Raw genomic sequence first — 55,210 nt, forward strand, 5'->3', positions numbered from 1 at the left:
CCGAAACTTGAGCTATCAGCAAAGACCGGGATTCAAGCAACCATTTCCGTTATGCTTTCGCATCACCTGCATCAGCGAACAGCGCGGCAATGGTTTCCGATGCGATCAACGCGTTGGCTTCGAGGGGCTTACCGACGACGTGCTCATCAACAAGCGCGAAAGCTTCATCTTCGGCCATCCCGCCACCAATCAGCCCGAGGGTGATGACGTTCTCCACATCGGTCGCCGAATAGATCTTTTCAAGAAAGCGTCTGTGGCAAGCCGCCGGTGTGTCGCCGTATTGCCCCGCCAGTGGTGCCCTGCCTATGCCGAGACGGGCAATCGTGATCATCCTCGAGACCTGTTTCAATTTCGCTCCACCTGCGATCATGGCGAGGACCTTGGGGTCGTTCAAATTGAAGGTACGAACCTTGCCGGCAAAACTGATCTGGCGAGCGCAACGATTGGTGTTGTTTTTGGTCATCTCAAACCTCCTCGATTACTTTGGCAATTCGGCCTGCGATTCCAGCAACCCAGGCGGCGTTATACGAAAGCAGACCACACCGTCTGTGCGATATGTAGGTGAGGCGGCTCTTTATTCTATTGTGATGCTCTCCCGCCGAGCATCTCGCATCGGCTAACCACATGCCGTGTTCCGGGAGGATCAGGCGATAAGGCTGCTCCGGCTCACGGTTCGCCATATGTGGTCATGGGAGCAATTCGGCGATCACCTTCATTTTATCACGAGCGTCACCCACGCGCCGGAAGGGCTAACTCGTTTTCCTGCATTGAAATCCTTCTGGAGCGGGTGAAGGGAATCGAACCCTCGTATTCAGCTTGGAAGGCTGCTGCTCTACCATTGAGCTACACCCGCGCCCGCCGATCACCTATCACGTCGCGCCGGGACCCTCAACCATCCTGCAGCGCAATGAATATCCCGGAACGGACGAGCAAGGGTCTTAACATGCCGCGCGTTCGTGCCTATGATCTAGTTTCCAACAACAAACGAAAGGAGGTGATCCAGTGTCTTGTTCAGAGCGCTGTCACCTCGCTGGGATCGCCCGCTAGGCTTTTCGCCTCGTGGAGGGCGACTCAGCGCCCGGGCCAGCGAGAATAAACATCGGGGCGCGGCGGGACAGCTCGCCGCGCCTTTTCGCTACAACAGGTGGATGCGGTCGGGCACCTCGCCATATCAGCGCAGCTGGCCCTCTCAGCATTAATGTTCACGCTGACCGATCCGCGCCGCCAGCGTGGCCGTACGCCACGAGCGTCAATCGTTGAACCGACATCACCATCGCGCGTTGGCATAGTGCGTACGGCGTCGATGTTGACGGCGTGCCTCATGCCGTCCTCCGCTCCAGCCGCCAAGTTGGAAATGGCCACTGTCGGCATGTGCCCATTGCGCCCCCGCAACTAGCCCGCAGGAGTTCGCCAGCGCGATTTCGTTGTGGGGCATGCGTGGCCGCGTGACGTTGCGTCCGTACTGGTTGATATCGAGCGCCAATCCCGCCGGATGCAGAGAGCCATGCACACTTCCGTGCGCTCGCCAGCCTCCCATAAAACGGATCGGATAACCCTGCCGGTCGAGAGCCGACACCAGACATTGAAAAGCACCAGTGGCGCGGTTGGCAACATGCGCCTTGGCACCCGAGGCCGAACGGATCAAACCGACCGCTCTCCCCGCGCCCTCGGCCATGACCCGCGCAAGCCCGACGGGAATTCGTCTGTGCCCCTTGTGACGGACCCAGTGCCGGACAGCAACATGATGGGAATGCCAGCTGGCGTGCTCCGCCGAGTCATACTGCGGGTTCCAGTTGCCATAGCAGGGGCGCATCGCGTCGCATCCCGTGGTGGCAACCTGCCATTTCTTAGAAGAAGGTCTGGCCGATGAGGGTGTGGCAACAATGCAAATCATCGCCGATGCAATAAGCAGTCGGATCATCGTATCTCCCGGCATGCTGGAGTGAGGGGAACGCGGGAACTAAGCCCCTGCTCTGAAATGTCCGGCACGGAACCGCTGGTCATGGTGGCAGGTACCTAGGACGGGCAGCCATGCCCTGTCCAGCTAGACGCGAACAGGCGAATGAATTAAGATTGACGGTCGAGGTTAAATTGCTTGAATGAGCAGCACGACGACGTCGATTCTGCGGCAAAAAGTCGAGCCGAATCAATTAGAAGAGACTACTGGCGGGAAACACGCCTAATCTCGGCTCGTGCGAGCCAAGAAGATAACTCTGGCTCATGAAGTCTAGGCTCCGCCAGCCGCAGACGTCCCATCCAATCCAGTTTAAAACATGAACGGTCAACCGGCCAATCGAGCCGGCGCCAAAACTGGCGTCCAAGACTTGGAATGCCGCCACGGTCCCTCTCAAAAACTCGTAGACACGGCGCACTCGCCGACCAGGCGCGCCCGCCTTGCACCAACTCGCTAGCGGTTTTTCTCCTTCGCGCATAAGTAGGGTCAACAACACCGCACTGGCTTCAGGAAGGAGCATGCTTGAAACGGGCGATCGAGACGACGGAGGCGAACGATGAATGATTTTTGGGAATGGCGCAGTTCTTCGCGAGAATTCGATGGCAAACCTGACGATATCGGTGGAGGTCACGGGAGTGACCGCACCAGAAGGGGTAAACTCGGTCTGATTATCGGCGTGGTCATGTTCGTTGTTTTGGCCGTGATATTCGTAATTTTCGAATATGCGCAGTGAACCCGCGTCATGAGTCTTAAGCAACGGCCGGCCATTTCCACCATTGGATGCGTGGAAGTGCATCTTCTTGGCCAGCGCTCGGTTGACTTTGCCGGGGCGCTTCGCTCATAAACGCGCGCAACCGCGCGCTCGTCATCCGGGCAGGTGCCTTTAATGTCATCCATGGTCGGTCGGGCCACTTCAGCAGGTGACATCCGATGGCGTTGCGGGGGAGTGTCCCGAGTGGCAAAGGGAGCTGACTGTAAATCAGCCGCCTTATGGCTTCGTAGGTTCGAGTCCTACCTCCCCCACCATTCCCAAGTTCACCATTCTCAAATCTCCGATTGCTACGATTTTCTCGATAGATCCCACCCCCCCGAGACAAACACGCATGAGCGATCGTGATCGAGAACCGCGATTCCGGAGGGGTTCACGGCCGGGGAGTGGCCACGTCAAGGATTCCCACCGGAAGGGCCCACCAAGGCATGGTTCGGTGCGGAGAGCTCGCGAGACCGGCCCCGATGGCCCAGCGGTGCTTTACGGCTGGCATACGGTGACAGCCGCGCTGGCGAATCCCCGCCGCCGTATCCGAAAATTGCTGCTTACAGAAAACGCCGCGCTGCGGCTCACGCATGAAAACATCAATACCCGGATCACGCCTGAAATCGTGCGTCCGAGTGCCATCGATCAGCGCCTCGGCCCCGACGCGGTGCATCAGGGATTGCTCGCCGAAGCCGATCCCCTACCCTCGCCTGACATCGAGACGCTGACGCAGGAAGGCATCGTGCTGGTGCTTGACCAGATCACAGACCCGCACAATGTCGGCGCGATCATGCGATCGGCCGCGGCTTTTGCGGTGAAAGCGATCGTCACCACGGCGCGCCACAGTCCCGAGGCCACCGGCGTGCTGGCAAAGTCCGCCTCTGGCGCGCTGGAGGTTGTGCCGCTGGTGCTGGTGCAGAATCTGGCGCGGGCGCTGACCCGACTGAACGACCGCGGCTTCATGACCGTCGGCCTCGACAGCGACGGTGGCGAGAATCTCGCCGCCATCCAGTTGCGGCAACCATTGGCTCTGGTACTCGGCGCCGAAGGCAAAGGTCTGCGGCAGCTCACGCGGGATACATGCAGCGCGGTCGCGCGCCTCGACATGCCTGGTCACATCAAGAGCCTTAACGTCTCGAATGCCGCGGTGCTGGCGCTTTATATCGGCGCCAGCCATCTCGGCCTCATGCACTGACGGCACGAAGACGCCGGGCATTGCGGGAACGCGTTTGTTTTTCAGGCGCGCCGATCAGTTCTCATGATACCGCGCTGAATGACGGTAGTCATGATGTTGTCCCGATCCATAAATCACGCGCGGAAGAGCGGCGCGATCGCCATGGCGCGAAACATGGCCGTGATGCCGGGTACGATTCCAGCGATAGCTGTACACGACCGGGCCGGTCGCGGGCGCGCCATCATAGTAGTGATGCATGGCGTGGGCATAACGACCGCCGTCGTAAGGATAGAAGTAAGGACGACTGTAGGCATTCCATCCGGCAACGGCACTTTCCTGATAGGTCGGCACTGGTGCGAAATTGCCGGGACCGCTGAACACTGGCCCTTGATTGACATAATAGTACTGTGTCGGAGACGGCAGGCTCTCGTAGCCAGCGAAGCCGTAACCACCGTAATAGCCTGGATAATAACCCGATACGCAGGGGCTGTACGACAGGCATGGAGAGCATCCACTCGTGAACAACCCTCCACATGCCATTGCGGGCGCAACACTTGCGGCCACGATGGCCGCAGCCGCGACCATCCCGGAAATCATTTGACGCATCTACTTTCTCCCGCTGTTTTCTTTGTTCGATTTGGGTCGTGTTGATCTCAACGAAAGTTTGGAGGCAAACCCGAGGGTCCGATCTTGGGCGCGAGGATCACCGGAGGCGGCATCTGCGGGATGTCGGATTGCGCGGGCGTCGGGTTTGAACGAGCCGACCACGACTGATGAAAGCTTTCGGCTCGCCGCAGTGGCTTGCGATTGGATGGCGGCTCGATTTCGAGGCGGCCGTAACCGGGCGCGCGGCCAAGACTCGGATAATAATGACCGACATGCGGTTCATAGACGTAGCGTCCGCCGTACACCGTGGGCTGCGGTTGTATCCTCCGAGAAAGTCCCCAATCGCCCTCGACGACGGCATAGGACGCATCGACACCATTGATGATGATGGGAACGCCGGGACGTCCGGGAATCACAAACACCGGACCGCTGTCGGCCAGAGCCGTCAATGAGGTCCCGATCAAAATGGCCAGCACAAGTCCGATACGCATCACTGGACTCCGGGTTATGGCAAACCCTAATCGAACCAACGCCGGCAAGGGTTAAGGCTGTCACCGAAACTTCCGGTAAGCCTAACGTCTCGGGATGCGCCGAGGTTCAAATGCGAACAATCCCGCCATCGAATTGTTAACGCAGGTCGCGCCTGCTCCCATCGTACGAGTTAGTCGCTCACGCTAAATATCTCTTCGATGGTCAGGTTGAATAGGCGGGCGATTTTGAATGCCAGCGGCAGGCTTGGATCATATCGTCCACGTTCGAGTGCATTGATCGTCTGACGCGAAACGTCCAGTCGAGCAGCCAAATCAGCCTGTGACCAATTGCGTTGCGTACGAAGCTCCTGAATGCAGTTGTTCATCTGTAGCTCAGGTGGCCCAGAAGAACGCCCACAGGCCGCACAGCACCAGCCAAACAGTGAGGGCCGACAACCGTGGGAAGCCGGCATTTTCCAGAAAGCCGTAGCTGAACGTGGCGAGGGTCGTACCTGCAAAACCAAAAGCAAAAGCTTCCAGTTGCAGCCTGCGTTGCATCTCATCCGATCTGCGTGTGATTCCGACGATGGGCATGCATAGCAGAAGCGCCGGAATCATCGAGCCGAGGCTGATTGCGATACTCGCCGCTCTATCATCGGTGCCCCGCGCAAGCAGACGCAGCGAAATAATCAGGGTGATTGCGTAGGTCGCCATGCTCAACGCGGCGGGAATCATGTTCCGCGCTAGCTTGGTGTATGTGTTCTGGTCCATTGTCCGCATGTAAAGCTAGCTTTACACTCACGCAAGTCACTCAACATGTCAAGTACGCTTTACATACCGACGAAGGCAGTCGATTTCCCTAGGCTGATTGTTCATCCCGATAGCCGTAGGACACACGAATCCCCCGTCACGAACAGCGATGAGCGTATTTACCCGACAGGGTAGAAGATCACTTGGCGCACAGGGCCAGAAACCCGCTGCCACGCCCGCCACAGCAGACCTCGCAACAGCTATGTTCCAACTACCATCGGATAAGAACCCATAGCCGTCAGCGGAAGACTGCGTTAAATAGCGCCTCTTCGCCCGCTTAGCTCAGTTGGTAGAGCAGTGGTTTTGTAAACCTCAGGTCGCTGGTTCGAGTCCGGCAGCGGGCACCATCTCAGAGATGCCAGAGCACTAGATCGTCGCGCGTGCGGAACCTGCTGGTCGATAAAGCATGGGCCGGGTGTGCGGACGCGTGCCCCTGCAAGGAGCCGCATCCGCCATGCTGAGTGTTTTGCGTACTATAGACACATCGGCGGAATGTCGTCGGTGGGGTGATGGATGCAGCGCCTCCCGGTAGGACAACAATGATCCGTAGGGACGACAATGATGCATCTTGCGTTAGGATCGAAACATCCTGCCAGTCCGCAGCTAGGGCAGCCTAGCCGCGTCCTGTCCTTTTATCACCTGCGCGGACATGCCGTCCCTGTCACCGGAGGCTGCTCACGTCAGCGCCTCCTCCTCTTCCTCTTCCGCCGCCGCGTCGCGCCGCGCTACCCCGCTCTGCGCGAGCTTGCTATGCGTGCCCCTGCTATGCGCGACCCTGCTATGCGCGGCCTTGACGCCCTCAGCCAGATCGCTGCGAAATCGCACGTAAGGCGGCTTCACGCCATGGATCAGAAGCGTGCGCCGGATCGCGGGAGACGCTCCGGTAATATAGACGGGCGCTCGCCGGCGATGCGTTTTGTGCACAAAGCCCTCAATCGCTGCAGCTCCGGAGGAATCGATCACCGGCACGTCCGAGAAATCGATGACGTAGGCTTTCGGATGGTCGCCAATACTGTCGAGCGCCGCGCCGACATTCGCCGCCGCCCCGAAAAAGAACGCCCCGGAAATCCGGTGAACGGCCACATCGGGATCAGTGGCGAGGGCGACATCATACGCTTTCCGGCCATTGCCATTGACCCTGACCGACTCGTCCCCGTCGGTCAGCGAACGCGCGTTCTCGACTTCCACCATCTTCGCCATGCGATGCAGGAATAGGAGCGCCGCGATACCGAAGCCGACAAGAATGCCTTCGATGAGGCCACTGAAGATCACCAGCAAGAACGTAACCACTAATACCACCGCGTCGCTGCGCGAGGCACGCAGAAGCATTGCGAATGCGTGCCTTTCGGCCATGTTCCACGCGACCACGGCCAGCACGGCGCCGAGCGCGGCCAGCGGGATGTACGAAGCGAGTGGTGCGGCGACGAGCATGAACAGCAACAAAAACACCGCATGCAGCATGCCCGCGACCGGGCCGTGCGCACCGGAGCGCACATTCGTTGCTGTGCGGGCGATCGTGCCGGTTACACAGAAGCCGCCAAAAAACGGGGAAACGATGTTGGCTATACCTTGCGCCACAAGCTCGCAGTTGGAACGGTGTCGCTCTCCGCTCATGGAGTCGGCCACCACCGCCGATAACAGGCTCTCGATAGACCCCAGCAGCGCGAATGACAGGGCAGCGGGCAGCACCTCAGTGATCTTCTCCAGCGAGATCACAGGGAGCATGGGTGCTGGCAGCGTTTGGGGAATGCCACCGAAACGGGTGCCGATGGTCTCTACCGGCAGGCCGAGCAACCAAACCGCAACCGAGGCAACACCGACCGACATCAGCATCGCAGGCCAGTAGGGACGGAAGTAACGTATCGCGACGATCAACGCGATCGTCGGTACGGAGACGGCCACCGCCGCCGCGTTTATGGTCGGCAATGCCGCGCTAATGGCTGCCAGCTTGTGAATCAGCTCCCCAGGCTCTTTGCCCGCAAGAGTGAGACCGAGTAATTCGGTGAGTTGGCTGGCGAAGATGATCACGGAGATACCCGCCGTGAACCCAATCGTCACCGGAAACGGAATATATTTGATGAAGGTCCCGAGCCTCAGCAGTCCCACCACAAGCTGGACGACGCCCGCAATCACGGTGGCAAGGAGCAGTCCTTCCACGCCGTGAAGCGCGACGGTCGTGGCGACAAGGACGATGAACGCGCCCGCAGGGCCGCCGATCTGAAATCGGCTGCCGCCAAGAAACGAGACGATGAATCCGCCGATGATCGCAGTGTACAAGCCACGGTCCGGAGTCACGCCGGAGGCGATGGCGATCGCCATGGAAAGCGGCACCGCCACGATGGCGACGGTCAGCCCGGCGAGAACGTCTGCGCGGAAATCCCTAAAGTGGTAGCCTTCCCGGAGGACCGTGACGAGCTTGGGTGTAAATGCTTCAACAAAGGTCGGTTCAACCGATCGCGCAGTCATAGCCATCCCTTATTTTATGCCGCTTGATGAATGGAGGGATCATCCGGGGGCAGGCAGCTGCCGTCCGGTAATTTTTGCTTTTGGTTAGAATGTGTTATCGCCTGGTGGGGAGTCTGGGTGCGTGAAGCGGGCTCTGCATCCGTCCCCTCGCTTCTCGCGTTCTCGACGATTTTGGTGAGCGTGTGGACGACCCAATGCACGATCCCCTCGCTGGCCTCCATCCGCTCGATCATCGGCTGCGACACCGTGGACATCTCGACCAGTTGCTTCTGGTCGGTGCCGAGTAAGGCGCGGGCAGCACGCATTTGCGTGGAGGTGATCAGGCTCGCTCTCCCGGCTCAATGTACCCTATTTTACATTCGTAATGTATCTTACTTTACATTTGAAATATCAAGTACGACAAATAACCGCACCTTGTAGCAGATACCTTCGTCGCCCGGCTATTACTGCCCGCGCCGCCTCAATATCAGGCTGCGATTTTTCCACGACAGGTCAGCCTTCCTGACCGAGCCGGCGATGGACAATCAGCGCCCCGGCAGGAAAACCGGAGCAGACGCAACAACAGGGGGCGAGGCACCCCGCCACATGCCGCGGATCGACCGAGGTCGGGGGAAGACTTTACCGTGGACATTCTATCGTCCAGCAACCACCTCGGAAGCTGCCATTCTATTGGAGCGGATGAACCAGGCGGCCAGCCGCACCGTTGGAGGTTGCATGGCGAACACTTTCCCACATGGCACTGTCCACGAAGCACGTGACGACCTTCAAGCAGCGTTGCGATCGGATCCAAAAGTCTTTGTGTTATGGGAAAGCCTGACGCCGCTCGGTCGGAATGAGTTCATCTGCTGGGTGGATGATGCAAAACAACCAAAGACGCGCCAGCGTCGCATCGAACGGGCCTGTGACGAACTGTTGGAGGGCAACAAACGCCCTTGCTGCTGGACAGGCTGCATTCACCGTACCGACAAAGCGCCAAGCCCATGGCAACAGGCAGTCTTGATTGATCGGTAGGGAAGAAAGGGCCGTAAACCGGCTTGAGCGCGGTCGCCAGCGCTCCACGATCCTTCACCTTGAAGCAGCGGGATCACGAGGTCTGACAATCCTTGCCAGACGTGAATCACTCCCACTCGATTGTGCCGGGCGGCTTTGACGTCACGTCATACACCACGCGATTCACGCCCTTGACCTCATTGATGATCCTTGTCGCGGTCGCACCGAGGAATTGCATGTCGAACGGATAGAAGTCCGCGGTCATACCGTCGGTCGACGTCACGGCGCGCAGGCCAACGACATAGTCATAGGTCCGGCCGTCGCCCATCACTCCGACCGTCTTCACCGGCAGCAACACGGCGAACGCCTGCCAAATCTTGTCATAAAGCCCGGCCTTGCGGATCTGGTCGATATAGACGGCGTCGGCCTCGCGCAGGATATCGAGCTTTTCGCGGGTGATCTCACCGGGGCAACGGATCGCGAGACCCGGCCCCGGGAACGGATGACGGCCGACGAAAATCTCCGGTAACCCCAGTTCGCGCCCCAGTACGCGCACTTCATCCTTGAACAGCTCGCGCAGCGGCTCGACCAGTTTCATGTTCATGCGGGCCGGCAGGCCGCCGACATTGTGGTGCGACTTGATCGTTACCGAAGGGCCGCCGGTGAACGACACGCTCTCGATCACATCGGGATAAAGTGTGCCCTGGGCCAGGAAGTCAGCCGATCCTTTTCCCAAGGCTGCGATCTTTTTTGCTTCCGCCTCGAACACGTCGATGAAGAGACGGCCGATGGTTTTACGCTTCGCTTCCGGATCGGTAACGCCAGCAAGCTCACCCAAGAATTTCTTCGACGCATCAACATGGACCAGCGGAATGTTGTAGTGATGGCGGAACAGATCCACCACCGTCTTGCCCTCGTCCTTGCGTAGCATGCCGTGGTCGACGAACACGCAAGTGAGCTGATCGCCGATCGCCTCATGGATCAGGATCGCCGCTACCGAGGAGTCGACACCGCCGGACAGGCCGCAGATCACCCGCCCCTTGCCGACCTGCGCCCTGATCTTTTCGATCGCCTCCTCGCGGAACGCGCGCATGGTCCAGTCGCCTTTCAACCCGGCGACCTTGCGGACGAAATTGCGGATCAGTTTTGCCCCGTCGGGGGTATGCACCACCTCGGGATGGAACTGCATCGCGTAGAACTTGCGCGCGTCGTCGGCGATCACCGCGATCGGCGAGCCCGGCGCTTTCGCCACGGCCCGGAAGCCCTCGGGCAGCTTTGTTACCCGGTCGCCATGGCTCATCCAGACATCGTGTGTGCCGCCCTTCTCCCAGACGCCGTCGAACAGCACGCAGGCATCGGTGACCTCGATGACAGCGCGGCCGAATTCGCGATGATGGCCGGCCTCGACCGTGCCGCCGAGCTGTCGGGCCATTGTCTGCTCGCCATAACAGATGCCGAGTACGGGCACACCGGCCTTGAAAATCGCCATCGGTGCCGCGGGCGCCTCCTTGTCGAGCACTGAGGCCGGCCCACCGGACAGGATCACCGCCTTCGGCTTCATCTCAAGAAAGGCTGCTTCTGCCTTCTGGAAGGGTACGATTTCAGAATAGACGCCCTCCTCCCGCACACGCCGCGCGATCAGCTGCGTGACCTGAGAACCGAAATCGATGATGAGAATCTTGTCGTGCGCGGAGATCGCGTGAGGGGAATGCTCGGCGGACGGAAGCGCGGATGAACTGCCTATCATGGCAAGCAAATACGCGAGCGGCTGCGGGGTCGCAACGGGGAAAGGAAGAGAACACACACGCTTCCGCCTCTCCCCATGCGACCAGGGGGGTGGCGCGCTCCCTATCCCTGTCGCCGCATCACCGAAACGAAAAACCCGTCCGTTCCCGTCCGCCGCGGTGTCATCAGAAGCCCCTCGTCCGACAAATAAACCGCTGCGAGAAAATCGTCTGTCTTGTCCCACAACACGGACGCGGTCTGCGACGGCGGTATCACCCTAAAATCTGAATGCCGGTCGATAAACTTAAGGATTTGCTCGCCATTTTCCTGCGGCAATACCGAACAAGTGACGTAAGCGATACGTCCGCCCGGTTTGACAAAAGCGACTGCCCGATCAAGTGCTTCGGCCTGATCCTTCAAACGTATGTCGAGCGCACCGGGCCGCATCCGCCATTTCGCGTCGGGATTGCGCCGCCAGGTGCCAGTCCCAGTGCAGGGCGCATCGATCAGCACCAGATCGGCCGACTCCCTGATATCGGACAACGGTTCGGCTTCCCATTTCGGGGTCCGGACCTCTGCGTTATGCACCCCAGCGCGGGACAGCCGCTCATGGATCGGCGCAAGCTGCCGCTTGTCGCGATCGGTCGCGATAAGACGGCCCCTGCCCTGCATCATGGCGGCCAGCGTCAGCGTCTTGCCACCAGCGCCGGCGCAGAGATCAATCACCTGCTCGCCCGGCTTGGCTCCGGACAGCAGCGCCGCGATTTGTGAACCCTCGTCCTGCACCTCGACGGCACCCTTGACGAATTCTTCCTCGGCCTGAATGCCGGGATTGCGCGCATCTGCGCCCAGCATGATTCTCAAGCCGAACGGCGACCACGGCGTCGCCGTCACGCCGAGATGTCGCAGCGATCCCAAAACCTTCTCGCGTTTTGCTTTCAGCGTGTTGACCCGCAAATCCAGCGGCGCGCGGCGCGCCATCGCGGCCGTCTCCGCCGCGCGATCGTCGCCGAACGCCTCGATTAAGTAAGGGTCGAGCCATTCCGGATAGTCGCCAGCGACATGGGCGGGCGCGTCCAGCAGCGAGCGCGAGGTCAACGCCTGCCGCTCCCCATCGGTCAGCGGTCCGGGCGCAAAACGGCTGCCGTCGCATAGCGACGCGATAGCGTCGGTATCCATGCCGCGCTCCAGCCTCAACATTCCGAACAGACGGCCGCGTGGGGTGTCGTCATCCATGATCCAGGCGCTGGAAGCCTGACGACGCAACATGTCGTAGACCAGTCCGGAGACTGCGGCACGATCACCGGAGCCCGCGAAGCGGTGTGCGGTGCCCCACTCCTTGAGCGCCTTCGCGGCCGGTACCCGCTGGTTGTCGATAGCTTCAATCACTTCGATTGCTGCGGAGAGCCGCGCGGCGGGTGTCATGGTCGACTTCCGATCTTGGCGGCGACGCCTACACGAGCATCATGCGGAGCGCGAAATAAATCCACATGACCAGCAGCACCACCACGCCCACGAACCACGCCAATCCCCGCTGTGGCACATTGTTCGAGGTCACGAAGATGCCGGCATGCACGAACCGGGTGATGACGAATACCCACGACAACACCACGATGACAAGATCGGCGTGACGAAGCGGTAGCGCCAACGCGATCAGGATGTAAAACAGTACTGGTATTTCGAACTGGTTGCTGAAGCAGTTTGCAATCTGCGTGGGGCGTGCGGACCAGTTCGGCTCGCGCAGCGCGATATCTTCGAACCGGGTCTCCCCCAACCTCAAAGACCTCGTCCGTGCAACGGCCATTCCCATCAGCAAGGCGAACGCCAGCCCGACCAACACGAAAACGGGCAAAAGCACCGCTTGAACAGACATCTCGTTGCCTCTGGATTGCGCCGCGACTTGGCAAGGACGGGATAAACTCAGGCCGCAATCGTGGCCAGAACCTTGTCGAAAGCAGCAGCGGCGGCTTCCAGATCATCGAACATGAGCGCGCCGTCGGCGGACTGCTTCTGGCCGTGGTTGTCGCGGATGGCATCAACCGGCGCGCCACCGTCGAGCATCGCCTGCGGCGCGATCACGAAGAACTTGTGTTCCGACATGTCCTGATTCTTGGGCAGGAACACACCGAGGGAGACGATATCGTTGCCGCGCCGATAGGAGATGTAGCGATCGACCGCGACGAATCCCGCGCGCTGCAATCCACCGAGCTTGGCCAAGCCATCGCCACCAACCAGCTTGTGCGCCCGGAAGCCCTTGACGCCGGCTGACTTCGCCTTCGCGGTTTCTTCCGACAGATCGTATTTCTCCGCCATTCGCCGGCCGATGGCAGCAAGCTGCGACGACATCTCGTGCTCAAAATCCTTCAGACCGGTGCGCGCTTTTGCAGCCTTCCGCGGCTTCAGGGCATTTCGTTTTTCGAGCTCCGCCTGGCATCGCGCGACAAGATCATCGACCGATTTCCGCTCTGCATTCGCCAGCAGGTTTTTGAGACCGGAATCTGAGAGCTCCCCAATTCTGTCGTCTGTCCAATCGACCATGTTCTTAGATTCTCTTGTGATGGTCCGTTAATGTCATTTCCGGAAAACGGCGCAACGAAAGCGCTATCCCCGGGCAGGAAATCTCGGCAGTACACAGTAACCCGTTTTCGCGCCGCTGTGCGGCTCAATTTGGGCGATTTACCCTCACCAAGGCGCGAGTTCGTTTCATTTTGCGAGTGCTGCGCGTAAACTTTCGATTGAGGATGCTAGCTGCCGCCTGGATAGTTCGGGCTTTCGCGCGTGATCGTGACATCGTGGACGTGGCTTTCGCGCAAGCCCGCGCCGGTGATGCGGACGAAACGCGCCTTGCCATGAAATTCGGCGATGTTGCGCGCGCCGACATACCCCATAGCCGCGCGCAGGCCGCCAGCAAGCTGGTGCATGACGTTGCCGACGGGTCCCTTATAAGGCACCTGTCCCTCAATGCCTTCCGGAACGAGCTTCAGCGTATCCTTGATGTCCTGCTGGAAATAGCGGTCCGCTGATCCCCGCGACATCGCTCCCACCGAACCCATGCCGCGATAGGCCTTATAGGAGCGACCCTGCCACAGGTACACCTCGCCGGGCGTTTCGTCGGTGCCCGCCAGCAGGGAGCCGACCATGACGATGTCCGCACCGGCGGCGAGCGCCTTGGCGAGATCGCCGGAATACTTGACGCCCCCGTCGGCGATCACCGGCACGTCGGCCTTACTCGCCGCCTCGACCGCATCCATGATGGCGCTGAGTTGCGGCACGCCGACGCCGGCAACGATACGGGTGGTACAAATCGAGCCCGGACCGATGCCGACCTTGATGGCGTCGGCACCGGAATCGATCAGCGCCTGCGCGCCTTCCGTCGTGGCGATGTTGCCCGCGATGACCTGTACAGCGTTCGACAGCCGCTTGATGCGGTTGACCGCTTCCAGCACGCGGCTGGAGTGACCATGCGCGGTGTCCACGACGATCAGATCAACGCCGGCATCGATCAGTCGCTCGGTGCGTTCGAAACCGCCTTCGCCGACCGTGGTTGCCGCAGCGACCCGCAGCCGGCCTTGCGCGTCCTTGCTAGCCAGCGGATGCGCCACCGCTTTTTCCATGTCCTTGACGGTGATGAGACCGACGCAGCGGTACTGCTCGTCGACGACCAGTAGTTTCTCGATGCGATGCTGGTGCAACATCCGCTTGGCTTCTTCCTCGCTGACGCCCTCACGCACCGTCACGAGGTTTTCGTGCGTCATCAGTTCGGAAACTTTCTGCCGCGGGTCAGTCGCGAAGCGGACGTCACGGTTGGTGAGAATGCCGACAAGCTTGCCCGGAGAGGCCCCGCTGCCGCCGGTCGTCACCGGAATGCCTGAAAAGCCGTGATCGCTCATCAGGGCCAGCGCGTCGGACAGCATCGCGTCCGGACCGATCGTCAGTGGATTGACCACCATGCCGGACTCGAATTTCTTCACCTGCCGCACTTGCGCGGCCTGGCCTTCCGCATCGAAATTGCGATGGATGACACCCAGGCCTCCGGCCTGCGCCATCGCGATCGCCATGCGCGCCTCCGTAACGGTATCCATGGCGGAGGCCATGATCGGGATGTTGAGCGGAATGGCGCGGGTAACGCGGGAGCTGATATCGGCTTCGGAGGGCAGGATGTCGGACGCACCGGGTTTGAGCAGGACGTCGTCGAACGTGTAGGCTTCTTTGATATCCCGAAATCCGTTTCCAAGCGCCATCGCCAACTCCATTGGGCGGCGCGGTCGCCGCGAAACCCATCAGGATGGAATGGCCGGTCGGCGACGCCCTAGCGTCGCCGACGAATTAAGTTCCATCGAATGGATTGGCGGTGGTCGATAGCACGGCAATCCCGGGAATCAAAGCGTCTGGCTGCCATGCAGGGGCTTTTCCCGTCCGTTCAACGCGGATAGTTCGGAGGCGGCCCATGCTCCCGGATCGCGTCGACCACCTCACGGTGCCGGCGATCCTCCCGCTTCATGTAGACAGCAATCACGGCGTGCGCTGACGGCACCAGGAAAAGGACGGGGAAAATCCACCCGAAAATGACGCAAAACACGATCACGACCACGTTCAGGATTGCCGAGAATGGCTGACCGTTGAACAGCAGTCCGAGCGGCGGCAGCAAGGCAGCGAGCACATAGATCATCGTTGGCCCTCCCAAACACACCAAGGATTTAGGAACGCTTGGCCGCTCCGCAATAGCGCGCCGGCCCAAATCGGTGCTACAGCCCGCCTCCCATCCGCTTGCCCTCAGCACTTGCATGAACAAAGAACGCCTGATCCCGCTGATCGTCGCCGCCGCCCTGTTCATGGAAAACATGGACTCGACGGTGATCGCGACATCGCTGCCGGCGGTCGCCGCCGACATCGGCACCAGCCCGCTGACCCTGAAGCTCGCGATCACGTCCTACCTTCTGTCGCTGGCAGTATTTATTCCGGCAAGCGGCTGGACCGCGGACCGGTTCGGTGCGCGCTCCGTCTTCAGCGCGGCCATCGTGGTGTTCATGATCGGCTCAATCGGCTGCGCGCTATCCTCATCGGTGACGGATTTTGTGATCGCCCGGACCCTGCAAGGGCTGGGCGGTGCAATGATGACGCCGGTCGGCCGGCTGGTGCTGCTGCGTTCGATCGACAAGAGCGCGCTCGTCAACGCGATGGCATGGGTGACGGTGCCCGCCCTGATCGGGCCGGTGATCGGTCCGCCGCTGGGCGGCTTCATCACCACCTATTTCTCATGGCATTGGATTTTTCTGATCAACATTCCGGTCGGCCTGGTCGGTATCTTCATGGCGCAGCGCTACATCGACCCGATCCGCAGCGACAATCCCGAACGCTTCGACCTTTACGGAATGGTGCTGGCGGGCGTGGGGGTCGGCGGCATCGCCTTCGGGCTTTCAGTCGCCGGTCTCAACCTCCTGCCATGGACGGTTGTAGCTGCGTTGATCGGGGTCGGGTCGGTCTCGATGGCGGCCTATATGATGCACGCAAGACGCACCGACTCCCCGGTGCTGGATCTCACTCTGCTGCGCCTGCCGACGTTCCGGGCCAGCATGTATGGCGGGTTCCTGTTTCGCGTCGGCGTCGGCGCGCTACCGTTCCTGCTGCCGCTTCTGATGCAGGTTGGCTTCGGCCTGTCGCCGTTCGGCTCTGGGCTCGTGACATTTTCATCGGCGGTCGGCGCCATGGGCATGAAGACACTCGCCGCCCGCATCATCCGCGCCTTCGGCTTCCGCAACATCATGACTGTCAACGCGGTCGTCAGTTCCGTCTTCCTCGCCGCCTGCGCGCTGTTCACTATCACGACGCCGCTGCTGCTGATCATGATCATTCTGGTCGTCGGCGGTTTCTTCCGCTCGTTGCAATTTACCGCGATCAACGCCCTCGCCTATGCGGACGTCGAGCCGGAACGAATGAGCCGCGCGACCACGCTCGCCAGCGTCAGTCAGCAACTGGCGATTTCGACGGGCGTCGCCATCGGCGCGTTCTCGGTTGAAGCCACGATGCTGTACCATCACAGCACGGAATTGACAGCAGCCGATTTCGGCTCTGGATTTCTCGTCGTCTCCGTGCTTTCAGCGATGTCCACTTTTTATTTCGTGCGGATGCCCGCCGATTCCGGCCATCAGGTTTCCGGTCGGCGCATGGTGGTCATTTCCGATCCTACCCGGGAATCCGAGGCTGAGGAGGAAACCTCTCGCGAAACAGTTACCGCCCGCGATCAGAAGCTGAGCTGAAGCACAACAGGTTTGCGGTTCTGACCCGCTTTAAGCTCGATTAGCGGCCGTCATAGGCGGCCGCCCGCGAAAGCCTGTCGCCACGACATAGCGTTCCGATGAATCCTGCCGGCTCGCAGCGGGCTTCACATGCCGGACCGTATGAAAGTCGCGTTTGAGCTGCGAAAGCAGACCGGCGTCCGCCCCGCTCTGGAAGACTTTTGCAATAAACGTCCCGCCGGGCCGCAGCACGTCGACCGCAAATGCCGCCGCGCTCTCGACGAGACCTACGATCCGGAGCTGGTCCGTCTTGCGATGGCCGGTAGTGTTGGCGGCCATATCGGAAAGCACAATATCCGCGCCCCCGTCCATCATCGCGAGCAGCTTGTCGGGGGCACTGTTGTCAAGGAAATCGAGCCGGGCAAACGTCACGCCGACGATCTCCGGCATCTCCAAAAGATCGATGGCAATCACTTTACCTTTGCCTTCGGCGACACCGACACGCTTTGCAGCCACCTGGCTCCAGCCGCCGGGCGCCGCGCCGAGATCGACCACCGCCAGCCCGGGTTTCAGGAAATGATACTTGTCGTCCATTTCGATCAGCTTGAAGGCCGCGCGGGAACGCCAGCCTTCACGCTTCGCCTGCGCCACATAGGGATCGTTGAGCTGCCGCTCCAGCCAGAGCTTGGACGACAGCTTTCGTTTACCGCCGGTCTTGACGGTCACGTGCAGCCGGCCGGTGGTATCTTTCGCCATGTCTAACCATCCTGCCCGGACTTGCACAACCTCCCGCGCGCCGACAGGCTGGAAGACGTTAAGCGGAAATCTTGCGACATTCCTCGGCGCAGGTCTTGCAAGAGTCGCCGCACGCCTTGCATTCTGCCACATCCGGAAATTTCTCGCATTCCTTCTGACAGTCCACGCACACCTGCGCAATGACCTTGGCAAGAGCGGGAACGTAGGACGAGTTGACGGCTGCCAGCGTCCGCAATGCGCCGCATGCGGCCATCATCTGATAGGTCGCGTTCGTACAACCGGCCATGCTCGTGTCCTTCATGCTCAACATGCCGAGGCAATGCCGCATGCACGCCTCTCCCTTGGAGACGCAATGATTGGTCGCCTCCTCGAGAGCTTTGTATTTCGTGGGATGCATCGATTCGGCTGGCGCCGCACTTGCGGGGACGGCGAAGGCCTGCGCCGCCGATAAAACTGCTGCCGCAGTCCCCATGGTAGCCACGAATTCACGACGGTGCATGATTATCTCCTCGCTGATTGAATCGATACCATCTTGGAACCTTACGACAGTATAATCCCGACCGCCTCACATCAAGCGGACGCGATAGGGTGCGAGACGACCGGCGGACCCGCCACTTTCCCAAACCGGCGTTTCTCATGTAAGTCTCTGTGGCCCGCGAACGCGCGTGCGCGGACGCCCATGCCTGAGAACGGAATATGTCGTGAGAAAACTTATCTTCAGGTGCGCAGTCGTAGCCGCGACCACGGTGATGACCCTCCATCTCGAGAGGGTTGAAGCTTTCTTTCCTGGAGACCATCCGGTCGCCGGGGTTCCGCACACACAGCTCTTGCTGGTTCAGGCTCAAGAACCGTCGAATGGCTTTTATCGAGGGGTTGGAGTTGTGACGGCGATCAATCCGGCGACCGGCTCGCTGACGATCAACCACCAAAAAATCGAGGGCTTAATGCCAGCGATGGAAATGCTGTTCCAGGTCGATCCGCGCACATTGAGCGATCACGTGAAGCCGGGCGACAAGGTCGAATTCCAACTCGAAGGTAAGACCTATACAATTCGAGATATCAAAGTTATCGAGCCTGCCAAATGAGTTTCCTCAATCGCCGCCGCCCGGCGGCCGCGCTCCCATCCCGATTACCTTGAATTCTACCTCGATTCTACCAGCGTGCTCGAACTGCAAGGCACCTCGAACCTTCTCTTCCGCAGCCAGCGGATGCAAGAGGCCCACGAACATGATGTGAAGTCCGCCCGGCTTTGCCTCAATGGAACTTCCTGGTGGCAGATCGATGCCCGTCAGCTGACGCATTTTCATGATGCCGCCCTCGAGCACGATATCGTGAAGCTCGAAACCCGTTGCAGCCTCCACCGAGCCACCGAGAAAGCGGTCAGGCAAGCTCCCACGGTTTTCAACGACGAGATAGCCAGCGCCGACTTGCGCTCCCGCCGGCGTCGCTCGCGACCACGGGCGCGAAATCACAATATCACCTGCTTTGAAATCCTCCGCCGAGGCGGCTCTCGCGGTTGCCAGCAAAGCACAGGCGACCGCAACGCAGAAGAGTTTCGATGTCATTGACCCTGTTTCACTCATGATGAACTGCCAATGAAAAAGATCGAGCATTGCCTGATCTCCGTCAAGCCGCCGTCCATATCAGAGCCGCGATTCCGAATAGCCAGATTCCGATCTGGTTCAGCAACAATCGATAATGCAGGGCATAGACGAACTCCATGATCGCCTCGGCTGTCGGCGGCCAGGAATTTCCCCGCATGCGGCGCGCCAGCTCCCGCCCTGAATACGGGGTCCAGAATGATAACACTGAACGGCGTGTCATCCGGCTCTCGCTCGGCACGGTGGCGCACCCAAGCCACATAGCTATGCTCGGGCGTTCGTGTCAGATCGACACTGTCGATAAAGACGCCCGGCGCGTGCAGGAGCGCGCGCTCCCGCAACTCGAACGGATCGATCATGTCGCGCCCATCGGCTTCGGCATGCATCAAATCGAGCTGAAGCCAGCCGTTCAACTCGTTAAAAAAGCCAGAAGACTTCCGGTCGTACCGGCGATAACGAGAAAGAACGCAAGATAGAGGCCGACGTATCGATGGACCAACACCCAGAAGCGTCTGCGCATCGCGAACCCATTCATGGCAATCTGTGAGCGGCGAACGCGCACGCTGGTCCGGCGCGCGCTCCGGTCGCAGAGTCCTCGTTCAGTGCTCGAACCTCAACCGGGCGATGAAGGTGCGCCCCGGCGCAGGCAGTACTCCCGGCGTATACGTGGCGCTTGCGTAGTACCTTTCATCGAACAGGTTGGTGACGTTGAACTGCGCCGTCGCCTTTCCGAAGCCGGTATCCCAGCTATAGGATACGTTGGTGTCGACACGAATGTAGTCGCCGATCTTGAACGTGTTCTCGTTGTTGCCCCATCGGTTGTTTGCCGCGAAAGCGCCCGCGCCAAATCGCCACCCCGACGGCAGACTGTACTGAAGCCAGATGCCGCCCTGGTGAAGGGGGATGTTGTACAGTCTATGCCCGACGTTGCCCGGATCGCCGGTGGGCGTCGTGTCCTTGGTGATGCGCGCATCGGTGTAGGCATAGTTGGCCATCACCTGAAGGCGTTCCGTCAGATGTCCGGCGACGTCCACCTCGACGCCACGTGAGCGTGCCTCGCCAATCTGATTAACAAAAGTCGGGTTCCCCGGTATGGGCGTTACGATGTTGGTTCTGGTCAGATCGTATGTGGCCACCGTAGCGTTGAGGCGGCCATCAGACGTTTGAAACTTCGCGCCAGCCTCGTATTGCCTGGCTTCAGTCGGATCGGGCAAGGAGCCATCCAAAAGCCTCCCAAATCCGACAATGGGACCGAACGATTCCGAATAGCTGGTGAACAGGGCGACCTCCGGCGTGACCCGGAAGTTAATGCCGGCGCGGGGCTTGAAGACGTCGAACGCCTTGGCGTCCATCGGCGTGGACGGCGGACAGCCCGTCGCGCCGCCGCTCAATGCACATGATCCGCTACCGGCATTGCTCCAGTCCCAGCGGCCGCCGGCAATCAGATCCAGCCTGTCGAACAAGGTCACCTGGTCCTGGAAGCTGACAGCGCGCCACTCCGTAAAGGATGGCGCTCCGATCGTCAGCGGAAGGTCAGCGACTTCCCGCCAGCTCTGGTAGACCGGGTTCTGAATATTGAGCGGGCGAACGATCGCTGGATCGGTTGTGCCGTTGCGGCCCGAGTTTTGTTCGCTGTGGTAGGACTCGGCGCTTGCGAACAGGCGGTTGCGGATGTCTTGCGTGATCTGGGTGTCGCCCGTGATCGACGCCTCGACGAAATGGCTGTCGGAAACACCGACGAACTTGGAATAATAAATGTCGGTGAAACCGGGAGCCACGAGCGATCCACCCGGCTCGGAATCGTAAGACAGCGTCACGTCATGGTTGAAGGTCCCGCGTACTTTCGCAGTCCAGCCTTCGGCGAGCTTCTGTGTCAAGATCGCATCGACCAGATGAGTTTCGATTACGCTAGGGGGCTGATCTTTCAGTCCATAAAAGCGGCTGCGCGGAACGTCCGGGATCACATTATTGTATACGGGAATGCCGAGGTCGAAGACCTGCTCCATGCGCCTGTATTCGTAGTTCACATAAAGCTCGGTGGTCGGCGTCACGTCCCAACTCATGGACGGCGATAACAGAACGTTCCGAGAGTCAACGAAATCACGGAACGAATCGCGATCCTCGAACGCCGCGATGGCGCGATAGCGCAGCGAGCCGTCCTTTGTGAGCGGGCCGGTAGCATCTGCGGCGGTGCGATAGCCGAGATTGCTGACTTCCTGCAGGATCGAGTAATATGGCGTCGCAAGCGGCTTTTTGGTTATCATGTTGATCAGGCCGCCGGGATCGATGCGTCCGTAGATGCCGCCCGCCGTTCCCTTCAACACTTCGACCCGATCGATATTCGCGAAGTCGAACCTGGAATTCCGGAACGGCGCGCCATCCCGGTAGATCCATCGATCAAAACCCTGTGCGAAGCCGCGCAGCGTGATTCCGTCGTAAACGCCTTGACGGTCGATCTGCACTCCGCTGACGTTCTTCAGCGCTTCGCTGATCGTCGTCACGGCCTGGTCTCTGATAATGTCGCTCGGAACGGTTTGGATTGAATACGGCGTCTCAAACACCCGCCCGTTCATCTTGGTGGCGCTGGTGGCGTAGGGCATCGCGTAACCCTTACCGACGCTGTCGCCGGTTCGGGTGCCGAAACCGGTCCCCTTCTCCGCTAGCGCCGCGGCAGCCGGCGCATCGGTGCGCGCGGGCTGGCTGGACGTTGCGATAGCCCGCGCCACCGGCCTGGCTGCGGTGCGTTTCAGTTTGCGCTTCGCAACCTGGCTCGTAACCACCGTGATCGGCGGCAGCGTGACGCCCTCACCTCGCGGCGCGGGCCGTTCCTGCGCCGCGGCGCCATTGACCACAAAGGAAATCGCGACAGCAGACGTTGCGCGCGCCGCACAGCAGCGCACGAACAAACGGATAGACATGACTTTTCTCTCTCCGAGACGGAAAACAGAAGCACTTCTGGTGCAGTTTGTTTTGGCTCAGGAGATGTGAGGAGGACCGCGCGCCTGCGCGTGGGAGTCGATCGCGAATGGCGGCAACCCAAAGGCCAGACCGCGCCACACAACGGCGGTTGCGTCACGCGCGATGTTGACGGCGACGGCTTGGGGGTCGGCGGGCGGTGTCGCGGCGTGGACGACGCAATACAATGCACAGCAGGCGCTATGAGTTTGCTGCGAGTCGGTCTCACGGTCTTGCTGAGAGCTCGCATCGGGAGCGACCGAACATATCGCACCTGCCAGCGGATCGGCGGCGATTATGCTGAATGCCAGGGACGACGCGATTGGCGTGAATGTCTGCACCAGCATCGCAAACATGGCAATTGGAAGAAATCGTCCCAGCCACCGACGCATAATCCCTCAACCTTTCCGCCACCCGCTCAGGTTTCTTGAGAGTTCAGCGCAGATCTCCCTCATCTTGTTTCGATCATCTGGCTTCCGAACCATTTCTTTATCTTGGCGAGATCGACAATGCCCTCAACCGTCGTGACTTTGCCATCGCGCGCAATCAACATCGTTCGAGGGATGTCGCCTTGCCAGCTGGGATCGATCTCATAACGCAGTCGTTCGACGAAACCGTCGCTGAAGGTCCAGTTCTCGACCGAAGATAGTCCGGCCTTATGCAGCATTGAGAGTGCAGCTTCGCGCGGGTTCGGAACGAGATCGGCATTGACCGTTACGACGTCGACACCCGGATTGTTTCTGACGAAACTCCCGAGCAGCGGCAGCTCAACCTTGCAAGGGCCGCAAGTGACGCCCCAGAAATTGACCATCATTGGACGGCCGGCATGCGCATCGAGAATGGTTTGCCAGCTTCCGCGCTGGAACGAGCGCAATTGATCGTGCGCCGCGAGGGGGTGCGAGAGAAGTGTCAGAGCAAACACGAACAGCCACAAGTAACGCTTCATGGCGCGCCCTCGATCGGCATGATGTGGTAGCCGTCGGCCTTGGTCATCCAGGACAAGAAGACCTCGCGTCCATTCCCGACAAGCAAAGGATGATCAGACGCGTCAACTGTCTCAGCAACGACCTGCGGTTGCGACCAGTTTTCCCCATCATCGACGGACTTTATAAGCTTCACGGTTGTCTTCTCGCCGTCGAACTCTTTCCAGACAATCGCGGTGCCAGAGGCGCTCGCTAAGACGTAGGGGCGTGACGCGCTCCGGTCCGGCCTGCCAAGAGCCATGGGCTCGGAAAACGTCTGTCCGCCGTTCGTCGAGCGCGCATAGAACAAACCCTTTCGAGCTTCGCCGCTGGTGAACCAGACCGCGTGATAGATTCCCTTCGGCGAAATGGCGAGGCTCGGCCCCTGGTGCGGGCACGCCTCGGTCTTCCAGTTGTCTTGACTGACGCGATGGATCTCTCCCGGCGTAGCTGGATCCCCGAGGGTGACGATCGCGTGGTCCCGAACGCTGCCCGGGAAGATATTGCGAAACAGTACGGCGGGCCGGCCAGAACCCGCAAACGCAACGGATATCCGGCAGCACTCGCAAGTGCTGTCCTTCAACATGCGAGCCTCGGTGTACGACCCGCCGCCGTCCTTCGACCATGCGAAGAACAAAGCCGCTCCCTTATACGTTTGATTGGCCGCGCGCGCTTGCGCCCGGTTGCGTTTGTCGAGCCAGGCCACGAAGACCGAACCGTCGGCATCCAGTGCGAGCTGCTCGAAGCGTTGGCTTTCCTTGTTCGATGTAATGGATTCCGGCTTGCTAAAGCTGTGACCTCCATCAACCGAGCGTGTGTACAGCACCTCGCCGTTGAAGTTCTTGTCCCTGAAAATCGAAAAGGCGATGGCGATCCGGTTGTGCTGGTCAACGACCATCTTGGGACGCGCATCAGGTCCCCAATCGAGATCAAGCGGCCGATCAACGACCGCGACTGGCGCTGAAAAGGTTTTTCCACGATCCTTGGAGCTCGCCACCAGTATGCGCCCACCTGCCATCCACGCCAGCCACAAGGTCCCGTCTGGGGCGAATGCCGGCGTAACCTTGGTCGCGCATCGCAGTTCGGTCGTATCACAGGCAGCCTCTGATACGTGGTGATGGCTCATCTGCGCGTTTGCCACGCCCTGGCAGAGGATCGCGATCGCAGCGACGATTGCTGTTCTGATCATAGTCAGCCCACCTTTGCTACCGAAACGCAAATCTCATTCCGGCGATGAACATGCGTGGCGATCCGGCATAGATGGAGCCGCCGGTGTTAGCCAAAACGCTCGCGGGGTTTTGAACGCCCGCTCCGGTTACCGTGTTCGCGATGTTATTGGCGGACGCTACATATGTCCTGTCGAAGACGTTCCGCACCTCGAAATAAGCATGAAGCGAGTTAAGATACTCGGATTGCAGGGGCGTGTCGTAGTGCAGATTGAGATTGACGAGTTCGTAGCCGGGCGCTTTCAGGAGATTGGCATTGTCCATATAGAATGCGTCCCTCCACTGAAACTCGACGAATGCGCCAACGCCTTTCAGGGCGCCCGAGAGCTGGTCGTAGGAAAGCCTTGCCGTCAGCTCGTTCGGCGAAATACCGGGAATCTTGTTGCCCGCGCGATTGAAACCGAAAACGGCACCATTGGTGATATTCTCGGTGTAGCTCGTGTAGATCTGGTCGAGATAGGTATAGGCGGTGGTCACACGCCAACTTGGCAGGAAACGCCATTGCGCCAAGAGTTCGAAGCCACGGTGCTCGGATTTCGGGGCGTTGAACGTATAGCTTGAGTTGGGCGAGCCGAGGGGCGTTGCCTGCGTGACCAGTTCGTCGCGGAAAAACTCGTAGAAGCCTGTCGCGCTTACCCTGACCGTGGGGTCCGGCGTCCAGTCAAAGCCGAGATCGTAGCCGAGATTCCTTTGGGGATTGAGCTGCGTATTGTTGCCGTTCTGACCGTTTGGCAGCACGAACAGGTTGCCGACCTGTGGCGTTCCATAGCCGGTCGCCACCCGCGCACGGAGAAGCCAGTCTTTGTCCGCGCGGTATTGAAGCGCGAATTCCGGCGCGGTGTTCTGGAATTGGCGATCCGTGCTTCTGATGGTCGTGGTCGTAATACCCGTTGGCCCGGTATAGGTGTAAGCTGTATTGACGCCGTTTAAATGGGTTGTCTCCCACCCGATCCCCGCAATAGCGGTCCATGCGTTGGTGAGCCGCAGTTCTTCGCGCGCACGGACACCATAGTTGGTGTGCTCTCCGGTGACGTTCGACTGTAACTGACCGCGCGTTCCTCCAGGCGCCACATTGTATGTGTCACCCGACCAACTCAGGGTGTTGTAAAACGCGCCAAGGTAGCTGGTGGAATCCATTCCCAGGAGATCGCTCCGCCTGACGAGGTCGCTCATGAAGTTATAGGATGGGTAATCGCCGATCGCGCTCGTGGCGCCGGTCGGCTGGTTGATATTGCGATCGTCGAACACGAATTGGTTGCGCCAGGTGGTCTGGTTATCGAAATCATGCTCCCAGCGTCCGCCCACGATCGTCCGGCGATCGTCGCGGCCGAGCCTGGCCTGCTCGGCCGTTTGGCGACTGGTCCCGTTGGCTGTGTTGAAGCCGTTATTGAACAACGTAATCGTGCCGCAGCCGGGAGCGGCCGTTGCGGCCGTTTCACAGCCTCGCTGAAAGGGGTTGATGTAGAATTGATTGAGTGAGGACCGGATCGGGAGGCGCGTATCCAGCGTGTTGTTGATCAGCTTGAATGTGAAACGATCGTCCGGCGTCGCCTGTAGTGTCCCCAGGAAATTCACGGTCTGAGTGTTGAACCAACTGTTGCCCAGAAAACCATCGCTACGCGCGTCACTTGCGAACAGAGAGCCTTCGAAGTTTCCGACTTTCTTGCCGGCAGTCAGATAGTTGTTGAGGTATCCGTAGCTCCCGCCATCGACGCCGTACTCGACGCCGTTGATGTCGGCGCCGCGACGGGTCCTGAAGTTCAGCGCACCGCCGGTCGCATAATTGCCGTAGAGTGCGGACGACGGCCCCCGAATGACGTCGATGGCCCCGTAGGCGCGAGGATCGATCAGGTCGCTGCGGGACAGTCCATCAGGCTGGGTGACCGGGAAGCCGTCATCAAAGATCACCAGATTGCGAATGGCGAAGCCGTTGCGCGCGTTCGACCCGCGAATCGAGATGCCGAAGTCCCTGGGACCGTTCCCTTGCTTGATGGAAATGCCGGGACTGTCGCGCAACACGTCGGCCACGGAGAACGCGGGCCTGTTGGCGAATAGATCGCGGCCGATCGTTGTCTGGGGCTGTCCGGTCGGCGCCTGATGAAGGATCGCAAGTTGCGCATCTGTGGAGACTGGCGACGGCCTTACGACGACGGCCGGCTGCGGCCGGGGAGATGATCTCGGAGCGTCGCGGTGAGCGACCGACCGCTTTTTGCGCGGACTGGCCTGGGCACGGCGCGGGGCTTCGACCGTGATGCCCGGAAGTGTCTGGGCGGCAGTCTGAGCGGCAGCATCGCTGCAAACAGCGAGCAACGCCGAATGCAATGCGAGCGCGCCAGCGCCCGAAAAGAAACGAGAGCAAAACATAGGATATTCCCGATGCGGGCGATCGCCCTGAGCATTTAATCAAACAGACCGGATCACCGCCGCAGTCACGGCGATCGTGCGGATTTGCTGAATCAGGAAATAGCCGGAGGAGCACGCGCCTGCGCGTGGGAGGCAACCGCGAATGGCGGCAACCCGAATCCCAAGCCGCGCCAGACGACGGCGGTTGCGTCACGTGCGAAGCTGACAGCAGCCGCTTGCGAGTCGGGAGGTGGGGTTGCGGCGTGGACCACACACAACGTACAGCAGACGCCGTGTGTCTGCTGAGGGTCGGTCTCACGGTGTTGCGGAGAACTCGTATCCGCGGCGGCATGCGAACATATCGCACCCGCTAGCGGGGCGGCAGAGACGGTGCTGAATGCCAGGCATGCGGCAATGGGTGCAAATATCTGCACCAGCATCGCAAACATGACGATCGGAAGAAATCGCCCCAGCCGCCGACGCATAATCCCCAGCCTTTCGCTGCCGGGAACTATCATGCCGGAATTCGGGTGTCTAGACGACCCTCTCGATTTCGGCCCATCGAATTCAAATCGGTAGGGGCTGTTCGGGATAGATTACCGGGTCACGCCCGGCAATCCGGAGAAACATCCTTTTGGTGGTCAGCTCCGTTGAGTGCGCCATCTTCGCGCATCATTTCGACCAGCATACCCTCCCGCAGACCACGATCCGCTACTCGCAGACGCGGCAAAGGAAAGGCTCGTCGAATGGCATCCAGGATGGCGCAGCCCGCCAGAACCAGGTCGGCACGCTCAATCCCGATGCAGCCGTTTGCCACCCGTTTTTCATAATCCATGCCGCAGAGCCGCGCGATGACCTGGGTCACCTCGATATCGTTCATCCAGATACCGTCAACCTTGCGGCGATCGTAGCGCGCCAGGCCGAGATGGAGACCGCCAAGCGTCGTCACCGTGCCCGAGGTGCCGAGAAGGTGCATTCCGTAGAGATCGCGGCCATGGGCAGCCGCAAACACCGCAAGATGGCCGGTGACCTCATTCACCATGGAAGCGTAAGATTGCGGCGTTATGTCGTGCCCGCCAAAACGCTCAGCTAGCGTTACGACACCAACCGGAAGCGACATCCAAGCCATGGTGCGCAGGTCGCCTTCGCGACGGCGCTCTATGCGAACGAGCTCCGTCGAGCCGCCGCCGATGTCGAACAGGATCGCGCCGCTCGCTTTCGGATGAACCAGCGGCGAGCAGCCGATTACCGCAAGTGCGGCTTCCGTCTCCCGATCGATCACCTCGAGCTGAATGCCCGTGGCGGCAGCAACGCGGGTACGAAAATTCTCGGCGTTCGACGCCGCCCTGCACGCCTCTGTCGCGATCAGCCGCAGGCGGCCCGCTTTCCTGACGCGGATCTTGTCGCGGCATATGGCGAGCGCGGCGATAGTCCGCTCGATCGCCGCCTCGCTGATATGCCCGGTCGATGAGATGCCTTCGCCTAGCCGGACAATTCGCGAAAACGAATCGATCACGCGAAAACTGCCGCCTGTCGGAGAGGCGATCAGCAACCGGCAATTGTTGGTGCCGAGATCGAGGGCAGCATAAACGCCGGCATCGGCGCTCGGCGAAGAACGGATAGCGCTCGCCGCGGTCATCGCGGCTTCCAATCCCAGAAAGCTGTCGCGCGATCCGGTATCAACGCAACGCTGGATATCATCATCCATGTATCCGTCTTTCCGCGGCCACTCGAGCGGCCTACGAGACAATATTTTTCCGGAAGTTTAGCAGCGCAGACCGCGAGCGCAACCGCCCATAGACTCCTAGGTCAGGGTCATTCGGATCGCCGGGACGATTTGACCGAGCAAACAGGAAAACATCAAAAGCCAAGCGCAATTTTACAACTTCCCCGCTCTATTGCGTCGCAAAATCAATTTCGTACAACCACAGATATATCGTTGACGGCAGCATGCACCCTCTTGTGCGCCAATCGAAGGCTTTGGCTCGCCCGCTCGCAATCCTCCCTCACATGGAGTAACACGCGCTGCCATGATGTCCGCGCAGCAGATGATCCGCCATTGACCTCCATTCGCATCTACGTTGACGCCGATGCGTGTCCGGTGAAGGACGAAATTTATCGCGTCGCGGTACGTCACAGCGTACCTGTCATCGTGGTCGCAGGTACGTATATCCGTGTGCCTGACGACCCCTTGATCGAGCGAATTGCGGCCGGGCCGGGCATGGATGCTGCCGATGACTGGATCGCAGAACGCGCCGGCAAGAATGATATCGTCATCACCGCGGATATTCCGCTGGCGAGCCGCTGCGTCAAGGCGGGCGCTAGCGTGATCGCGCCGAACGGAAAGCCATTCACGGAGCAGTCGATTGGGATGACGCTCGCAGTCCGCAACCTGATGACCGACCTACGCGCGAGCGGCGAAGTGACGGGTGGCCCGCGCTCGTTCCAGCCACGCGACCGCTCCGCATTCCTGTCGGAGCTCGACAAAGCCATCCGCCGTATCCAGCGCACCTGCGCGACACAGCAGGGTTGAGACGATGGCGCCGCCGCTGATTCAGCTAAAAGATATCGCGCTGACATTTGGCGGCACACCGCTGCTGTCCGGCGTCGAACTCACGGTATCGGAATCCGAACGGCTTTGCTTGGTCGGTCGTAACGGCTCCGGCAAATCAACACTCTTGAAGATTGCGGCAGGCCTCATGGCGTCTGACGGCGGCAGCCGCTTCGTGCAGCCCGGCGCCACCGTACGTTATTTGCCGCAGGAACCGGATTTCTCCGGCTTTGAAACCACGCTCGCCTATGTCGAGGCTGGGATGGGCCCCGGCGACGATCCCTATCAAGCGCGCTATCTGGTCGAACAGCTCGGCCTCACCGGCGCGGAGCATCCCGCGCATCTTTCCGGTGGAGAAGGCCGGCGCGCTGCGCTGGCGCGCGTGCTGGCGCCCTCGCCCGACATCCTGTTGCTTGATGAACCGACCAACCATCTCGATCTCACCACCATCGAATGGCTGGAAGGTGAACTCGGCGCGCGGCGCGGCGCGCTGGTTCTCATCAGCCATGACCGGCGCTTCCTGGCCAATCTTTCGCGCAGCACCGCATGGCTCGATCGCGGCCGGGTCCGGCAGATCGACCGAGGCTTCGCGAATTTCGAGGAATGGCGCGACGAGGTTCTGGCCGAAGAAGAGCGCGACCAGCACAAGCTCGACCGCAAGATCGTAGCCGAGGAACACTGGCTGCGTTATGGGGTCTCGGGCCGTCGCAAGCGCAACGTCAAGCGGCTCGCTGGTCTCCATGAACTGCGTCGGCAACGTCGCGATTATCGCGGCACAGCCGGCAGCGCGAACCTCGCCGCGGCCGAGGCCGACAAGTCCGGGAAGCTCGTCATCGAGGCAAAGGGCATCGGGAAGTCCTATGAGCGAACGATCGTCGATCAGTTCTCAATCCGCATCCAGCGCGGCGACCGCATCGGCATTGTCGGTCCCAACGGCGCAGGCAAGACCACGCTGATCAACATGCTCACTGGAGCCGAGACGCCAGACGGCGGCACGATCCGGCTCGGCGCCAATCTCGAAATGGCGACGCTTGACCAGCACCGAGAAAGCCTCGACCCGAAATCGACGCTCATGGAGGCGCTGACCGGGGGGCGCAGCGATCACGTCATGGTTGGTGGAAAGCCGAAGCACGTCGTCAGCTACATGAAGGATTTTCTGTTCGCCCAGGAGCAGATGCGAACTCCGCTTGAGGCGTTGTCCGGCGGGGAGCGCGGACGCCTGATGCTGGCACGCGCGCTGGCAAAGCCATCCAACCTGCTGGTGCTGGACGAGCCGACCAACGATCTCGATCTGGAAACGCTCGACGTGCTGGAGGACATGCTCGGCGACTATGAGGGCACCGTCATCCTCATCAGTCACGACCGCGACTTTCTGGATCGCGTCGTGACCTCGGTGATCGTCCCCGAAGGCAATGGCCGCTGGGTCGAATACGCCGGCGGCTATACTGACATGCTAGCGCAGCGCGGCGCCGATCTGAAGCGCGAGGCGCCGAAATCCACTCCGGCATCTGAAACAGAGCGTTCTGCGAAGAACGCACCTGCAGCCACCGCCCCTGGCAAGCGACGGCTCAGCTTCAACGAGAAACATGCGCTCGAGACGCTGCCGAAATCCATCGCAAAACTTCAAACCGAGATCGCAAAGCAGCAGCAACACCTTGACGATCCAGACCTCTATGCGAAGGATCGCGCAGCCTTTGACAAGGCTTCCGGCGCGCTGGCTAAGGCGCAGACAGAGTTGCAATTAGCTGAGGATCGCTGGCTCGAATTGGAAATGCTCCGCGAGGAGATCGAGGAAGCCTGAGAGCCAGACTAATGCCGCAACCACTTCAGCACACCTCGCCCGGCTGCCGCACCGGTCGCGAACGAGGCCTGGAGCAGATAGCCGCCGGTCGGCGCTTCCCAGTCCAGCATTTCCCCGGCGGCGAACACGCCCGGCAACCTGCGGATCATGTAGTCGCCGTCAAGCTCGCTGAACACAATTCCTCCAGCGGAGGAGATCGCGCGCGCGATCGGCGCGATGTCCGTCAGAGTGATCGGAACCGACTGGATAAACCCCGCAAGCGCTGGCGGCGGCATCGTTCCCGACTGCTGTCCAGAAGCGATCGCCGCTTCCTGCAATAGTCCGATTGCGACCGGCGCAAGGCCAGCGGCTTTGCGCAGCCAGTTAGACATGGACTGTTTTCCGCGCGGCACGTTCAACCGCACGGCGAGTCGATCCGTCGGTACATCAGGTCGGAGGTTGATGTGCAGAACGGCGTTCCCCGCAACGTTGATGTGTTCGCGCAGCATCGCCGAGAGGGCATAGATTCCTCCACCCTCGATGCCGTCACGCGTGATGAGCACCTCGCCGCGCACAGTGTGCGGACCGAACGACAGCGCAACGTTCTTCAGCGGTTGGCCTTCGAAGCGATCACGGAAGATGCCGCTCCATGCCACGGTGAACGCGCAGTTGGCCGGTCGCAGCAGTGACATGGCAATCCCTCTGGACGCGAGCTGTTCGACCCACGCGCCATCAGAGCCAAGTCGCGGCCAACTCGCGCCGCCAAGCGCCATGATCGTCGCATCTGCTGCCACCATGCGCTCGCCATCAGGCGTCCAAAACTTAAGGCGGTCGTCGTGGTCCCAGCCCATCCAGCGATGGCGCAGCTCCAGCGTCACGCCAAGAGCATCAAGCCGCTTAAGCCATGCACGCAACAGCGGAGACGCTTTGAGCACTTTCGGAAATACACGTCCGCTTGATCCGACGAAAGTCGGTTGTCCGAGATCGTCGGCCCATTTTCGCAGCGCCTCGGGCGTGAACGCGTCGATGGCCGGTTTGAGATAGGGTACGGCCGCGCCATAGCGCGCGAGGAATTGCGGCAGCGGCTCGCTGTGCGTCAGATTGAGGCCGCCGCGCCCCGCCATCAGAAACTTGCGGCCCGCCGACGGCATGGCGTCGAACACGGTCACGCGCACGCCCCCGCGCGCGAGAACTTCCGCAGCCATCAGGCCGGCGGGACCAGCGCCAACAATCGCAGCTTGGGTTTGGAGGACGTCACGCATCGAAAAAAGATGTGCCCTAGTTCCGCGCCGTCAGGAAAAGTACAGGAGAGCAAGCCAGTCGGCGGCAAGCGCCAACCGCTTCTCGCCCTCGATCTCGACGCTGACGGCCGTGCGCGACAGCAGTTCGCCGGGCTTGCGAAGCGTCGCCTCGGTGAGCGTGAAACGGCCCCTGACGCGCGATCCGGATTTGACCGGCGATATGAACCGGAGCCGGTCAAAGCCATAGTTCACCCGCATGGTCACACCGGCGACCGGCGGAATCACCTCATGCGACATGACGCTGAGCAGCGACATGGTCAGGAATCCATGCGCAACGGTCGTGCCGAACGCTGTTTCCTTGGCCCGCTCGGGGTCGACGTGGATAAACTGACGGTCTTCGATCACATCGGCATAGAGATCGATCCGCTTCTGGTCGATCAGGTGCCATGACGAAGCGCCGATCTCCTGACCGATCATTTGCCTGTAGGCTTCGAGCGAGACCGATGGTTGCTTCCAGACCTCGTTCACAGCTTACGTCTCCCCCGCTTTTGACCCGAGCTCTGAGCTCTCGAAGTTTTAGAAAGTCACCCTCACATCGTCATCGGCCACCCATGTTTTCCGCAAGGGCGCGGATATGCCGGATGATTCCGGAGAAATCGACCCCCCCGTTTCCGGCCGCATCGAACGCCTTGTAGATGTCCTGCGCGTGCTGTCCAAGCGGCGTCACCGCACCGGTAGATTTCGCCGCCTCCTGCGCAAGCGTCAGGTCTTTGAGCATCATCGCCGAGGCGAAGCCCGGCTTGTAGTCGTTATTCGCGGGCGAGGTCGGAACCAGCCCCGGTACCGGACAGTAGCTCGTGAGCGACCAGCACTGGCCCGACGCTGTCGAGGCGACATCGAACAGCGCTTGGCGAGACAGGCCGAGCTTTTCCGCAAGCACGAAGGCCTCGCCCACCGCGATCATTGAAACACCCAGGATCATGTTGTTGCAGATTTTGGCGGCCTGTCCCGCTCCGTCACGGCCGCAATGGATGATCTTCTTGCCCATCGCTTCAAGAAACGGCTTCGCCGCCTCGAAGGACTCAACTTCCCCGCCAGCCATGAAAGTCAGCGTCGCGTCGCGGGCGCCCGCGACGCCTCCCGAGACCGGCGCATCGACCGAATGCAGAGAAGCCCTGGCCGCCAGCATATGGACCCGCCGGGCGCTTTCGACATCGATGGTCGAACAGTCGATCATCAGCGCGCCCCTGGTAACCACGGGCATAACATCTGTCCAAACCGATACCACATGCCTCCCGATCGGCAGCATGGTGATGATGACGTCCGCGTTTGTCACCGCAGCCCTTGCGCTGCCTGCAATCGTCACGCCATTCGTTTTGGCCGCATCTCTCGACTCCGAAACGAGATCGAAACCGACCACCCTGTGGCCGGCCTTGACGAGATTGGCCGCCATGGGCTCACCCATGTTGCCGAGACCGATGAACGCAATGGCCGCCATGCTGCCTCCAGTCGAAGTTACTTGTTCTTATATCTAATTGAACACAAGTTCGTCCGCGCCGACATTCGCAAAATACGGCGCAATCATCTCCGGCGTAACCTCTTCGATCCTCGACGGCGACCACTTTGGATTTCGATCCTTGTCGATGATCGTAGCGCGAACGCCTTCGCGAAAATCGTCGCTCGTAAAGACTGCGAGCGCGGCACGATATTCTCGTGCAAGGCATTCCTCCAGCGTGGCCGAGGCGCGCGCAAGCCGCAGCAACTTTAACGTCACCATAAGGCCGCGTGGCGATTTCTCGCTGAGAGTCTTGAGGGTGGACCGCGCGAGTTCGGACCCGTCGCGTTGCAGCGCCGCCAGGATATTGTCCATTCGACCATGGGCGAACCATGCATCGATCCGCGGGCGGATTGACGCGACAGAACTGCCAGCGTCGCCATTCGTAAAGCCGGCGATCGTTGATTTCACGCGGGCTGAATCCGCACTAGCACCGAGATCGATCAGCGCCTCGCGCAACGCAGCAAGTTTTCGCGACGGCACAACCACATCGGCGAAGTCTGCGTAGATCGCATCCGGCCCGTTCATGTTCTGGCCGGTCAACCCGAAATAGGTCCCGATTTCACCAGGCGCACGCGACAACAGCCAGGTGCCGCCGACATCCGGAAAGAAGCCGAGACCGGTCTCCGGCATTGCGAGCCTGGTTCTCTCGGTGACGACGCGGTGCCCGCCATGCGCCGACAATCCGACGCCGCCGCCCATCACGATGCCATCCATGAAGGCGACATAGGGCTTTGGAAGTTTCGCAATCCGGGCATTGAGTAAGTATTCCTCGCGCCAGAACTCCTTGCCGAGATTGCCCCCGACATTCGCACTCTCCCAAAGCGAGCGGATATCGCCTCCCGCGCACAAGCCGCGCTCGCCGGCACCCTCAAGAAGAACCAAACCGACGGCAGGGTCTGCCTCGAACTGGTCCAGCGCCTTATGCATCTCGCGAAACATTTCCAGGGTGACGGCATTGATTGCCTTCGGACGATTGAGGCGAACGACGCCCACGCTCCCCTCGCGCCGTACGATCAGATCCGGCTCGTCTGCAAGACCCCTCATCGCGCACCCTCGATCAGCTTGCGTGACACGATCACGCGCATGATCTCGTTGGTGCCCTCGAGAATTTGATGGACGCGCAGATCGCGCACGATCTTCTCGATGCCGTACTCACTGAGATAGCCGTAACCGCCGTGGAGTTGCAGCGCTTGATTGGCGACATCGAATCCAACATCCGTGGTGAGCCGCTTTGCCATCGCGCACAGCATGGTGGCATCAGTATCCTCCCGATCCAGCGCGGAAGCCGCACGCCACAGAAACGTTCGTGCCGCTTCCAGCTCGGTCGCCATGTCGGCGACCTTGAATTGCAAGGCCTGGAATTCCTCGAGCCGCTTCCCGAAAGCCTGGCGCTCCTTCATGTAAACGAGCGTCTTGTCGAGCGCCGATTGCGCGCCACCGAGCGAACACGCGGCGATGTTCAGCCGTCCGCCGTCAAGTCCTGCCATCGCGATCTTGAACCCGACGCCCTCGTCGCCAAGACGGTTTACGACCGGCACCCGCGCGCGCTCGAAAATCACCGCCCGGGTGGGCTGCGCGTTCCATCCCATCTTGCGTTCGTTGACGCCGAACGAGACACCCGGCGTATCGCTTTCGACCACGAGCGTCGAGATACCGCCAGGCCCGTCGTCTCCGGTGCGCACCATCACGACGTAAAGGTCGCTGGCGCCGGCGCCCGATATGAACTGCTTCTGTCCGTCGACAACGTAATGATCGCCGTCACGCGTCGCGCGGGTCCGCAAGGCTGCCGCATCCGATCCCGCGGCAGGTTCAGTCAGACAATAGCTCGCCAGCAGCTCCATGGTGCAGAGTTTCGGCAACCATTTGAGCCGCTGCTCGTCCGAACCGTAGGCATCGATCATCCACGACGCCATGTTGTGGATCGAAATGAACGACGATACGGTGGGACAACCCTGCGCTAGCGCCTCGAAGATGAGCGCAGCATCAAGCCGGCTCAAGGCTGAGCCGCCGACATCATCCCTAATATAGATGCCGCCGATACCGAGCGCCGCTGCCTCCCGCATCGTCGCGACCGGAAAGTGCTTCTCCTCATCCCATTTGAGTGCGAACGGCGCGATCTTCTCAGCGGCGAAGTCGCGCGCCATATCGCGGACAGCGATCTGATCCTCAGTCAGCGCGAACTGCATACGTGATCCCTGCCGGTCACTTGCTGTGGAACGCGAACTGCGCCCCTTCCTTGACGCCGGAGGGCCAGCGCGAGGTGACGGTCTTGGTCTTGGTGTAGAACCGAATTGAATCCGGACCGTACTGATTAAGATCGCCGAAGCCCGAGCGCTTCCAGCCACCGAACGTATAGTAGGCGACCGGCACCGGGATCGGCACGTTGATGCCCACCATTCCCACCTGGACGCGGGAAGCGAACTCGCGCGCAGCGTCGCCATCGCGCGTGAAGATCGCCACGCCGTTGCCGTATTCGTGCTGCGACGGCAGAGCCACCGCTTCGTCAAAATCATTGACGCGCACCACCGAGAGCACGGGACCAAAAATCTCTTCCTTGTAGATCCGCATGTCCCTGGTGACGTTGTCGAATAGACAAGCACCCATGTAGAAGCCGTTCTCGTAGCCTTGCATTTTGAAGCGGCGACCATCGACCGCCAGCGTAGCGCCTTCCTTGACGCCAATCTCGACATAGTTCCTGACACGCTCCAGCGCCGACCTGGTGACGAGCGGACCGAAATCGGCGGATGCATCGGTGGACGGTCCGATCTTCAGGTTCTCCACGCGCGGGATTAGCTTCTCCATTAGCCGGTCGCCAGTTGTTTTGCCGACCGGCACCGCGACCGATACCGCCATGCAGCGCTCACCGGCTGCGCCATAGCCCGCCCCCACCAGCGCATCCACCGACTGATCCATATCAGCGTCAGGCATGATGATCATGTGATTCTTGGCGCCGCCAAAACATTGACACCGTTTGCCCGTCGCGGCAGCACGAGAATAAATATAATGCGCGACCGAGGAGGAGCCGACGAAGCCGATGGCCGCGATATCGGGATCGTCAAGAATGGCGTCGACCGCCTCCTTATCCCCGTTCACGACATTAAGAATGCCGGACGGCAAACCGGCCTCGAACATAAGTTCGGCCAGCCGCATCGGCACACCTGGATCGCGCTCGGAGGGTTTCAGAATGAAGGCGTTGCCACAGGCGATTGCCGGCGCAAACTTCCACATCGGAATCATCGCCGGGAAATTGAACGGCGTGATTCCGGCAACGACGCCGAGTGGCTGGCGCATCGAATAGCTGTCGATGCCGGGACCGGCGTTCTCGGTGAAACTGCCTTTCATCAACTCGGGAATGCCGATGGCGTATTCAACGACCTCCACGCCGCGGAAGATGTCGCCGTTGGCGTCGGGAATGGTCTTGCCATGTTCGCGGGCGAGCAGTTCCGCCATCGCATCATTGTCGCGCGCCACCAGTTCGAGAAACTTGATCAGCACGCGGATTCGGTGCTGCGGACTGGTCGCTGCCCAAGCCGGCTGCGCAGCCTTGGCATTCTCCACGGCCTCGCGCAATTCAGCTTTCGATGCCAATGCGACCCTGGCCTGCACCTCGCCCGTCATCGGCTGATACACGTCGGCGAAACGTTTCGATGCACCCTTGATATTCTTGCCGCCGATAAAGTGCCCGATGGTACGCATGCTCCCTCCCGGCTCGTTTGCAAGATTCCAGTCGTGACATCCTGATCCGTATATTCTTATTCGCTGCGCGTCTTGAACGATGCGCGCTTTAGAAACTATCGAACCGGCTCGAGGATCGAAACATAGTTCGCAACTGCCGTGCCACCCATGTTGAAGATGCCGGCGAGTTTGGCGCCTCTGATCTGCATGCCATCGGGTGCCTCGCCTGCGAGTTGCATTGCGCTCATCACATGCATGGAAACTCCGGTGGCGCCGATCGGATGGCCCTTGGCTTTCAGACCGCCCGACGGATTGATCGGCAACTTGCCATCCTTCTGCGTCCAGCCTTCCTTGATGGCGCGTGCCCCTTGCCCCCTGGGCGTCAGCCCCATGGCCTCATACTCGATCAGTTCGGCAATGGTGAAGCAATCGTGAGTCTCGACAAAAGAAAGATCGGACAGCGCAACGCCGGCCTTCGCCAGCGCCCGCTGCCAGGCCACCGTGCAACCCTCGAACTCGAGAATGTTGCGCCTCGACATCGGCAGGAAATCCTGCGCGTGGCCGGTCCCGCGGATGCTGATCGCCTTGCGCGCCGACTTGGCCATGTCAGCATCCATCAGCACCAACGCGGCCGCGCCATCCGAAACCAGCGAACAGTCGGTACGTTTCAGCGGCCCCGCCACGAACGGGTTCTTCTCGCTCTCGGAACGGCAGAAGTCGTAACCGAAATCCTTGCGCAGTTGCGCGTAAGGATTGGCGACGCCGTTCTTGTGGTTCTTCGCTGCGATCATCGCCAGCGCATCCGAAGCGTCTCCGTATTTCTGGAAATAGGCTTGCGCGATCTTGCCAAAAATGCCGGCAAAACCGCCGACGGTATCGCCATCTTCGGGAAGGTAGGAGGCGCGCAGCAGATTGCGGCCGATCTCCGGACCGGGCGTCCGCGTCATCTGCTCAACGCCGACCACCAGCACGATCCTCGCCGCACCGGACGCAATCGCGCGGACACCATGATGCACCGCCGCCGACCCGGTGGCGCAGGCATTCTCCACGCGCGTCGCCGGTTTGAAGCGGAGTTCTGGATCAGCTTGCAGGACGAGAGCCGCGGTAAAATCCTGTGGTGAGAAACCGGCATTGAAATGCCCGAGCAAGATCTCATCAACCTCGCCTGCGGAAACGCCTGCATCGGCCAATGCGTCGGTTGCCACCTTCACCACAAGACTTTCGACGGTCTCGGTGTCCAGTTTCCCGAACGGCGTATGCGCCCACCCCACAATGTTGGCGGTCATGGTCCTGCTCCCATGTGCTGGCCCGTATCTGTTTTAGAGCGGGATGCGAGCGGATCGTCACCACACACGCTCCTCTTCCCGCTCTGGTCTTATGCCGAGATATAGTCTGTCGGAAACGCGGGTTTCAGGGCGATAGTGGGATTTTTCACCCCAACATATGACTGACCATGCGTTCCCAGCTGGACAACGGGACAGAGCGGCGCCTTGCGAAACAAACCGGAAGCAACTCGGCGGAGCGATAATTCACGAACCTGCGCGCTTTATATGGCCGCGCACTCCATGTCCGTTCTCAACGGCACAACTAGACGGCTTTGAACCCGGCCACCGCAAGATTAAGATGACCGACTGAGCGATAACAGGATGATCAGCACCGTTCTTTATGAACGTTTCTTTGATCTTCCGTCCTTAGCTGCCGACCGCGCCTTCGAGTTCTTTGGAGCTGCGGAGCGCGCCTTATGCCCGTTCAGCTTTCTGCGACTGCCTCCGACGCCTGCGCGCTTTTCGGCCCTCGCCCGTGAATGCTTCTTTTCCTCGCGCGCCGCCGCACGCAACTTCTTGCGTTTCTTTTCACAGGAGTCGCACTTGCAGCCGATCGGCTTCAAATACTCCTTGAAGTAGTCGGTGCCGTAATCGTAGTTGATTTCCTCGCCGGGCGCGATGTCCTTGATGGCGCGAATATCGACGCGCCGCTTGATCTTGCGGACGTCCGACTCCGCATTCGGTTTGCAGGAGTGGTTGATATAGCGTGCGATGTTCTTGCGCAGCGAACCGTCGATGGTCCAGCGGCTGGTGATCTGGAAGAGATACTTGTTCTCGACCGCATCGTCCTTCTCTTTGTTGCAGTCGAGCAGCGGCCCGATATACCGGATGATCGTCGTGCCCTTCTTGATTGGTTTGGTGGCGAAGAGACCGAGCCCCGTGCGGGAGCGGCCAATACGATAAGGCTTGTTCAGAGATATGTCGGGCATGATGGGCTAAACTGAAATGCTCAATGATGATGTCAGGCTTCGTGGATACGTTAGTTTTGCATGATTCCGTAGCTATTGTCAGGTGGCTCCGTCCCTACGTGCTGATCTTCCATAACCGCAGATGGGTTTATCTTCGCCTTGGTTTCTGCAATAAGCAACTCGCGTTTAGAAGCGTGAACGACAGTTGGACTTTTCGAAATAAGGACGGAGCATTGTTAAAGGTGGAATTCTCCCGGATCAATGAGGCCAAAGCAGTCTTCGATGATATCTACATTCAGGACGACCCAAGATCGTATTTCTCGATCCTGGGCGATCTCGACTATATGATCACCGATGTAGCCGAGCCGGTTATCCGCCAGATACTATCCGCCAAGGCTTCTGTCAGCAAAGCCGAACCGGTCGTGCTCGATGTCGGCTGCTCATACGGCATCAACGCCGCCGTGCATCGTTTTCCGCTGACTTTCGGAGGTTTGCGCCACCGCTACGCCCGGCGCGAAGTAAAGGCAATCAGCCCCGAAGAGTTGATGCTGCTCGATCGCAACTTCTATGCGAGTTGGCCCGATCATGGCCTCGCCCGGTTTATCGGCCTTGATGTATCGGCGCCAGCAATTCGCTACGCGACGCGCGTCGGGCTTCTCGATCATGGCATCGTCGCCGACCTCGAAAACCAGCCGCTTTCCGCGGAAGACGCGCGCATTGTCCGCCCCGTCGACGTGATCCTGTCAACGGGATGCATCGGCTATGTCACCGAAAAGACATTCGGCAAGCTTCTCGGTGCGACTGAGAAGAAACCATGGATCATTTCCTTCGTGCTGCGAATGTTTCCTTATGACGCGCTTGCGACGACATTCGCACAGCGCGGCCTGGTAACGGAAAAGCTGAGCGGCGTGACTTTTGTCCAGCGCCGTTTTCGCGATGCCGAGGAGTTCGAGAGCAGCCTTACAACTCTCGCAGCCGCCCAAATCGACTCAACGGGGCTTGAATCCGAGGGTTTGTTTCACGCGGATTTGATCCTTTCCCGGCCGGAGGAAGATGCGCGCGCCGCTCCGCTGGAAGACATCGTAACCGTGGCCAGCGGCCGCGGCCGTCCGATCGCGCCGCGTTACGTTCACGTCGAGAGCGATGACGGCTTGCGAGTGACGCTGGAGCCGTAATCGGTGCGTCGCCTCGTGATCATCATGACAGGAATATGCCACCAGGCGCTGAGGAACAATTTCGCCGGCTCCAGTGCGAATCTATCCGCGCGTACCCACCAGCTTGATCGTTTTCCTCGGGAGATCGTTGAATGACAAGCCTGCGCCGCTGCCTCACCAGCCTTTATCTTGCCGCAGCAACGATGCTTGCCCCTTTACCGGCCCTAGCTGATCGCTGTGACGATCTGGCCGGACAACTTAAAAGTCAGATCGACGGCTTGCATGTCGGCAAGACCGCCGCCAACGCTATTTTCCTGTCGCATCCCGCGACCACGCAGTTGATCCTCGGTTGCCCTAATCGCAAGTTTACCAACGAACTGATCGCCGGCACGGATAGCCGCAAGCCGAAACCTGAGTTTTACGATCTGGTGGCGCGAGCCTCTGCCATTATCTTCACGATCCCGGTCGCCGATACGTTGAAAGGCGTCACCCGATGCATCAAGCGCATGGGCCTATTACACGGCGACGACGTACAGATGCGCTATCGGCGGCTGAACATGCATTGCACCCGCACCAAAACCAGCGCCGCCATCGCAGTATCCCGCGGCAACGACGAGTGACGAACCAACAATTTCCAACCTTTCCCGAAAAGGAACCAATTCTCTGCTTCCTGTCGCAGGTTCGCCGCGAAATGTGGTAATGTGGATGCATGGATGAAGAGCGCAACCTGATCCGCCGGTTGATGACCCAGAACACGGTGTGGATCGTTACACTGGGCATGCTGCTGTTCGTCCCCGCAGGCAGCGTGGACTGGCCTGCCGCCTGGCTGTTTCTCGCGACGCTCGGTATTCTCGGTATCATCGGTGGATTTTGGTTTGTGAAGATCAATCCCGGGCTGCTGACCGAACGCATGCGCCCAATGATTCAGAAGGACCAGCCGAAGGCGGACAAGGTCTTCATCCTGGTAATGGGGCTGGTCAGCATGATCTGGCTGATCGTCATGGGCCTCGATCAACGTTATCGGTGGTCGGGCATGAGTGCCGGATTTCAGGTTCTCGGCTTCGTGCTGTTCATGCTGTCGCTCGCTATTTCGTTCTGGGCGATGCGGGAGAACGCATTCGCCGCGCCGGTGGTGAAGATACAGGCCGAGCGCGGACATCAAGTGATCCGCACAGGCCCCTACGCGCTTGTCAGGCATCCGATGTATAGCGGGGCGATCTTCTTTTTCCTCGGGGTTTCGCTGCTGCTGGGATCATGGTGGGGCGCTACAATCACGCCGATCTTCATCGGGCTGTTCGCAGGGCGTGTGGTGATCGAGGAAAGCACCCTGCTCGCCGGCTTGCCGAACTATCGGGATTACACCGAGCAAGTCCGCTACCGATTGTTGCCCGGAATCTGGTAGTCTGATCCGTTCGCTCTGGACCGGAGAGCCAAATGCCCGACGTGAAAACATACACCGGCGGCTGTCATTGCGGTCAGGTGCGCTTCGAGTGCACAACAGATCTTGCCATGGTGACCGCATGTAACTGCTCGATCTGCACCAAGAAGGGACTGCACATCACCTTTCTTGCGCCACAAGATTTTCAGCTCAGGGCGGGCGAAGATAATCTCAAGGAGTACCTGTTCAACAAGCACGTGATCCGGCATCAGCTTTGCATCGACTGCGGTGTTGAGGTATTCGCGCGCGGCAAAAAGCCGGACGGGACTGAAGTGGTCGCTCTCAATGTGAGTTGCATCGACGGTCTCGATCTGTCCCGTCTTACATTGACACCGATCGATGGACGCAGCCTCTGAAACGCTGCACGTTTGCTACAACGGTTTCGAGCGAAGTAGCTTCCGGTTCGCGTGAAACGTGCCCAAGCCCAGGCCCTTCGTTCAACGCAAACAAAAAGACGCCACGAGGTTATCGCGGCGCCTTCTTTTGAATGATCGTCCTGACCGGTCAGGTCTGCTGGATCGCCGATAACTCCCATTTTCCTCCGCTCCGACGCGCGAACGTCCAGACGTCGGTCGCCTCCTGCGGCTGGTCGCTGCCCTCGACGATGCGGCCGCTGGCGCGCTCGATGGTCTTGTCGATCAACGAGTAACGCAGCGCCACCGTGGCATAATCGGTAACTCCTTCGCGCCAAGCTTCTGCGAGATCGCCCTGCAGAAGCTTGACGTCCGACACCTTGTTGACGACGCCACGGGCGTCGTTGGCCCGGAGATCTTCGGTGAAATATGACACCATTTCCGGCGTTGCCAGCGTGTGCAGGGTGTTGACGTTCTCGTTCGACCACGCGGCCTGGATTTCTCCGAGCAGGCGCTCAAAAGCTTCGTAGTCGGACGGCGTGATTTCCAGCGGCGCGGCGCTGGACATCGAACCGAAACCGAGACCGCTGCGGGCGTTCGTTTGAGCAGCAGCCGGCCCAGGCGCCGGTCCGGCATACGCAGGCGCATTACGCCGCTGCCACCACGACATCGCAAAGCGGACAACGAGATAGATCAGGCCGATCTGAAGCACCAGGCCGATGATGGACGACAGGCCTCCAAGGCCGCCGAACAGGCCGCCGCCGAACAGCAAACCCAATAGTCCCGCACCGAGGAAGCCGGCAGCGAGACCGCCGAGCATACCCATGCCCGGCCGGTTAAAACGGCCAGTAGCCGCAGCACCGGCGGCCGGACGGCCGGGCTGGCTCATCGTGCGATCGAGCGGACGCGCCGCGTTCGGCGCGGTATTGGTGACCGGCGGCGCGGAGAAGGTCCGCGAGCCGCGCGATCCATAGCTGCTGCCTCCGCCGACGCGCGCGTCCGCTGCAGAGACCGCTAACATCAAGGGAAGCGCCAACGACAGGACGACGGCAAAAGCCTTCATCGCGCCGGACGCCCACTTAGCCAATTTCATAAGTTGTTCCTTTTTCTTTCGGCAGGATCTGGCCCTTAAAATGGGTAGCCCCGGTCAAAAGAAAAGTCTTATCGAGTCACAAAGCTGCGGCCCACCGTCGCGGCAACGTCTGGTAAGCTGAATTCATTATTTCGACGCCAGGTCGAGAAAATGCCGCCCTGCTTTGTCTTCGATTTCAACGATCCAGGCATCCGGATCGAATCGAACTTCTCTCTCCAGGCGCTCATCGACCGCCTGCTCGGCGATGGGCTCGGCTGAAGACGGAGCGAATACACGCTCAATGGGACGGCTGTCATCGTATACGGCCTGCGGCGCAGGGCCGTAAAGCATCGCATTGCCGTCGAGAAACGCCAGTTTAACGAAGACAGCGCCGGCCTCATCAGCTCCCCGGCGGCATACCGCTCCGAAAACGCCCTCGGACTGGCAACGGCGCAGGTAGGCGGCGACCCAAATGCTCGATTTCAAACGCATGAGGATGACGATAAGCCGTTCGCGAGAGCGGCGCTAGGGCGTGTGCTCATGAACTCGAACGACCGGCGGACTGTCCGCCTATGCACGCAACCGACTCAAGTCCGACATCGCGTCAGTCCGAAAGGGGCCAATAGCGTTCATTAAGTTACGCATATCACGCGGTTCCAGATCGATCTCAGCGCAATCCCAAGTAAAAGCCAGTTGCGATGAATATCTGGATGAAAATCGTCGCCAAACTTCTTTTGAACCCTGTAAGCGACGGGTAGACGTTTGAGAGATAGACTGCTGAAGACACGAGGTAGATGGCAGCGGCCATCCCAATAACCACGAGGAGATTTGGGCCCTCAGGGTCATTGAAGAATGCAAACATTGTCCTCGAACATGCGACGGCTGTAATCGCCAGAATCAGCAAAGAACTATTTTTGAAGTTAACATGCATGGGGTCGCGTCCCCCGTTTTTGCGCATTGATACGATCATACCGTAGCCGAGGCTATGGCACGAACGCCAAGAGGATGACCGCTTTGGATCAGTTGCAGACGGTCCCATGCCGGTCAGGCTGTGTCTGCTCTACTTCTTACAAGCGGACGATCCCGGATTTATGAATACACGTCCTGGTTCGACCTTCCACGCACCGTTTGTTTCCTTCCGAGAGCTCTGCTAAAGCGCGGCATAATCCCTGAAAACCTCAAGGATCGTCGATGATTCCTCGTTACACCCGTCCGGAAATGGCTTCGATCTGGGAGCCGCAGACCCGTTTCAAGATCTGGTTCGAGATCGAGGCTCACGCGGCGGACGCCCAGGCCGAACTCGGGGTGATCCCTAAGCAAGCTGCTGAAACCATCTGGGCCAAAGCCAAGGATGCGACGTTCAATGTGGAGCGCATCGACGAGATCGAGCGCGAAACCAGGCACGACGTCATTGCCTTCCTCACTCACCTTGCTGAAATTGTCGGTCCCGAGGCGCGCTTCGTGCATCAGGGCATGACGTCATCGGACGTGCTCGACACATGCTTCAACGTACAACTCACCCGCGCTGCCGACATCCTGATCGCCGACATCGATAAGCTGCTCGGGGCGCTGAAGACCCGCGCGTTTGAACACAAGATGACGCCGACCATCGGCCGTTCGCACGGTATTCACGCCGAGCCCGTGACCTTCGGGCTCAAGCTCGCTTACGCCTATGCGGAGTTCACACGCGCCAAGGAACGCCTGACCGCGGCCCGCAAGGAGATCGCGACCTGCGCGATCTCAGGCGCGGTCGGCACCTTCGCCCAGATCGATCCGCGCGTGGAGGAACACGTTGCCCGAGCGATGGGATTAACCCCCGAGCCGGTGTCGACGCAGGTGATCCCGCGTGACCGCCACGCGATGTTTTTCGCCACGCTGGGCGTCATCGCCTCCTCGATGGAACGGCTCGCTATCGAAATCCGCCATCTGCAACGCACCGAGGTGCTGGAGGCCGAGGAGTTCTTCTCCGAGGGGCAGAAGGGGTCGTCAGCGATGCCGCACAAGCGCAACCCCGTGCTGACCGAGAACATCACCGGGCTTGCCCGCATGGTGCGCGGCTATGTGACACCGGCCCTGGAGAACGTCGCCCTCTGGCACGAGCGCGACATCTCGCACTCCTCGGCCGAACGCATGATCGGCCCGGACGCCACCGTGACGCTGGACTTTGCGCTCAACCGTCTCGCAAGCGTCATCGACAAGCTGTTGATCTATCCCGCCACCATGCAAAAGAACCTCGACCGGCTTGGCGGGCTTGTGCATTCGCAGCGTGTGCTGATCGCGCTCACCCAAAAAGGCGCGAGCCGCGAAGATGCCTACAAGCTGGTTCAGCGGAATGCCATGCCGGTGTGGCGCGGCGAAGGCGACTTCCAGGCGCTTTTGAAGAACGATGCCGATGTGACGAAATATCTCACCGCCGCTGAGATCGCCGAGCAGTTCGACCTCAACTATCACCTCAAGCACGTCGATACGATCTTCAAACGGGTGTTCGGAAGTGCGTGAGCGTGCCGCAATCCTCTATCGTAAGCGCGCCAGATATTGCCCCGAGCTCGAAGAAGCGAGCCTTGTCGCGCCTCTCGTAGACGCGGCATGAGCCGTCTTGGTGTCGATCGAAGCCGGTTTGTGCAGTCAGCGTTCGGGCTATACCGCTCAGAAACGCTAACGCCGCGTTAACCCTGACAACCCTAAGGTTTATTCATACCGACTGTTGGTCGACCCGCGGACCGATCGATTTATGGCGTTGGCGCAGAAAATCTCGAACCTGCCGGTTGAGCGCCGGCGATTTCAGCGGGTCAAGATTCACCTGCTGGGTCGCTATATGCTGCCGGATCGGCGCGAATTCCCCTGCCAGGTTATCAACATGTCCCCCGGCGGGCTGGCCATGCTGGCCCCCGGTATCGGCAACGTCGGTGACCGGGTCATCGTCTATCTCGACCACATCGGCCGGGTCGAAGGCAAAATTACCCGGATTATCGACAGCGGGTTCGCCATGAGCGTCAGCGCGACCCCACGCAAACGAGACAAGCTGGCGTCGCAACTCACCTGGCTCGCCAATCGCGACATCCTCAATCTTCCGGAAGATCGCCGCCACGAACGCATCGTGCCGCGCAACCCCATCGCGACACTCACACTTGAAGACGGCACAAGGCTGACTTGCCGGATCATCGACCTTTCGATGTCGGGGGCCGCCGTCTCGGCCGAAAAGCGCCCCCCGCTACAGTCCAAGGTCGCACTCGGCAAGGTGCTCGCCCGCGTTGTCCGCAATCTGGAAGAAGGCTTCGCGCTCGAGTTCATTCACGAGCAACATCCCGATACTCTGGAAGCCAGCGTCAGCGGCCGGTAAACGCCATTCTCGGGATTTAATTCTCGGTACTTCCTTTTTTCTCCAGCCAGTGCCCAGTCATGAAAGGAAGGCTTCGCGCTCGAGTTCATTTCACGAGCAACATCCCGACTCTCGAAGATAACGTCACCGCCCGGTAAACGGCCATTCTCGCAAACCCCCGCCTTGCGATCCTCGTTGTCCGCTTCTGCCACGGCAGAAGCCCGCGATCTCAGGGTTAACGGCAGGCGCGTTCCGATGCGAAAAACCGCGATTCAATCGGGTTTCAATCGCTAATATCTAAAATTTGAATCGATGATGATCGCTAAAATTTGAGTCAATTTCGATTCAAGTACGGATTCAATTAGCGGCGAACTTTACTCGCATTTGCATCGAATGCACTTTGAGCATTTAGCGCCGGCGCAAATCCTTTGTGCGAAATGTGGTCCCAACAAGAAACGGGGGCCACAATGCTCAACAGGGGTCAGGGAATGGGACTGGCGGTGGTTGGCGCCATCCTGTGGGGAATGGCAACGCCAGCGGGGGCCGCGGAAGCAGAAAAGCTCTATGCGAGTCTCGGCGACACCACTCGGGCGCCGATCGGTTGGGTTGAATTCTGCAGCGACAATCCGAAGGAATGCCACGCCGGCGCAACGCAGCCGCGTGATATCGTCTTAACGCCTGACGCCTGGCGCGATCTCCTGAAGGTCAACCGCTGGGTCAACGAAACCGTCAAACCGATGACGGACAAGGATCATTGGGGCGTCGTCGAAAAGTGGTCGCTTCCCACCGACGGCCACGGGGATTGCGAAGACTACGTCCTGTTGAAGCGCAAGATGCTGATCGACGCTGGGTGGCCGCGTGAGGCGTTGCTGGTCACGGTGGTCCGCGACAAGCAGGGCGATGGCCATGCCGTCCTGACCGTTAAAACAGACAAGGGGGAGTTCATTCTCGACAATCAGAATGAAGACGTCCTGGCCTGGATGAAGACCGGCTACCGCTTCATGAAACGACAATCGCAAAGCGACCCCGATGTCTGGGTTGCGCTGGACGATAACCACCCGGCGGTCGCGACGGCCAGTTCTCGATAAACAACAATAAGAGACCCGCGACCCGGTCATACCCCTCCCCGTCCCCAGACCGGCTCGCGCGCGGCCAGCCTTCCCCCAAAAGGCTGGCCGCACCCCTTTTTAAGGAAAGCTTCAGCGCACCCTATAAGGCCAAGAACGGTTCTGTGCGCTACCGCGCGACGGCCGCGCGAAGCGGCTCAGCCTTTCAGGCCGAGCAGCTCGACGTCAAAAATCAACGTTGCATTGGGCGGAATGACACCACCAGCGCCGCGCGCTCCGTAACCGAGCTCCGGCGGAATGATCAGCGTGCGCTTGCCGCCGACCTTCATAGAGGCGACGCCTTCGTCCCAGCCTGCGATCACGCGACGCTTTCCGATTGGAAACTCGAAGGGCTCGTTGCGGTCCACCGAACTGTCGAACTTGTCACCTTTTTGCCCGTCCTTATAGAGCCAGCCGGTGTAATGCATGATGCAAACCTGGCCCGGCTGAGGCGAAGGGCCCTCCCCAACTTTGGTGTCCGTGATCTGCAAACCCGATGCTGTTGTCATGGTTTTCTCCGCGGTTTGGGCCGCTGCTGTGGCCGGAGCATCGATCAGAACGATTCCGCCCGACGCAATCGCAATTGCAAATGTCAAAACGCCCGCACATCGAAACGCCCGCATCGCTGCATTTCTCCAGCCTGTTATCGGCGCCCACATCTAGCCCAAGGAATAGGCGACGACCACGGCTTTTTGCAACTTTCGTCAGCGGGTTCCACCGAGGATTTCAGCCGATTCGCTTCAGGCCCTTTCCGAAGCGCAGGCCGTTCGCGGCGTAGAATTTCGCGCCGCTTCCCATCGCCTCGATCTCGGAAGGTTTAAGCGTGCGGGTCACGCGCGCCGGCGCGCCGACAATGAGAGAGTACTCCGCAAACTGCTTGCCTTCGGTAATGAGCGCGCCCGCGCCGACGATGCAGCCGCGACCGACCCGCGCGCCGTTCATGACGATCGAACCCATACCGATCAGCGCACCATTTTCGATGGTGCAGCCGTGCAGAATAACGTTATGGCCGATCGTGCAGTTGCTTCCTATCGTCAGCGGAAATCCCTCGTCGGTATGGCAGGTGCATCCGTCCTGAACGTTGGACCCCTCTCCAACTTCGATCCATTCGTTATCGCCGCGCAGCACCGCACCGAACCACACGCTCGCATTGTCGCGGAGGCGAACCCTGCCGATTACCGCGGCGGTTTCGGCGATGAAATAGCGCCCGCTTTCCGGCAGGTCGGGCACTTGCCCATCGAGTTCGTAAATCGCCATTACGCCTCCTGCCAGCTAGCGGCGACAATGCCACGGCGGCGCTTAGGCGAGCAACCCGACCGCCTTCAGCGTCATGACCACGCAGGTGCCAGACATCAGGCTCCAGAAACCCGCGATCACGGTCGCCATCATGACGAACTCAAAACGGCGCCGCTCGATGCGTCGTCCGCGAAGTGTATTGCGCATGATGATGAAGGGCGCAGCGAAGACCAGGAATGGAACCGCAGCAAATGCCCTGGCAACAACACCCTGCTGTAGCAATCCGAAGCCGGCGGGGCGTTTGACAAATGCCTGATAGCCACTGGCGAGCGCGCCTGCGATGGCGAATCCGATGCACAGGGAAAAGAAGGAATTCAACGTATCCGGCGACATCGAAAAGGGCATCCGTTCACGATTACGGCGTTCCCTCCTTCGCAAAATGCCGCTTGCCTCGCCACCTTATCCTTAAGAAAGGGTTAACGCGACGCACGCGTACCAACCTTGCGCGCCGGCACAGTACGGCTGACCTCGCATGCAAACTCCACATTGCGTGGCATAGTCGCGGCTGATTCGTCCTTTCGGAAATGTCTGTCGCATGGCCATGCTGTCGTCCGCCCCGCGCCGGTCGCGCGGGAAACCGCCGGCCGGTCATCTGATCCCGCTACTCGCAGCCGTGATGATCGCGATGCCCGCGATCACTGCAGTCGCCTATTTGTTGTGGCCAACCTGGACTCCCAAAGTGCCTGACAACAATGAGCGATTGCCGGTCAGCATCGGGCAAACCGTGTTCAATGTGCCGAAGCACGCCTTCCGTGTGAAAATTCAGAGACATTCGGGGCCGCAGGAGCGCATCGATCTGAATTTCCTTTATCCTTCGCTGGCAACGCCGGATGCGCCGAGACATGTCACCGCCGAGACCGTCGAAGATGGACCGCAGCCGATCGACCGCGTCTTCCTGTCGATTGCCGCCCATCACGATTCGCTGGCACCCGATATCCTCGTGCGTACCATCTATCCGCGTTATCTTGATGCTACTCACACACCGTCTCAGGACGGACTATCGATACGTGCATTCCGCGACGGAACGCCGTATGCGGGCGAAGATCTACTCATAGCGCAGACGCCCGCGCTAGTGGCGCGATGTACCCGCGATGCTATGACGCCGGGCATGTGCCTGAGCGAACGCCGGATCGGAAGCGCCGACCTGACGTTCCGCTTTCCACGGCAATGGCTAACAGAATGGCGCGACGTTGCCGGTGGGATGGAGCAGCTCGTGCAGCAACTACACCCGCTGCAAAACTAGCTTCGACAATTAACCGACGTCGGCCAAATCCTCCTCAAGAATAGCCATCTGAAACTGAAACGAGCGATCGTCGTCCTCGTCATCGACGAATAGCACGCCAATAAACTCCTCGCCGATATAGACCTCGGCCGAGTCGTCCTTCTTTGGACGCGGCACCACTCGAATCCTGGGGTTGCCGAACACACGCTTGAGGTAGGCGTCGAGTTTCCTGACTTCCTGAACGTTCACGGCAGTCTCCAGATGTGAGGGTTCGCAGGGTTCTAGAGTCTCATTCAACTCCGCAGAGTTCTGACTCCGGGGTCCGATCAGCTGCGTTGAATAAACTTTGCTTTAAATCTTTCGATTGAGCACGATCTTGTCCGAAACCGGTTTCCACTTTGCGCTGGCGCGGCCTTTCGGGTTGGAATCATTGCTCTCGCCGTATCCTTTTAATCACGCATTATCTCGTCCGAAAATCGATTCCTATTTTCGGGTCGTCGGTGTTTGCAGCCAAGTTCGCCGCTGCACTGCGCCCCCGCGAACTTCAGATTCGAAAGAACGCTGGCAAGCTTATGATTCTGGTGTCGCATTCAGCATCTGGTTCATCGTGCGCGAGGGCTCCGAGCAGCCGGCCGGACCGACCGTTCTGGCTGGGACGCCTGCGACGGTGACATTGTGCGGCACCGGTTTCACGACGACCGATCCGGCCGCGATGCGCGCGCAATGTCCGACCTCAATGTTGCCAAGGATTTTCGCGCCGGCGCCGATCATTACGCCGTGGCGGATCTTCGGATGGCGGTCCTCATTTTCCTTGCCGGTACCACCGAGCGTCACGCCATGCAGGATCGACACGTCGTCCTCAATGACCGCGGTCTCACCGACGACGAAGCCGGTCGCATGATCGAGGAAAATTCCACGGCCGATTTTGGCGGCGGGATTGATGTCGACCTGGAACACCGAGGAAGAACGGCTCTGCAGGTAATAAGCAAAATCCTTGCGGCCTTTCTTTTGGAGCCAGTGCGCGAGGCGGTGGGTCTGGATGGCATGAAAGCCTTTGAAGTAGAGCAGCGGATCGATGAACCGCGACGTCGCGGGGTCGCGGTCGAACACCGCCACCAGATCGGCGCGGAACGCGTTGCCGATATCGGGATCGTCGCGGAGCGCCTCATCGAAGGTCTGGCGGATCAGGTCGCCTGACAAGGCCGAATGGTCCAGCCGCCCTGCGACGCGATGCACCACCGCAGCCTCAAGCCGATCATGATGAAGAACGGACGAATAGATAAAGGCCGCCAGCTCAGGTTCGCGGCGAACGATGTCTTCGGCCTCGCTGCGGATGCGATCCCAGATCGGATCGAGCGCAGCAAGTTTCGGATTCTGCGAATTGACGTGCTGGATCGCCATGGTCGTCTCGCAACCTCGATTTTGCCCCGCAGTTTAACATGTTGCGGGGTCGTTGTCCTTGATGTTCAGAGAATATTCATTTAGCCCGTCTAGGGTTAACCGATCTAAGGGCTTGAATCTTCGTACTATATTCGGTCCCTGAGAGAGGCCCGGCGCCACCAAACGGATCGGAAATCTTCATCGTTCAGGCCAACGTCGGACTAATTTACGTCAAATAAATTATGCATGTGCGACGAAACACTCAATAGGTGGAATGATGCGCCGCCCACCGGAGAACACGTCCATTTCGACCCCGGTCTTACACACGCGTGACGCGGAAATACCGTGGGGCTGGATCGCGGCCGTCGTCATTCCCGTACTTTTGCTCGCTCCAGCGATCTGGAACGGCTATCCGCTGCTTCAATATGATACGGGCGGCTATCTGGCGCGATGGTATGAAGGCCATCTCGAGATCAGCCGTTCGAACGCGTATGGCATCTACCTTCATTTGGGACAGGGCTCGTACTTCTGGATCAATTTGGTATGCCAGGCGCTGCTGACGCTGTGGATCCTGCATTTGACCTTGCGCGTGCTCAACATGGCGCAGCCATTGCGGCTTCTCGCAATCGCCCTGATCCTCATCACGGCTACCGCGCTACCGTGGCTCGCCAGCATGCTGCTAACCGACATTTTCGCGGGGCTGGCGGTGCTCGCGCTCTACATCCTCGTGGTGCATAACGGCAAGCTTTCGATCGTCGAGAAGATCTCGCTGTTTCTGTTTACGTCCTTCGCGGCGGCGAGCCACACAGCGACGTTCGGGGTCCTGTTGGGACTGTGTTGTGCGGGGTGGATCGTCAAGCCATTGCTCGGCCCAAGGCTTCAGATCACAGGGCTGGTTCAGGGTTCCCTGACGATCCTTGCCGGCGCGGCCATGCTACTGGCTGCCAATGTCTTTTTGACAGGCCGGCTTGCCTGGACGCCCGGTGGCGCCTCCGTCTCGTTCGGACGCATGATGCAGGACGGCATCGTCGCACGCTATCTCAACGACCACTGCGACAAGATCAAGTTGAAGCTCTGCCCCTACCGCAATCAACTGCCGGCAACAGCGGATGATTTCCTTTGGGGCAATGACACCATATTCGACAAACTCGGCCGCTTCGAGGGGATGAACGGCGAGATGGAATTCATCGCCACGCATGCACTGGTCGCCTACCCTCTCTGGCAGGCCGAAGCTGCGGCCGAAGCAACGGCAGAGCAACTCGTGGAAGTCAGCACCGGCGAAGGCAATACCGGATGGATCCCGCACACCTACGGCATCATCGAACGCTATTTGCCAGAGCAGGTGAAGGCTATGCGCGCCGCGCAGCAGCAGCACTGGAATATCAAATTCACGGCCATTAACTGGATTCACGTCCCGGTCGCGCTCGCCTCGATGCTGTTGCTCGCTGCGATCGCGCTGACGGCGTTATGGCGGCGGCGTATCGACGACGTCGAACTTCTTGCAGCGACGGTTTGCGTGGCATTGCTCGGTAATGCGTTTATCTGCGGCGTTATATCAGGCCCCCACGACCGCTACGGCGCGCGCATGGTCTGGATCGCAACGTTCGTGGTGCTGATCGCGGCGGCGAGGTTCCTCGCCAGTCGCTACGGTTGGCTTCACGGCCGGCGTGACAGAAATCTCAGCACGCCTTCCTTGTAGACCTTGTCTCCCACAGCACGCATGTGGTCGCGGTTGGGAATGTTCAACACCTCCGCACCGGGGATCACGTCCGCTAGCTCCTGCGCCGATCCTGCGATCTCGTCTTTCGTGCCGACCGCTATCAGCGTTGGCACCTCGATGCCGGCGACTTCAGCTTCCGTCATCAGCCGCCGTGATCCGCGCAAACACGCCGCCAGGGCGCGTCGATCAGATCGGGTCTGATCGGCAAAGACCCGGAACGTCCGGCCGAACGGATCGGTCACGTCATCCAGCGACGGTGCCTCCAGCGCCCTGGCTACGCTTTCGCCCGGACCGCCCCCCTTAATCAGTCCGATACCCAGACCGCCGAAAATTCCGGAGCGCACCCGTTCAGGCCGAGTTCGCGCCAGAATTCCCATCATCCTGGCGCCGAGCGAATATCCCATGACATCCGCGCGCGCGATGGCAAGATGATCCATCAACGCCGTGATGTCGCTCGCCATCGTGCCGATGTGATAGTCTTCCGGATCGTAGAGCTTGCTGGAATCGCCGTGGCCGCGGTTGTCAAACGCGATTGTCCGGAATCCGTTTTTGCGCAATTCCGACACCCAGGTCGGATACACCCAGTTCACGTTCTTGCTCGACGCAAAGCCGTGCACAAGAACGATGGGATCGCCATCGCCCTCGTCGAGGTAGGCAATTTCAACATCGCCGTGATGAAAGCTCGGCATCAGCGCTTCCGTGATCTGGATGGAGACGGGATGGCTAGCAACGATCGATGAGACGTTTACGTCGGCGACGGCGCGGCGGACAGCCGACGCAGACGCCTGATTTTTGAACGTTGCAGCCATGAGAGCGTCAGGCGCTCGGTCGTGGCCTTGATCGATGACAGAAAACCAAACAGCGCGAAAACCGCGCTAAGCACCCACATCGCCAGATTGAACGCGCCGGTCGTGAGTAGCAGCGCACCCCGGCCCAGAATCTTGATGATGGCGCGGGTCTGTCCGCCTTTGGCCTCGGCGAGCCGCACAGCGCGGGTGACATCTTTTGGCCCTTGAGCGATCCGTAACATGTCGAGCGCGCCGCGCGTCCCGGTCTTTTCACCGATGCGGCCAACATCCTTGGC

Annotated in this window: 58 protein-coding genes and 3 tRNA genes (1 of these 61 only partly in view); 18 read left to right on the forward strand and 43 right to left on the reverse strand. The window is 60.0% G+C overall.

Going from position 1 to position 55,210, the window contains the following annotated elements; translation table 11 throughout:
- Positions 1-49 precede the first annotated feature (49 nt).
- The 3 genes from B2M20_RS11215 to B2M20_RS11230 form a co-directional block, all read right to left on the reverse strand.
- Positions 50-463, reverse strand: a complete 414-nt coding sequence (locus B2M20_RS11215) for a GTA-gp10 family protein (RefSeq protein WP_079447130.1) — start codon at positions 461-463, stop codon at positions 50-52.
- Positions 464-779: 316 nt separating this feature from the next.
- Positions 780-853: transfer RNA gene (locus B2M20_RS11225), tRNA-Gly, on the reverse strand.
- A gap of 414 nt (positions 854-1,267) precedes the next feature.
- The gene (locus B2M20_RS11230; RefSeq protein WP_079447132.1) at positions 1,268-1,921 is read right to left on the reverse strand and encodes a hypothetical protein; all 654 of its coding nucleotides are present in this window, start codon (positions 1,919-1,921) and stop codon (positions 1,268-1,270) included.
- Between the two features lie 589 nt (positions 1,922-2,510).
- On the opposite strand from B2M20_RS11230, the gene B2M20_RS19550 reads away from it, so the two are divergent.
- The 3 genes from B2M20_RS19550 to rlmB all read left to right on the forward strand — a co-directional run bounded on the left by B2M20_RS19550 (position 2,511) and on the right by rlmB (position 3,903).
- Positions 2,511-2,687, forward strand: coding sequence for a hypothetical protein (locus B2M20_RS19550; RefSeq protein ID WP_158081533.1), 177 nt, complete (start codon positions 2,511-2,513; stop codon positions 2,685-2,687).
- Positions 2,688-2,894: 207 nt separating this feature from the next.
- Positions 2,895-2,980: transfer RNA gene (locus B2M20_RS11240), tRNA-Tyr, on the forward strand.
- A 77-nt stretch (positions 2,981-3,057) separates the two neighbouring features.
- Entirely contained in the window at positions 3,058-3,903 is an 846-nt protein-coding gene (gene rlmB / locus B2M20_RS11245) for a 23S rRNA (guanosine(2251)-2'-O)-methyltransferase RlmB (protein ID WP_079447134.1), read from the forward strand.
- Between the two features lie 54 nt (positions 3,904-3,957).
- Here the strand turns inward: rlmB and B2M20_RS11250 are convergent, their stop codons facing one another.
- The 4 genes from B2M20_RS11250 to B2M20_RS11265 form a co-directional block, all read right to left on the reverse strand.
- Positions 3,958-4,488 (reverse strand): hypothetical protein, encoded by a 531-nt coding sequence (locus tag B2M20_RS11250; protein ID WP_079447135.1) that lies wholly within the window; start codon positions 4,486-4,488, stop codon positions 3,958-3,960.
- A 47-nt stretch (positions 4,489-4,535) separates the two neighbouring features.
- Positions 4,536-4,979 carry a hypothetical protein gene (locus B2M20_RS11255; RefSeq protein WP_079447136.1) on the reverse strand — a complete coding sequence of 148 codons (444 nt, stop codon included), beginning with the start codon at positions 4,977-4,979 and terminating at the stop codon, positions 4,536-4,538.
- A gap of 170 nt (positions 4,980-5,149) precedes the next feature.
- Positions 5,150-5,344, reverse strand: a complete 195-nt coding sequence (locus tag B2M20_RS11260; protein ID WP_079447137.1) for a helix-turn-helix transcriptional regulator — start codon at positions 5,342-5,344, stop codon at positions 5,150-5,152.
- Positions 5,345-5,351: 7 nt separating this feature from the next.
- A complete protein-coding gene (locus B2M20_RS11265; protein WP_079447191.1) occupies positions 5,352-5,693 on the reverse strand; it encodes a hypothetical protein in 342 nt (113 codons plus the stop codon).
- Between the two features lie 346 nt (positions 5,694-6,039).
- Here B2M20_RS11265 and B2M20_RS11270 point away from each other — a divergent pair.
- Positions 6,040-6,115: transfer RNA gene (locus B2M20_RS11270), tRNA-Thr, on the forward strand.
- Positions 6,116-6,443: 328 nt separating this feature from the next.
- On the opposite strand, the gene B2M20_RS11275 is transcribed toward B2M20_RS11270, so the two are convergent.
- Together B2M20_RS11275 and B2M20_RS20280 are read right to left on the reverse strand one after the other, a co-directional pair.
- Positions 6,444-8,234 carry a SulP family inorganic anion transporter gene (locus tag B2M20_RS11275; protein WP_079447192.1) on the reverse strand — a complete coding sequence of 597 codons (1,791 nt, stop codon included), beginning with the start codon at positions 8,232-8,234 and terminating at the stop codon, positions 6,444-6,446.
- Between the two features lie 14 nt (positions 8,235-8,248).
- Positions 8,249-8,539: a helix-turn-helix domain-containing protein gene (locus B2M20_RS20280; protein WP_374708917.1), complete on the reverse strand. Its 291-nt coding sequence runs from the start codon at positions 8,537-8,539 to the stop codon at positions 8,249-8,251.
- Between the two features lie 409 nt (positions 8,540-8,948).
- On the opposite strand from B2M20_RS20280, the gene B2M20_RS11285 reads away from it, so the two are divergent.
- Complete coding sequence (locus B2M20_RS11285) at positions 8,949-9,245, forward strand: YdeI/OmpD-associated family protein (RefSeq protein ID WP_079447194.1); 297 nt, start codon at positions 8,949-8,951, stop codon at positions 9,243-9,245.
- A gap of 106 nt (positions 9,246-9,351) precedes the next feature.
- Here B2M20_RS11285 and guaA read toward each other — a convergent pair whose 3' ends face one another.
- From guaA to B2M20_RS11315, 6 genes are all read right to left on the reverse strand, one after another.
- Positions 9,352-10,971 (reverse strand): glutamine-hydrolyzing GMP synthase, encoded by a 1,620-nt coding sequence (gene guaA / locus B2M20_RS11290; RefSeq protein WP_079447138.1) that lies wholly within the window; start codon positions 10,969-10,971, stop codon positions 9,352-9,354.
- Positions 10,972-11,072: 101 nt separating this feature from the next.
- Positions 11,073-12,374: an RsmB/NOP family class I SAM-dependent RNA methyltransferase gene (locus B2M20_RS11295; protein ID WP_079447139.1), complete on the reverse strand. Its 1,302-nt coding sequence runs from the start codon at positions 12,372-12,374 to the stop codon at positions 11,073-11,075.
- Positions 12,375-12,402: 28 nt separating this feature from the next.
- On the reverse strand, positions 12,403-12,822 hold the full coding sequence (locus tag B2M20_RS11300) for an MAPEG family protein (RefSeq protein ID WP_079447140.1): 420 nt from the start codon (positions 12,820-12,822) through the stop codon (positions 12,403-12,405).
- 47 nt (positions 12,823-12,869) lie between these two features.
- The gene (locus B2M20_RS11305) at positions 12,870-13,487 is read right to left on the reverse strand and encodes a hypothetical protein (protein WP_079447141.1); all 618 of its coding nucleotides are present in this window, start codon (positions 13,485-13,487) and stop codon (positions 12,870-12,872) included.
- Positions 13,488-13,693: 206 nt separating this feature from the next.
- Positions 13,694-15,190: an IMP dehydrogenase gene (gene guaB, locus B2M20_RS11310; RefSeq protein ID WP_079447195.1), complete on the reverse strand. Its 1,497-nt coding sequence runs from the start codon at positions 15,188-15,190 to the stop codon at positions 13,694-13,696.
- Between the two features lie 179 nt (positions 15,191-15,369).
- On the reverse strand, positions 15,370-15,618 hold the full coding sequence (locus B2M20_RS11315; RefSeq protein ID WP_079447142.1) for a hypothetical protein: 249 nt from the start codon (positions 15,616-15,618) through the stop codon (positions 15,370-15,372).
- Between the two features lie 115 nt (positions 15,619-15,733).
- On the opposite strand from B2M20_RS11315, the gene B2M20_RS11320 reads away from it, so the two are divergent.
- A complete protein-coding gene (locus B2M20_RS11320; RefSeq protein WP_079447143.1) occupies positions 15,734-17,206 on the forward strand; it encodes an MFS transporter in 1,473 nt (490 codons plus the stop codon).
- Between the two features lie 30 nt (positions 17,207-17,236).
- Here B2M20_RS11320 and B2M20_RS11325 read toward each other — a convergent pair whose 3' ends face one another.
- Together B2M20_RS11325 and B2M20_RS11330 are read right to left on the reverse strand one after the other, a co-directional pair.
- On the reverse strand, positions 17,237-17,941 hold the full coding sequence (locus B2M20_RS11325) for an RlmE family RNA methyltransferase (RefSeq protein ID WP_079447144.1): 705 nt from the start codon (positions 17,939-17,941) through the stop codon (positions 17,237-17,239).
- 58 nt (positions 17,942-17,999) lie between these two features.
- On the reverse strand, positions 18,000-18,440 hold the full coding sequence (locus B2M20_RS11330) for a four-helix bundle copper-binding protein (protein WP_079447145.1): 441 nt from the start codon (positions 18,438-18,440) through the stop codon (positions 18,000-18,002).
- Between the two features lie 250 nt (positions 18,441-18,690).
- On the opposite strand from B2M20_RS11330, the gene B2M20_RS11335 reads away from it, so the two are divergent.
- Complete coding sequence (locus B2M20_RS11335; RefSeq protein ID WP_079447146.1) at positions 18,691-19,026, forward strand: copper-binding protein; 336 nt, start codon at positions 18,691-18,693, stop codon at positions 19,024-19,026.
- Positions 19,027-19,032: 6 nt separating this feature from the next.
- On the opposite strand, the gene B2M20_RS11340 is transcribed toward B2M20_RS11335, so the two are convergent.
- The 9 genes from B2M20_RS11340 to B2M20_RS11380 all read right to left on the reverse strand — a co-directional run bounded on the left by B2M20_RS11340 (position 19,033) and on the right by B2M20_RS11380 (position 28,736).
- Entirely contained in the window at positions 19,033-19,554 is a 522-nt protein-coding gene (locus tag B2M20_RS11340) for a copper chaperone PCu(A)C (RefSeq protein ID WP_244553496.1), read from the reverse strand.
- Positions 19,521-19,955, reverse strand: coding sequence for a hypothetical protein (locus tag B2M20_RS20850; RefSeq protein ID WP_079447148.1), 435 nt, complete (start codon positions 19,953-19,955; stop codon positions 19,521-19,523). The genes B2M20_RS11340 and B2M20_RS20850 overlap by 34 nt, the downstream gene beginning before the upstream one ends.
- A 186-nt stretch (positions 19,956-20,141) precedes the next feature.
- Positions 20,142-22,460, reverse strand: a complete 2,319-nt coding sequence (locus tag B2M20_RS11350) for a TonB-dependent siderophore receptor (protein ID WP_079447149.1) — start codon at positions 22,458-22,460, stop codon at positions 20,142-20,144.
- A 57-nt stretch (positions 22,461-22,517) separates the two neighbouring features.
- Positions 22,518-22,889 (reverse strand): DUF2946 family protein, encoded by a 372-nt coding sequence (locus B2M20_RS11355; RefSeq protein WP_079447150.1) that lies wholly within the window; start codon positions 22,887-22,889, stop codon positions 22,518-22,520.
- A 59-nt stretch (positions 22,890-22,948) separates the two neighbouring features.
- Positions 22,949-23,443: a TlpA family protein disulfide reductase gene (locus tag B2M20_RS11360; protein ID WP_079447151.1), complete on the reverse strand. Its 495-nt coding sequence runs from the start codon at positions 23,441-23,443 to the stop codon at positions 22,949-22,951.
- Entirely contained in the window at positions 23,440-24,648 is a 1,209-nt protein-coding gene (locus B2M20_RS11365) for a sialidase family protein (protein WP_079447152.1), read from the reverse strand. Before B2M20_RS11365 ends, B2M20_RS11360 begins: the two co-directional genes overlap by 4 nt.
- 16 nt (positions 24,649-24,664) lie before the next feature.
- Positions 24,665-27,049: a TonB-dependent receptor family protein gene (locus tag B2M20_RS11370; protein WP_087881166.1), complete on the reverse strand. Its 2,385-nt coding sequence runs from the start codon at positions 27,047-27,049 to the stop codon at positions 24,665-24,667.
- Between the two features lie 92 nt (positions 27,050-27,141).
- Positions 27,142-27,513: a DUF2946 domain-containing protein gene (locus B2M20_RS11375; RefSeq protein WP_079447197.1), complete on the reverse strand. Its 372-nt coding sequence runs from the start codon at positions 27,511-27,513 to the stop codon at positions 27,142-27,144.
- A gap of 119 nt (positions 27,514-27,632) precedes the next feature.
- Positions 27,633-28,736, reverse strand: a complete 1,104-nt coding sequence (locus tag B2M20_RS11380) for a Ppx/GppA phosphatase family protein (protein ID WP_079447153.1) — start codon at positions 28,734-28,736, stop codon at positions 27,633-27,635.
- A 351-nt stretch (positions 28,737-29,087) separates the two neighbouring features.
- Here B2M20_RS11380 and B2M20_RS11385 point away from each other — a divergent pair, with 351 nt between their 5' ends.
- Positions 29,088-29,561 (forward strand): YaiI/YqxD family protein, encoded by a 474-nt coding sequence (locus B2M20_RS11385; protein ID WP_079447154.1) that lies wholly within the window; start codon positions 29,088-29,090, stop codon positions 29,559-29,561.
- 4 nt (positions 29,562-29,565) lie between these two features.
- The gene (locus B2M20_RS11390; RefSeq protein WP_079447155.1) at positions 29,566-31,380 is read left to right on the forward strand and encodes an ABC-F family ATP-binding cassette domain-containing protein; all 1,815 of its coding nucleotides are present in this window, start codon (positions 29,566-29,568) and stop codon (positions 31,378-31,380) included.
- 8 nt (positions 31,381-31,388) lie between these two features.
- Here B2M20_RS11390 and B2M20_RS11395 read toward each other — a convergent pair whose 3' ends face one another.
- The 8 genes from B2M20_RS11395 to B2M20_RS11430 all read right to left on the reverse strand — a co-directional run bounded on the left by B2M20_RS11395 (position 31,389) and on the right by B2M20_RS11430 (position 40,087).
- Positions 31,389-32,621, reverse strand: coding sequence for a BaiN/RdsA family NAD(P)/FAD-dependent oxidoreductase (locus tag B2M20_RS11395; protein WP_079447156.1), 1,233 nt, complete (start codon positions 32,619-32,621; stop codon positions 31,389-31,391).
- Between the two features lie 30 nt (positions 32,622-32,651).
- Entirely contained in the window at positions 32,652-33,128 is a 477-nt protein-coding gene (locus B2M20_RS11400) for a MaoC family dehydratase (protein ID WP_079447157.1), read from the reverse strand.
- 70 nt (positions 33,129-33,198) lie between these two features.
- Positions 33,199-34,098, reverse strand: a complete 900-nt coding sequence (mmsB, locus tag B2M20_RS11405; protein WP_079447158.1) for a 3-hydroxyisobutyrate dehydrogenase — start codon at positions 34,096-34,098, stop codon at positions 33,199-33,201.
- Between the two features lie 33 nt (positions 34,099-34,131).
- A complete protein-coding gene (locus B2M20_RS11410; protein ID WP_079447159.1) occupies positions 34,132-35,202 on the reverse strand; it encodes an enoyl-CoA hydratase/isomerase family protein in 1,071 nt (356 codons plus the stop codon).
- Entirely contained in the window at positions 35,199-36,344 is a 1,146-nt protein-coding gene (locus B2M20_RS11415) for an isobutyryl-CoA dehydrogenase (RefSeq protein ID WP_079447160.1), read from the reverse strand. The genes B2M20_RS11410 and B2M20_RS11415 overlap by 4 nt, the downstream gene beginning before the upstream one ends.
- 16 nt (positions 36,345-36,360) lie before the next feature.
- The gene (locus B2M20_RS11420) at positions 36,361-37,854 is read right to left on the reverse strand and encodes a CoA-acylating methylmalonate-semialdehyde dehydrogenase (protein WP_079447161.1); all 1,494 of its coding nucleotides are present in this window, start codon (positions 37,852-37,854) and stop codon (positions 36,361-36,363) included.
- A gap of 95 nt (positions 37,855-37,949) precedes the next feature.
- Complete coding sequence (locus B2M20_RS11425; RefSeq protein WP_079447162.1) at positions 37,950-39,119, reverse strand: acetyl-CoA acetyltransferase; 1,170 nt, start codon at positions 39,117-39,119, stop codon at positions 37,950-37,952.
- A gap of 377 nt (positions 39,120-39,496) precedes the next feature.
- Entirely contained in the window at positions 39,497-40,087 is a 591-nt protein-coding gene (locus B2M20_RS11430; protein ID WP_079447163.1) for an SET domain-containing protein, read from the reverse strand.
- Positions 40,088-40,308: 221 nt separating this feature from the next.
- Between B2M20_RS11430 and B2M20_RS11435 the strand changes: the two genes are divergently transcribed.
- The 4 genes from B2M20_RS11435 (at position 40,309) to B2M20_RS11450 (ending at position 43,014) form a co-directional block, all read left to right on the forward strand.
- The gene (locus B2M20_RS11435) at positions 40,309-41,241 is read left to right on the forward strand and encodes a class I SAM-dependent methyltransferase (protein WP_087881169.1); all 933 of its coding nucleotides are present in this window, start codon (positions 40,309-40,311) and stop codon (positions 41,239-41,241) included.
- Between the two features lie 131 nt (positions 41,242-41,372).
- A complete protein-coding gene (locus B2M20_RS11440) occupies positions 41,373-41,840 on the forward strand; it encodes a hypothetical protein (protein WP_079447164.1) in 468 nt (155 codons plus the stop codon).
- Positions 41,841-41,929: 89 nt separating this feature from the next.
- Positions 41,930-42,622, forward strand: coding sequence for a methyltransferase family protein (locus B2M20_RS11445; protein ID WP_079447165.1), 693 nt, complete (start codon positions 41,930-41,932; stop codon positions 42,620-42,622).
- A 32-nt stretch (positions 42,623-42,654) separates the two neighbouring features.
- Complete coding sequence (locus B2M20_RS11450) at positions 42,655-43,014, forward strand: GFA family protein (RefSeq protein WP_079447166.1); 360 nt, start codon at positions 42,655-42,657, stop codon at positions 43,012-43,014.
- 148 nt (positions 43,015-43,162) lie between these two features.
- Here the strand turns inward: B2M20_RS11450 and B2M20_RS11455 are convergent, their stop codons facing one another.
- Together B2M20_RS11455 and B2M20_RS11460 are read right to left on the reverse strand one after the other, a co-directional pair.
- Complete coding sequence (locus B2M20_RS11455; RefSeq protein ID WP_079447167.1) at positions 43,163-44,104, reverse strand: Tim44 domain-containing protein; 942 nt, start codon at positions 44,102-44,104, stop codon at positions 43,163-43,165.
- 126 nt (positions 44,105-44,230) lie between these two features.
- Positions 44,231-44,575, reverse strand: coding sequence for a DUF1491 family protein (locus B2M20_RS11460; protein ID WP_079447168.1), 345 nt, complete (start codon positions 44,573-44,575; stop codon positions 44,231-44,233).
- Between the two features lie 699 nt (positions 44,576-45,274).
- Here B2M20_RS11460 and purB point away from each other — a divergent pair.
- From purB to B2M20_RS11480, 3 genes are all read left to right on the forward strand, one after another.
- On the forward strand, positions 45,275-46,582 hold the full coding sequence (gene purB / locus B2M20_RS11470) for an adenylosuccinate lyase (protein WP_079447170.1): 1,308 nt from the start codon (positions 45,275-45,277) through the stop codon (positions 46,580-46,582).
- Between the two features lie 232 nt (positions 46,583-46,814).
- Entirely contained in the window at positions 46,815-47,423 is a 609-nt protein-coding gene (locus B2M20_RS11475) for a PilZ domain-containing protein (RefSeq protein ID WP_079447171.1), read from the forward strand.
- Between the two features lie 446 nt (positions 47,424-47,869).
- Positions 47,870-48,490, forward strand: a complete 621-nt coding sequence (locus B2M20_RS11480; RefSeq protein ID WP_079447172.1) for a transglutaminase-like cysteine peptidase — start codon at positions 47,870-47,872, stop codon at positions 48,488-48,490.
- 176 nt (positions 48,491-48,666) lie between these two features.
- On the opposite strand, the gene B2M20_RS11485 is transcribed toward B2M20_RS11480, so the two are convergent.
- The 3 genes from B2M20_RS11485 to B2M20_RS11495 form a co-directional block, all read right to left on the reverse strand.
- Entirely contained in the window at positions 48,667-49,131 is a 465-nt protein-coding gene (locus B2M20_RS11485; protein WP_079447173.1) for an FKBP-type peptidyl-prolyl cis-trans isomerase, read from the reverse strand.
- Between the two features lie 103 nt (positions 49,132-49,234).
- Complete coding sequence (locus tag B2M20_RS11490) at positions 49,235-49,765, reverse strand: gamma carbonic anhydrase family protein (RefSeq protein WP_079447174.1); 531 nt, start codon at positions 49,763-49,765, stop codon at positions 49,235-49,237.
- Between the two features lie 42 nt (positions 49,766-49,807).
- Positions 49,808-50,137, reverse strand: a complete 330-nt coding sequence (locus tag B2M20_RS11495) for a DUF6949 family protein (RefSeq protein ID WP_079447199.1) — start codon at positions 50,135-50,137, stop codon at positions 49,808-49,810.
- A 202-nt stretch (positions 50,138-50,339) separates the two neighbouring features.
- Here B2M20_RS11495 and B2M20_RS11500 point away from each other — a divergent pair, with 202 nt between their 5' ends.
- Positions 50,340-51,047 carry a hypothetical protein gene (locus B2M20_RS11500; protein ID WP_079447175.1) on the forward strand — a complete coding sequence of 236 codons (708 nt, stop codon included), beginning with the start codon at positions 50,340-50,342 and terminating at the stop codon, positions 51,045-51,047.
- 9 nt (positions 51,048-51,056) lie between these two features.
- Here the strand turns inward: B2M20_RS11500 and B2M20_RS11505 are convergent, their stop codons facing one another.
- Complete coding sequence (locus tag B2M20_RS11505; protein WP_079447176.1) at positions 51,057-51,275, reverse strand: DUF3126 family protein; 219 nt, start codon at positions 51,273-51,275, stop codon at positions 51,057-51,059.
- Between the two features lie 321 nt (positions 51,276-51,596).
- On the reverse strand, positions 51,597-52,427 hold the full coding sequence (gene cysE / locus B2M20_RS11510) for a serine O-acetyltransferase (RefSeq protein ID WP_079447178.1): 831 nt from the start codon (positions 52,425-52,427) through the stop codon (positions 51,597-51,599).
- Positions 52,428-52,683: 256 nt separating this feature from the next.
- On the opposite strand from cysE, the gene B2M20_RS11515 reads away from it, so the two are divergent.
- Positions 52,684-54,105 carry a hypothetical protein gene (locus tag B2M20_RS11515; protein ID WP_079447201.1) on the forward strand — a complete coding sequence of 474 codons (1,422 nt, stop codon included), beginning with the start codon at positions 52,684-52,686 and terminating at the stop codon, positions 54,103-54,105.
- On the opposite strand, the gene B2M20_RS11520 is transcribed toward B2M20_RS11515, so the two are convergent.
- A complete protein-coding gene (locus tag B2M20_RS11520) occupies positions 54,063-54,815 on the reverse strand; it encodes an alpha/beta fold hydrolase (protein WP_079447200.1) in 753 nt (250 codons plus the stop codon). The two genes, B2M20_RS11515 and B2M20_RS11520, sit on opposite strands and share 43 nt — an antisense overlap.
- A gap of 56 nt (positions 54,816-54,871) precedes the next feature.
- Positions 54,872-55,210: the 3' portion of a hypothetical protein gene (locus B2M20_RS11525; protein WP_079447179.1), read on the reverse strand. The gene runs 771 nt beyond the window's last position; only the last 339 of its 1,110 coding nucleotides appear in the window; the start codon falls outside the window, past its right edge; it ends in the stop codon at positions 54,872-54,874.

It is taken from the genome of Nitrobacter vulgaris (assembly GCF_002028545.1).
Taxonomy (GTDB): Bacteria; Pseudomonadota; Alphaproteobacteria; order Rhizobiales; family Xanthobacteraceae; genus Nitrobacter; species Nitrobacter vulgaris.

Bases quoted from the DNA above. Each gene is read 5' to 3' on its own strand.
- B2M20_RS11215 (WP_079447130.1), bottom strand. From the start codon at position 463: ATGACCAAAAACAACACCAATCGTTGCGCTCGCCAGATCAGTTTTGCC.
- B2M20_RS11230 (WP_079447132.1), bottom strand. From the start codon at position 1,921: ATGATCCGACTGCTTATTGCATCGGCGATGATTTGCATTGTTGCCACA.
- B2M20_RS19550 (WP_158081533.1), top strand. From the start codon at position 2,511: ATGAATGATTTTTGGGAATGGCGCAGTTCTTCGCGAGAATTCGATGGC.
- rlmB (WP_079447134.1), top strand. From the start codon at position 3,058: ATGAGCGATCGTGATCGAGAACCGCGATTCCGGAGGGGTTCACGGCCG.
- B2M20_RS11250 (WP_079447135.1), bottom strand. From the start codon at position 4,488: ATGCGTCAAATGATTTCCGGGATGGTCGCGGCTGCGGCCATCGTGGCC.
- B2M20_RS11255 (WP_079447136.1), bottom strand. From the start codon at position 4,979: ATGCGTATCGGACTTGTGCTGGCCATTTTGATCGGGACCTCATTGACG.
- B2M20_RS11260 (WP_079447137.1), bottom strand. From the start codon at position 5,344: ATGAACAACTGCATTCAGGAGCTTCGTACGCAACGCAATTGGTCACAG.
- B2M20_RS11265 (WP_079447191.1), bottom strand. From the start codon at position 5,693: ATGATTCCCGCCGCGTTGAGCATGGCGACCTACGCAATCACCCTGATT.
- B2M20_RS11275 (WP_079447192.1), bottom strand. From the start codon at position 8,234: ATGACTGCGCGATCGGTTGAACCGACCTTTGTTGAAGCATTTACACCC.
- B2M20_RS20280 (WP_374708917.1), bottom strand. From the start codon at position 8,539: ATGCGTGCTGCCCGCGCCTTACTCGGCACCGACCAGAAGCAACTGGTC.
- B2M20_RS11285 (WP_079447194.1), top strand. From the start codon at position 8,949: ATGGCGAACACTTTCCCACATGGCACTGTCCACGAAGCACGTGACGAC.
- guaA (WP_079447138.1), bottom strand. From the start codon at position 10,971: ATGATAGGCAGTTCATCCGCGCTTCCGTCCGCCGAGCATTCCCCTCAC.
- B2M20_RS11295 (WP_079447139.1), bottom strand. From the start codon at position 12,374: ATGACACCCGCCGCGCGGCTCTCCGCAGCAATCGAAGTGATTGAAGCT.
- B2M20_RS11300 (WP_079447140.1), bottom strand. From the start codon at position 12,822: ATGTCTGTTCAAGCGGTGCTTTTGCCCGTTTTCGTGTTGGTCGGGCTG.
- B2M20_RS11305 (WP_079447141.1), bottom strand. From the start codon at position 13,487: ATGGTCGATTGGACAGACGACAGAATTGGGGAGCTCTCAGATTCCGGT.
- guaB (WP_079447195.1), bottom strand. From the start codon at position 15,190: ATGGCGCTTGGAAACGGATTTCGGGATATCAAAGAAGCCTACACGTTC.
- B2M20_RS11315 (WP_079447142.1), bottom strand. From the start codon at position 15,618: ATGATCTATGTGCTCGCTGCCTTGCTGCCGCCGCTCGGACTGCTGTTC.
- B2M20_RS11320 (WP_079447143.1), top strand. From the start codon at position 15,734: ATGAACAAAGAACGCCTGATCCCGCTGATCGTCGCCGCCGCCCTGTTC.
- B2M20_RS11325 (WP_079447144.1), bottom strand. From the start codon at position 17,941: ATGGCGAAAGATACCACCGGCCGGCTGCACGTGACCGTCAAGACCGGC.
- B2M20_RS11330 (WP_079447145.1), bottom strand. From the start codon at position 18,440: ATGCACCGTCGTGAATTCGTGGCTACCATGGGGACTGCGGCAGCAGTT.
- B2M20_RS11335 (WP_079447146.1), top strand. From the start codon at position 18,691: ATGACCCTCCATCTCGAGAGGGTTGAAGCTTTCTTTCCTGGAGACCAT.
- B2M20_RS11340 (WP_244553496.1), bottom strand. From the start codon at position 19,554: ATGCTCGATCTTTTTCATTGGCAGTTCATCATGAGTGAAACAGGGTCA.
- B2M20_RS11350 (WP_079447149.1), bottom strand. From the start codon at position 22,460: ATGTCTATCCGTTTGTTCGTGCGCTGCTGTGCGGCGCGCGCAACGTCT.
- B2M20_RS11355 (WP_079447150.1), bottom strand. From the start codon at position 22,889: ATGCGTCGGTGGCTGGGACGATTTCTTCCAATTGCCATGTTTGCGATG.
- B2M20_RS11360 (WP_079447151.1), bottom strand. From the start codon at position 23,443: ATGAAGCGTTACTTGTGGCTGTTCGTGTTTGCTCTGACACTTCTCTCG.
- B2M20_RS11365 (WP_079447152.1), bottom strand. From the start codon at position 24,648: ATGATCAGAACAGCAATCGTCGCTGCGATCGCGATCCTCTGCCAGGGC.
- B2M20_RS11370 (WP_087881166.1), bottom strand. From the start codon at position 27,049: ATGTTTTGCTCTCGTTTCTTTTCGGGCGCTGGCGCGCTCGCATTGCAT.
- B2M20_RS11375 (WP_079447197.1), bottom strand. From the start codon at position 27,513: ATGCGTCGGCGGCTGGGGCGATTTCTTCCGATCGTCATGTTTGCGATG.
- B2M20_RS11380 (WP_079447153.1), bottom strand. From the start codon at position 28,736: ATGGATGATGATATCCAGCGTTGCGTTGATACCGGATCGCGCGACAGC.
- B2M20_RS11390 (WP_079447155.1), top strand. From the start codon at position 29,566: ATGGCGCCGCCGCTGATTCAGCTAAAAGATATCGCGCTGACATTTGGC.
- B2M20_RS11395 (WP_079447156.1), bottom strand. From the start codon at position 32,621: ATGCGTGACGTCCTCCAAACCCAAGCTGCGATTGTTGGCGCTGGTCCC.
- mmsB (WP_079447158.1), bottom strand. From the start codon at position 34,098: ATGGCGGCCATTGCGTTCATCGGTCTCGGCAACATGGGTGAGCCCATG.
- B2M20_RS11410 (WP_079447159.1), bottom strand. From the start codon at position 35,202: ATGAGGGGTCTTGCAGACGAGCCGGATCTGATCGTACGGCGCGAGGGG.
- B2M20_RS11415 (WP_079447160.1), bottom strand. From the start codon at position 36,344: ATGCAGTTCGCGCTGACTGAGGATCAGATCGCTGTCCGCGATATGGCG.
- B2M20_RS11420 (WP_079447161.1), bottom strand. From the start codon at position 37,854: ATGCGTACCATCGGGCACTTTATCGGCGGCAAGAATATCAAGGGTGCA.
- B2M20_RS11425 (WP_079447162.1), bottom strand. From the start codon at position 39,119: ATGACCGCCAACATTGTGGGGTGGGCGCATACGCCGTTCGGGAAACTG.
- B2M20_RS11430 (WP_079447163.1), bottom strand. From the start codon at position 40,087: ATGCCCGACATATCTCTGAACAAGCCTTATCGTATTGGCCGCTCCCGC.
- B2M20_RS11440 (WP_079447164.1), top strand. From the start codon at position 41,373: ATGACAAGCCTGCGCCGCTGCCTCACCAGCCTTTATCTTGCCGCAGCA.
- B2M20_RS11445 (WP_079447165.1), top strand. From the start codon at position 41,930: ATGGATGAAGAGCGCAACCTGATCCGCCGGTTGATGACCCAGAACACG.
- B2M20_RS11450 (WP_079447166.1), top strand. From the start codon at position 42,655: ATGCCCGACGTGAAAACATACACCGGCGGCTGTCATTGCGGTCAGGTG.
- B2M20_RS11455 (WP_079447167.1), bottom strand. From the start codon at position 44,104: ATGAAATTGGCTAAGTGGGCGTCCGGCGCGATGAAGGCTTTTGCCGTC.
- B2M20_RS11460 (WP_079447168.1), bottom strand. From the start codon at position 44,575: ATGCGTTTGAAATCGAGCATTTGGGTCGCCGCCTACCTGCGCCGTTGC.
- purB (WP_079447170.1), top strand. From the start codon at position 45,275: ATGATTCCTCGTTACACCCGTCCGGAAATGGCTTCGATCTGGGAGCCG.
- B2M20_RS11475 (WP_079447171.1), top strand. From the start codon at position 46,815: ATGGCGTTGGCGCAGAAAATCTCGAACCTGCCGGTTGAGCGCCGGCGA.
- B2M20_RS11480 (WP_079447172.1), top strand. From the start codon at position 47,870: ATGCTCAACAGGGGTCAGGGAATGGGACTGGCGGTGGTTGGCGCCATC.
- B2M20_RS11485 (WP_079447173.1), bottom strand. From the start codon at position 49,131: ATGCGGGCGTTTCGATGTGCGGGCGTTTTGACATTTGCAATTGCGATT.
- B2M20_RS11490 (WP_079447174.1), bottom strand. From the start codon at position 49,765: ATGGCGATTTACGAACTCGATGGGCAAGTGCCCGACCTGCCGGAAAGC.
- B2M20_RS11495 (WP_079447199.1), bottom strand. From the start codon at position 50,137: ATGTCGCCGGATACGTTGAATTCCTTCTTTTCCCTGTGCATCGGATTC.
- B2M20_RS11500 (WP_079447175.1), top strand. From the start codon at position 50,340: ATGGCCATGCTGTCGTCCGCCCCGCGCCGGTCGCGCGGGAAACCGCCG.
- cysE (WP_079447178.1), bottom strand. From the start codon at position 52,427: ATGGCGATCCAGCACGTCAATTCGCAGAATCCGAAACTTGCTGCGCTC.
- B2M20_RS11515 (WP_079447201.1), top strand. From the start codon at position 52,684: ATGCGCCGCCCACCGGAGAACACGTCCATTTCGACCCCGGTCTTACAC.
- B2M20_RS11520 (WP_079447200.1), bottom strand. From the start codon at position 54,815: ATGCCGAGCTTTCATCACGGCGATGTTGAAATTGCCTACCTCGACGAG.